Source organism: Sinosporangium siamense, assembly GCF_016863435.1.
In the GTDB taxonomy this organism is placed as follows: domain Bacteria; phylum Actinomycetota; class Actinomycetes; order Streptosporangiales; family Streptosporangiaceae; genus Sinosporangium; species Sinosporangium siamense.
In genome coordinates, this window is sequence record NZ_BOOW01000030.1 from 110,296 (window position 1) to 167,966 (window position 57,671).

Consider the following 57,671-nt stretch of genomic DNA (forward strand, 5'->3'; position numbering starts at 1 on the left):
TGACGGCCGGGCGGTCCATTTGCACGATGAGCTCCGTGGGACGCGTCTCGGCGATCGCGGTGACCCGGGGACGCTAGGCGTCGGTGCTCCTGAGCGCCCACGCGACCGTGACCGCCGCCGCCCCCATAATCGCCAGACTGCCGTTGGCGACGATCTCCCAGCCGGTGAAGGACCCCCACTCGTGCACCACCAGCCGGTTGTAGTGGTCGAACAGGCGGAAGACGAAAAACGGCGGGCCGCCCATCGCCTGGTTCACAACCCCGGTGACCCCTTCGAGGATCAGGAACACCCCAAAGAATCGAAGGACTCTGTGCATGATCCAACCCTAGGAAGGAGCGCGCCGCGCCACATCGTCCATCCGCACGAGGCGGGTAGCCGGAAGTCGTCGAAGCCGAAGCCGTGGGGCGAACGCCCCGAACCCACCGGAGTGCCGAGTGGCCGGAAGTCGTTGAGGCCGAAGCCGCCGGCGACGAAAATATCTCCCGTTCCCTCTTAAGTTCCGGTCTCCACCGGCCCCGCCGGCGGCGCCGTACACCGCGCGAATCCAAGGCCGCGGAACCGGGTGGCCGGCGGGTTACGGCGAAGCTAGCGTGGCCCTCATGACGACATCGGAGCGGCCGGTCATCGACGTGCTCATCGCCGGCGACGACCCTCTGGTCCGCGTCGGCCTGGCCACCGTGCTGGGCGGTGCCGCCGACATCCGCGTGGTGGCCGAGGCAGGCGACGGGTCGCAGGCGCTGGCGATGGTCGCCAGGCACACCCCTCACGTGGTGCTGATGGACATCAGGATGCCCCGTATGGACGGCCTGTCGGCCACCGAGGCGCTGCGTGCCAGGGAGGACGCGCCCGAGGTGATCGTGCTGACCACCTTCGACGCCGACGAGCACGTGCTCCGCGCGCTGCGTGCGGGCGCCGCCGGTTTCCTGCTCAAGGACACTCCCCCGCACGAGATCGTCGACGCGGTGCGCCTCGTGGCCGCGGGCCGCCCGGTGTTGTCGCCGTCGGTGACCCGGAGGCTGATCGACCGGGTCGCCGACCCGGCGGGGCACGCCCGGCGGGCCCGCGCGGCGAGCCGCCTGGCCCTGCTCAACGAGCGTGAGCGCGATGTGGCCCTCGCGGTGGGACGTGGCAGGTCGAACGCGGAGATCGGAGCCGCGCTCCACCTCAGCCTGCCCACGGTGAAGACGCACGTGTCCAGCATCCTCACCAAGCTCGGCCTCAACAACCGGGTGCAGATCGCACTGATGACCTACGAGTCGGGGCTGCTCGACGGGGCCACATGACAGCGGCGCTATCTCACCCTCTGCGCGGCCAACGCGACGACGCCCCCGGCGAGGGCCAGAGCCAGGTTCGCGAAAACCTCGTAGCCCGCGAGGAAATCCACCTGGTTCACAACGAGCCGGTTGAAGGCGTTGAGCACGATGCCCAAAAAGGGTTGCACGGCGATCTGATCGAGCACTCCGCTGATGCCGGAGAGAACCATTAACAGTGCTAGTGCCAGCAGAATTCTGCGCATGACCCCAGGCTAGAAATCGGCCCCGCCGCGAGAATCGCCCATCGGGCTTCCTGCGCGCGACCGAAGTCTCCGCCCCCCTTCCATCCGAAGTACGGCGAAGCCCCGACTTTGGTCGCCTGCCCGCCGACACGCTTCGCGCGCCCCGCCAGGATTGAGCGGAGGCGTCTGACTAGGCTCTTATCGAACGACTGTTGAGTTGGAAGGAATGGGTGTGACCTCGGTTTCCTACGCGGAGTGGAGCAAGTCGGCCGCCGATCCGCTGTTCAGTGAGTGGCTGCGTTCGTCGTCCGAGCCCGACTGGACGGCGGCGGTGACCCACCCGTTCGCGATGGCGATCACCCGGGGCGAGGTCGCCGGCGCCGACATGCGGCGCTACCTGGAGCAGGACTTCCAGTTCGTGGACAGCTTCACCGCCCTGCTGGGCGCGGGCGTGGCGTGCGCGGACTCCTTCGAGGCGCGGGTGCCGTTCGGGCGTTTCCTCGGGCAGATCGCGACGGACACCGAGCGCAGCTACTTCCACCGCGCCCTCGCCGCCCTCGGCGGCGACCTTGCTCCGCCGCTTGAGCCGGTGACCGCCGAGTTCCAGGCGCTGATGGCGCAGGCCAGGCTGAGCCTGGACTACACGCTCATCCTCGCGGTGCTGTGTGTGGCCGAGTGGTCCTACCTCGGCTGGGCGAGCCGGGCCGAGCCGCCGCTGCCGGACAACTTCCTCTACCGGGAGTGGATCGACCTGCACGAGGGCGAGCACTTCCGGGCCTGGGTCGGTTTCCTCCGTGCCGAACTCGACCGTCTCGGGCCGGAGCTGAGCGAGGAGCGCCAGGAGCTCGTCCGGGACTTCTTCCAGCGCGCCACCGGCTTGGAGCGGCGCTTCTTCGACATGGCCCAGGGCTGATATCGCCCTTAGCCCAGGAAGGCCCGGGAAGGCCCGGGAAGGCCCGGGAAGACGGGGAAGGTTGCCAACACCCGCGCGATGTTGGGGACCGCTTTTAACGGCATAAACGGATGTAAATCCCTTTGCCTGCCTCGGGATAGGGGAGCGGTTGGTTTAATCGATTCCGCTCGCCCTCGTCGGCGTCGAGCCTCTGAGAGCGCTCGTGTAAGACCGGCATCGCCCTGGGATGTGAAGATGCACAACCGCTCAGACACCGGCACCGCCACACCCGAGGCCCGCACCCGCGTGAAATGGCCCCTGGCGTCGGCGCAAATCGTGCTGTTCCCGCTGTTCACGTGGTATGTCAGCTACCTGGCGTACCCCACCCTCATGTTCATGCATGTGGGCGACCCCCTGTGGAGCATCGTTTCCACCGTGGTCATAGCGAGCACTCTCGCTCTGCCGGTCCTCTACATCATCGGGTCGATCAGGTCGGGCCTGTTTCCCATGACCCACCGCCGGCTCCACCGCCTGTACTGGTCCGCGGCGGTGCTGGTGCAGGGCCCGGCGTTCACCTTGGTCTACATCGCCCACGTCCACAACCACGTCGTGGACCACTCCTTCCTGTGGCCCCTGTCGTACGTGGGCGCGATGTTCGCCTTCCTCGGCCCCGCCCTCGTGTCCTCCACGCCCCGGCGGGCGGCGGTTATCACGGCGGTGGCCGTCGGGCTCGCCGTGGTGGACTACGTCCTCTGAGCCCGGTGCGGGGACGGCCGCCGAGCGGAGGGATCTCGGCGGGCGGCCCCGCTCACGGGTGGACCTCGACCTGCCAGCGTAGGGCGCGAGCGGGGGGCGCTACGAACGAACCTGCAGGTTGACCGCCTTGAGACGGGTGTAGGCGTCCACGCCGGTGCGGGAGTGGCCGCTGGACTTGCGGGGTTCGCCGCGGCCGCCGTTCATGTCGGGGGCGAAGTGGCAGTTGATGTTGACCTCACCGCAGTCGAGCTCGTCGGCGACGCGGAAGGCGCGCTCGATGTCGCGGGTGAAGACGGTGCCGTTGAGGCCGTAGGACGTGCCGTTGGCCAGGCGAAGCGCCTCCCGCTCCGACGCGAACGGCATGGCCGCGAGCACGGGGCCGAACACCTCGCGCTGCTCGATCTCACTGCCCTGCCGTACCCGGTCGAGGACGGTCGGCGGCACGAACGTCGGGCGGCTGCTGCACGGCACGGACGGGGAACCGATGACCTTGGCGTCGCCCGCCGAGACGGCACGGGAGACGAAACCACGCACGCGGGTGGCGTGGGCCTCGTCGATGAGGGGCCCGACGAAGGTCGCCGGGTCGAGCGCGTCGCCGACGGGCAGGGCGGCGGCGGCAGCGGCGACGCCCTTGACGACGTCGTCGTAGACGGACTCCTCGATGAGGAGCCTGCTGCCTGCGACGCACACCTCGCCCATGTTGACGAAGGCCGCCATCATCGCCCAGCCAACGGCCTGGTCGAGATCGGCGTCCGCGAAGACGACCACGGGGGACTTGCCGCCGAGCTCCAGGTGCACGGGGGTGAGGTTGCGGGCGGCGAGGGTCACGACGCGGCGGCCGGTGTCTGTGCCGCCGGTGAGGCTGACGAGATCGACGCGCGGGTCGGTGACGAGTTGTTCGCCGACGGTCTCGCCCGTGCCGAGCAGGATGTTGAGCACTCCGGCGGGCAGACCGGCGCGGGTGAGGATGCGGCCGAGCTCGACGAGGGTGACGACGGCCTGTTCCGGCGCCTTGGCGACAATGGAGCAGCCGGCGGCGAGGGCCATGGCGATGCGCTGGCTGCCCGTCATGAGGGGGCCGTTCCAGGGGAGGAGTTCGGCGACGACACCTGCGGGTTCGCGCAGGCGCATGGTGAGCAGGCCGGGCCCGCCGCCGGGGAGCAGTTCGGGCGGGAAGGCGCTGCGCCGCACGTCGCCGTGGAGGGTGCGCGCGACGGCGGCGGCGTAGGAGAAAGCGTTGGCGGCCTCGTAGACGTCGTTGGTGAGTGCGCCGCCGACGGCCTTGCCGGTGTCGAGGGCCTCCAGGGTCGCCAGGCGGCGGGCGTCGGCCCGGATGGCAGCGGCGGCGGCGTCGAGGAGTTCCGCTTTGCGCGCGCCGGGCATGCGCCGCCATTCGCCGCCGTCGCAGGTGCGGCGCGCGGCGGCCAGAGCGGCTTCGACCTCACGAGGGGTGGCCTCGACGTAGGTCGCGGGCGTCTCACCGGTGGAGGGGTCGAGCACCGGGCGGGTGCTGCCTTCGCGGGATTCGCGACCGTCGATGAGCTGCGGAAGCGGATCCGAGTCCAGCCAGCTTGGGTCATAGCGCATGGGCTCAGCCTGTCTCCGGGGTCGGGTAGGGACATTGTGTCCGCGGCATGGGATAAGCCCCACTTGTTGTGCTGAGGAATCGGTGACCGGCCTTAGGGATGGAACTTAGCGTTCGATCCCATGGCGTCGATTCCCGGTGACGTCACCCCGGCTTTCCTGCTGACCGGTGGTGACGTGGTCACGATGAACACCCGCCGCGAGGTCCTCGTGGGGGGCGCGGTGGCGGTCGCCGGTGACCGGGTCGTCGCCGTAGGCGCCACTGGCCGGCTGCGTGCACGCTGGCCCGCGGCGCCGCGGATCGACGCGACCGACTGCGTGGTGACGCCGGGGTTGATCAACGCCCACCAGCACCTGACGGGCGACCCGCTGGCCCGCGCCTGCATCCCCGACGACATCACGTCCGACGAGGCGATCTTCGGCTGGTCGGTGCCGCTGCACGAGGCCCACACCGGCGACGACGACGAACTGTCGGCCCTGCTGGCGTGCGTCGAGAGTCTCCGCAACGGGGTGACGACGGTGGTGGAGGCCGGTACGGTGGCCCACCCGAGACGTGTCGCGAAGGCGATGACCAAAGCCGGGATTCGAGGCACCATCGGAACATGGGGATGGGATGTCGCCGACGCCCCTTATGCCGCTCCGGCCGCGGAGGTGCTCGACCGCCAGCGCGAGCTGATCGCGTCTTACCCCGCGGGCGGGCGGGTCCAGGCGTGGGTGACGCTGGTGGGCCACGGCCTGGCCTCCGACGAGCTGCTCGCCGGAGCGGCGGACCTGGCGCGCACCGCAGGCGCGGGCATGACCATGCACATGTCGCCAGGCCCCGGCGACACCGAACACTACCGGGAACGTTCTGGCCGCCCTCCCCTGCTCCACCTGGCCGGCCTCGGCGTGCTCGGCCCGCATCTGCTGCTGGCGCACGGCGTGTGGCTCGACGACCGGGAGATCGACGCGCTGCTCGCCAGCCGTACGGCACTGGCCTACTGCCCTTGGGCGTACCTCCGGCTGGGCCAGGGGGTGACGCGGGCGGGACGGCACGGCGAGATCTACCGCAGAGGCGGCAGGGTCGCGCTCGGCTGCGACGCGGGCAACGCCGGTGACAGCGCCGACATCCTGCGCGCCGCCGCGCTCGCCGCCGGGCTCGCCAAGGACACCACGCTCGACCCTCGGGCCGTCGGCGCCCCCGAGGCGATCGAGATGGCCACCGTCGCCGGGGCCGAGGCCATCGGGATGGCGGCCTCGATCGGCTCGATCGAGCCGGGCAAACTCGCCGACCTCGTCGTGCACGACGCGACCGGGCCGCAGTGGACGCCGCGCGGCGACGTGGCGCAGCAGCTGGTGTGGTCGGTGGACGGCCGTTCGGTCCGCGACGTGTTCGTGGGCGGGCGGCGGGTCGTCGCGGACGGCCGCTGCGTGACCGTCGACGAGCGCGAACTCAGGCACCAGGCACAACAAGCATCAGCCGCCCTGCTCGGCAGGGCGGGCATCGTCCCACGCCGGCACTGGCCCCACGTTGAGGAGTCCTAGATGAGAGTTGCCGTGGTCACCGCCCCCGAGTCCGTGGAACTGCGCGACGAGCCGATCCCCGCGGCGGGGCCCGGCGACGTGGTTGTGCGGGTCGGGGCCTGCGGCCTGTGCACGATGGAACGCCGCCTCTTCCTCGGGGAGAAGCGCTTCTACCCGGTCGCCCCCGGCCACGAGGTGGCGGGCACGGTCGTGGAGGTCGGCGCGGCGGTGGACGGCCTGCCCGGTTCGCCGAAGGCCGGCGACGTCGTCACGGTCGACCTGCTCACCCGCTGCGGCACCTGCGGGCCGTGCCGGCGGGGTCGCAGCGCGTTGTGCAAGCGGCCTCAGGGCGGCACGTTGTCGGACGGCACGGTGTCGTTCGGCGCGGGCCTGTCGGACCTGGTCGTGGTGAAGGCCGCGCAGGCCTACGTGACCGGCGACGCGCCCATCGAGCACGCGGCCATGGGCGAGCCGGTGGCCTGCGTCGTGCACTCGCTGCGGCTCGGCGGGCTGCGTGCAGGGGACCGGGTCGCGGTGATCGGCGCGGGCTACATGGGACGGCTGCACATGTCTGTGGCCCGGCTCAAGGGCGCGTTCTCCGTCGGCATGGTCGACGTGAGCGAGGAGCGCCTGACCGAGGCGAGTACGGCGGGAGCCGGCTGGACCGCCACCCCGGACCGCGCGGCCGAGACGGGCGGCAAGCAGGACCTCGTCTTCGTGACGGCCGGTGCGCCAGGGGCGCTGGAGACGGCGATCTCGCTGTGCGACGACGGCGGCACGGTCGTGCTCTACGGCGCGTTCCCCAAGGACCTGTCGGTCGGGGTGAACCCCGACGCGATCCACCACCACGAGTTGTCGATCGTCGGCGTCTACAGCCAGGAGCCTGAGGACTGGCGGGAGGCCGCCGGCCTCATCGCCTCCGGCCGCCTCGCGGACGACCTGTCCGCCCTGGTCACAGCCCGTTTCGCGCTCGACGACGTGGGTGAGGCGCTCAAGCTGGCCGCCACGACGCCCGTGTACCGCGTCCTGGTCGGAGGGATCGATGGGTGATGTCGTCATAGGTGTCGACTTAGGAAGCAATTCGGCACGTGCGGTGGCGGTCGATCCGTCGGGCGCGGTGCTCGGGTCGGCCACGGGCGCCTACCCGGGCGCCGACGGCTGGCCGGAAGGCCGGGCCGACCCCGCCGGGTGGCTGACGGGTGTGACCACGGCGGTCGCCGACCTGCTGGCCGCCGGGCCGGGGCACCCCTTGGCCATCTGCGTCGGCGGGCAGAGCCCGACGACCGTGCCGCACGACGGCGGCCTGGCCGTCACCTGCCGCCACCCGGCGGGTGTGACCGGCAGCCCCGTCGAGCAGCACTACGCCCAGCGGGAGGTCATCGGGTTTCACGTGAAACCACGCCAGGTCTACGACTGGCTGACGGCTCGGCTCGGCGCCCCCGACCGCCAGTCGCGCTGGCCGGGCGACCCGGACCTCGTGGACTACGGCCCGCGCGCCGGCACAGGCGAGGTCGTCGGCCTGACCGACGGTGGCCTCGGTCTGCCGGCCGGCGTGCCCCTCGTCGCCGGTGCACAAGACGCCTATTTGGCGTTCTGGGCCGGTGGCGTCGACGTGCCGGGCCGCGGCCTCGACCCCGGCGGCAGGACCGGCGGGCTCGCCGTGGCCATCGCCGCCGACTCCGCCCACGGCGACCTCTACTCCCTGAACAGTCCCGCGACCGGTGTCGACATCGTCGGCGGCCCGGTCAGCGGCCATGGGCTGACCCTCGAATGGCTCACCGGGCTCACCGGGCGCTCGGTGCCCGAACTGCTCGCCCTCGCCGCCGCCGTGCCGCCCGGGGCCGGCGGGGTCACCGTACTCCCCTACCTCGAAGGCGAACGTGCCCCCCGGTGGAACCGGGAGCTGCGCGCCGAGATCGTCGGCCTCACCTCGGAACACGGCCCCGGGCACGTGGCGCGCGCCGCTCTTGAAGGCGCGGCCTACGGGCTGCGGCACATCGCCGACTCGCTGCCCGTGGCGCTGAACGTGCTGGTCTGCGCGGGTTCGCCGGCCCGCAGCCCCCTGTGGTGCCAGATCAAGGCCGACGTGCTCGGGGTGCCGGTGGAGGTGCCGGCCGAGACGAACCTCGCGGCGTACGGCGCGGCCCTGTCGGCCGGTGCGGGCGCCGGCTGGTGGCCCCGGCCCGGCGCCGCGGGCGGCGGCTCGTGGCCGCGCCCCGAGGCCCGCGTGGTCGGACCGTCCGCGCACGCGGCCTACGAGGAGGGCTACCGGCGCTTCGTGTCCCTGGGCGATGCCGCCGAATCCCGGCTCCGGCAGGCCGCTTTGACCAGTCTCCCCTAATGCCTGTCCCGCGAAAGCAGTGCTTGTCCCGCGAAAGACCTACTGAAGAGGAAAATGCTCGTGCCGAACCCCGTCATCTTCGTCGACTTCCCAACGCCTGACCCGGAAGCCATGTCGGACTTCTACGAGAAGCTGTTCGGCTGGCAGATCAACCGCCGTCCCGCGGGTGAGTTCCACGAGGTGCTGCCGGGCGTCAAGCCCAACCTCGGCATCCACCGCGAGGAGACCCCCGTCAGCGGTCCCGTGCCGCGGGTGTACGTGATGGTCGGCGAACCGCCCGCCCTCCTCGCCCAGGCCGTCGAGCTCGGCGCCACCGTGTTGTGGGAGGAGACGTACTGGGAGGAGTTCGACGGGCGCCACGCCGCGTTCCGCGACCCGTGGGGCAACGAGATCGTGCTCTGGCGGGACAAGGGCACCTATTACAAGTGACCGCGCAGTCCTCGGCTCCGGTCTCGCTGGATCGGCCGGGTTTCCTGGCTTCCGCCGTACAGAGCGGGGCTGGGGACGATCGGTCAGGAAAGGAACACAAGAGTGACCAACACCCTAGTCTTCGTCGATCTCCCGACGCCTGACATCGAGGCCACCTCGGCCTTCTATCAGGAGCTGTTCGGCTGGAAGATCAACGGCAAGCCGTGGGGCTCCTTCCACCAGGTCGTGCCCGGCGAGGGCCTCCACCTCGGCCTGTGGACCGAACAGGAGCAGATCCCCGACCCGGCCCCTCGCCCCCCGCAGCCCCGCTCCGGCCTGCAACCCCGCACCTACATCCTGGTCGACGCCCCACCCGGCGAATATCTAAACAAGGCCGTCATCCTCGGCGCCACAGCCCTCTGGGAACAGTCGTACTGGGAGGAGTTCGACGGCCACCACGCCTCCTTCCTCGACCCCTGGGGCAACCAGATCGTCATGTGGTGGAAACCCGCCTCCTGACTTCCCCCGGCCCCCGACCTCAGGTCGGGGGCCGGGCCTTAGGTGTTGTCCCGTGGCGGGAGCGGATCAGTCCGGTGGGGAGCGGAAGGCCAGGGCGATGGAGCGGAGGGCGAGGGTGAAGCCGACGAGAAGGAGGGTCCAGCCGAGGAAATGGTAGACGCCGATGTCCTCGGTCAGCTTGGGGCCGCTTGTGCTGGTCATGAGGAGGATGGCGGCCAGGGTCGCGGTGGCGGCCATGACGGTGACGACGACGCGGTGGACGAGGTCGGTGAGGAAGCGCCGGTCGCGGGGGTCGGCGAGGGGGCGGATGTTGATGGACAGGCGGCCCTGCTCGATGTCCTCGGTGATCTTGTTGATGCGCCGGGGCAGGCGTTGCAGCACGGGGAGGAAGGCCGCGAGGCGGTCTTCGAGGTCCGCGCGCACGGCTTCGGGGCTGGTGGATGCGCGCATCATCTCACGCCCCTGCTCGCGGGCGAGGGCGACGACGTCGATGTCGGGGCTGATCATCGTGAGAGTGCCGTCGAGGGCCGCGAGGGCGCGGAAGGCGGCGGCGATCTGCGGCGGGATGGCGAAGCGGAAGTCGTTGATGAGCGCGAACAGCCCGCCGAACATCCCGGCGCTCCCCATACGCCCAAAGCCCGCCCGGTAACGCAGCATGAGCTGTCCGATGGCACGCTCCAAGTCACGTTCGACAAGGCTTTCCGGCCGGTCGAGCATCTCGATCAGGGCGTCCGCGGCGGCGATGGAGTCGTCCCGGTCGATGGCGAGCAGCAGCATGCCGAGGGCCGTGCGGGTGGGTTCGTCGAGGCGGCCGACGGAGCCGAAGTCGAGCAGCCCGACCCGCCCGCCGGACGTGACGAAAATGTTCCCCGGGTGCAGGTCCGCGTGGAAGACGCCGGTGACGACGATCCGGTTGAGCACCTCGCGCAGCAGCCGCCGCGCGATGTCGGCGCGTACGGCGGGAGCCAGCCCGGAAAGGCTCGAAGGCCCGACGGGTGCCCCTTCGAGGCGGTCCATCACCATGAGCGTGGGTCCGCAGAGGTTCTCGTGCGCCGTGGGGATGGTGATGGTGCTGCCGGGGTCTGCGGCGAGGCTTCCGGCGACGGCTCGCATGTTATCGAGTTCGACGGTGTAGTCGAGCTCTTCGTGGAGGGAGTCGGCGAACCCCTCGGCGAGGCGGTCCACCCGCAGAGACCTGCCCCAGGGGGTGGAGCGCGTAAGCCAGCGGGAAAGCCGGAGGATGATCTCCAGGTCGGCGGTGACCTGGGCCCGCGCCCCGGGGCGCTGGACCTTCACCACGACCTCCCTGCCGTCGGCCAGCGTCGCGCGGTGCACTTGGGCGACGGAGGCGGAGGCGAGCGGTGTTTCGTCGATGTGGGCGAAGACCTCGCCGACGGGCCGGCCGAGGGCGCCGGCGATCGCGGGTTCGATGCGTGACCAGGGCTCGGGCACGGCCTTGGTCTGCAACGTCGACAGTTGTGTGATGAAGGCGGGCGGCAGCAGGTCGGGCCGGGTGGAGAGCATCTGGCCGAGCTTGACGAAGGTGACGCCGCCCTCGTTGAGCGCGTCGCGGAGGGAGCGTGCCGTCTTGGAGCCGCTCTCCAGACGGCGGCGCCCACGCATATAGCCGCCGAGGCCGTGCTTGACGGCGATCGCCATGATCTGGGCGTAGCGCTTGGAGCGACGGCGGCGTGCCTTCCAGCCGGTGAAGAGCGTTTTGACGCTGGGCAGCGTGCCGGTGGGGACGAGCACTTCGAGCAGGACCAGCACGGTGACGCCGAGCACGAACACCCACACGCCGACCAGGAGGAACAACAACGTGCCCGTGAAGAGCGACACGGTGAGCGCGTCGTCGCGGACGATGCCGATGGTCTCGGCCAGGAACACCCACACGTTGCCGAGGGTGAAGATCACCAGGAAGCCGACGGCGATCGAGCGCGGCCATCCCACGGGAACCCCGAGCAGGCGACGCCCCACGAGGGCGGCGAGCACGGCCCACGTGACCGTGCCGATCAGGGAGAAGAAGTCGAACATCTCTTACCTTCCGCGGTCAGCGTTCGCCCGCCGGGCCACCGGGCTCGTCTCGCGGTTCGTTCTTGTCATCGGGTTCGTCTTCCGGTGGTCCTGACGTTTGCTCGCGGAGGGCGGCGAGTACACGCTCCTCCTCCTGGTCGATCCAGCGCATCGTGGACTTGGTGAAGTGCTTTCCGTATCTGAACAGCAGCTCCGGTGCGCCGAGCGCCGCCGCCTGTTCGGCCTCGGGCAGGGTGTCGCCGGGGAGCACGGCGTCGATCACGCGCTCGAACTGGCTGAAGATGCGCTTGCGCTCCTCCAGAAGCCGTCCGACCATGTCGGGGCCGCTCTGCCCGGCGAAGAAGAGCTTCACGAGGTTTTCGTCGCGGATCTGCACGGGTGCGGAGAGGGACTCCATCCATGAGCGCAGCGCGGCGCTGCCCGCCTCGGTGATCTCCCAGCGCTGACGCGAGCGCGGGCCTTCGGCCTCGCCGACGGGTCTGATGAGCCCGTGCTCGGCGAGGAACTTCAACTGGGGATACAACTGGCCGTTGCTGATGCCCCAGAAGGCCTCCATCGAACGCTTCGCGGCACGCAGGATCTCGTAGCCGCTCTGCGCTTTGAGCGAGAGGAAGCCCAGGATCGCCCAGGCGGTGGGGGTCAACTCAACTTTCGGATGGTCTTCCGGGCTGTTCAGCATGCGCACACCCTAATACATCTGGGAGACATATATCGCGAGATGTCCCAACAGCAGCCACCTGCGAAAACGCCCGCCACCCCCGCCGAAACCGCGCCGCCGGGGTTCGCGGGAAGTGGGGGGAGAGCCCCGGCCACGTGGGCCGGGGCTCCGTGCCGTGCCCCTTGGGAAAGGGAGCACGTGTCCGCTCCGGGAAGAGTGGAGCGGGCCTCTCACGCGCGGGCCACAGGCCGCATCAGGGGAAGGTTGGGTGGGTCGATACGGCGAGGCCGGAGGGGGGAAGGACCTCTCGCGCGGTGAGATAAGCAGTTCCGTTCCACGCTTAGACATGCGCGCCCACTTGTGCTGAAACGGGCACCACAGCCCGAACGCACTGAACGGTTAAAGACTGCTCAATACAAACCCTAGCCGGACTGTCGGGATGTACTGGCCAGTAGCCGTAACCATGGCGTAACGCCCGGCTATCGGCGAGGTCTCATAAGTGTGCCGTGCACTGAGGGGCGGCCGGCCCAGCAAGGGTGTGAGCCCTCCGGGTGCCGGACCGGCCACCCTTTGCCCCTACATGTCACAACGAGACGGGGAGGCATCGACTGGATCGGAGGCCGATGCCGTCCCGCTTGGGCGCGGACAAGTTGTCTCATTTGTAGGGACAATTGACTCTAGAGCCTACCGTTTCGGATGACCAGAACCTCCAGCCTTCGGTGACATATTGTGATTTAACCTGTCCAGAAGATCGCGTCCTGGCCATGGGGCGGAGCGCGTCACGGAGGCCTATGCCGTACGGGTCCGCATGGATTCCATTCTTGGTGTGGTCGTCGTACCGTTGTCGGAACATCCCGCCCTGACGCCCTCGTTCACCGTTCAGGACTGCCTGCCAAACCTGCGGAACGAGGTGCGCCCCGACGCGACAAGCCCCAGCAGAAAGTCCACCGACGACCACGCCTGCCCACAGGCAGGCACCAGGCGCCCAGCAGACACACGCCGGCACGCCCGCGACGCCGGCCCAGGTGTGGAGGACACGCATGGACAAACCACCGCCAGACTGCGGACACTGCGCCGGGACCGGCAAGATCACCTACGAACGCCCAAAACGCCAGGCGGACGGGTCGGTGATTTGGGTGAAGTCCGTGGAGAACTGCCACGTCTGCGGTGGGAGCGGCAAGTGCAAATAGCCGACGGCGCCCACCACTGCGACCTCCCCTGCCGATGGTGCCTCGGCAACAAGGTGTGGACACCGGAAAAACCCCACGTACGCGAGTCCGGCGAGGTCGTCTTCGTCCGCGTCACCGAAAAGTGCCGCATGTGCCTCGGCACCGGCGAGTGCATGCACGCCCACCCCGCCGACCGCCTCGAAGCCCCCGCCTCCTGACCTACTTGACGGCGACTACCACTGCCGCCCGCTGGCGGAGCAGCCGCTCACATAACGCGTCCAGCTCCGCGCGCATCTCGTCCGGGTCAAAGGCCTCAATGACCTCCTCGACCTGATTAAGGGCCCCGAACTCGGGTTCGGGGCCGACCACCCCGGTAAGCTCCGGCCGCACCCGCTCCCGCAGGGCGGTGCCGCGTTCGCCGGTGGAAAAGACGGGGGGCAGACTGCCTGCCTTCTCGTGAAAGCCTCGTGCGTACATCATGAATTGGTAGGCATTGCCGTACTTCTCGGATATTTGACTCACGAGGCTGTCCCGAAGTGCGCACAGGTCGCTCCAGGCCACCGTGTGCTCCTTGACTCGCATACCTGCCCGGCGCCGACGGCGGGCCACGCGCAGCCGGGCGAACCGCCCCCGCCAGCGGACGGCGAACTCCTCGCTGGCATAGGGGTCGTAGGCCGCGCACTTGACGGCAAGCGCGCACAACGTGAGAGTGGCGACAAGGACGGCCACGAACATCTCGGGGAGCGCCAGCTGAGTGACGCCGCCCGCCGCCTCCGCCATGGTGTCGAGGTTGGCCTCGCGAGCGCGGAACAGCGCCCACATCGCCGCGACCAGCAGCAGAAGAATCGGCACGACCAGGCGCAACGCCCAGGGGCCGAGCCCGTAGAGGCGGTGCCTCCACCCCTTCCGGGTGGCCTGACGCTCGGCATGCAGACGAAGGGCTCGATGTACGGAACTGCCCAGCGCCATGCCCCCAACCAATATGCCTGCCGTCAGGACAAGTCCGGGAAACAGCGTGACCACACCCTCCAGGGCAGAGATGTGGGCGTTGCCGAGGAACGATTGGAAGATGCCCTGGAAGTACCACGTGTCGAAGGCTCCGACTGCGAGGATGACGGGCCACACGATGACACGCAGCCACAACGGTCTGCGTGGCGTCCGCGTCCTGACGCGTTCCGCGGCGAGCCGGGACATGCCGTTGAGAGCGACGCCGACGGTGTTCGCCTCCACGCCCTCGCGGAAGGAGGCGAGCGCGGCACGGGCAGCGGATTCCGTGCCGATCAGCCGGTGTCTGCCTTTCTCCATCTCGTCGGCGTGTCGGCGGATCAACCGGGACGCCCCACTCTTGGCCTGAAGCAGCGCGTGAGACTCCAGGTTGTCCAACTGCTCCGACGTACGGACCGGGGTGGTCTCTATGTATCTGTCGAAGTTGCGCTGCCAGCAGTCGCAGCCGTGATGGCACAGGCGCACGGGAACGCCGTCGTTGGTGGACACGATCCGGCCGTGAAGCGCGTCGTCGCCGGAGGCCTGCTCTACAGTCATCTCATCCACGCACCTTGTACCTGATCTCTACCCTGCGGTTGCACTTGCGGTCCTCGGCGGTCCGGCCGGCACACTCGAGCTGGATCTCGCCCATGCCCCTCACCCGCACGCCCGAAAGGCCCGCCTCCGTCAGCACCCGTCGTACCGCTTCGGCCCGTCTGGCGGACAGGTCCTCGTTGTACGACGCATCCCCTTGATCGTCGGTGTGACCGATGACCTCCAGCCATTCCGGTGCCTTGGGCATCACCTCGTCGGCGAAACGTTTCAAGAGGGTGACGCCCTCGGCCGATACACGATCCGAGTCCGTAGCGAACAGGACGTCGCTTGAGAGCTTCTCCACAAAAATGGCATTGGGTCTCCGCTCCACATTGGCGAACGTGATCTCCGGATCCTCCGCCCCCTCGGCGGCACGTGCCGCCTCCCCTTGGAAGCGCGGCGGCTCCTCAGAGTCGACGACACAGTGCTCCGCCGCCCCCGCCGCCTTCGAGCACAGCCGCCTCCACAGCTCACGCAGCCACACCAAATGGGGTTCCTGGGGCTCGGGACGCCCCCCGCCAACACTCCCCACCCACGGCAACAGCACGGTCCACCCGCGCAAGTCCGGCAGCGCCCGCTGCGCCGCACATGCCTTGACGATCCGTTCGACGTGTGCAAGGTCGCGCATGGCGGTGGCCCGCAGATCCGCGCACCCCGTGGTGGACAGGCCGTCGGTGGCCACGACAAGCGTGCGCCGCGCCGCCTTCGTCTCCGCTCGCCCCGTCTGGAAGGCGGCCATGACGTTGGTGCCCTCGGCCACGGCGGGAGAGGTGGCGGCCTTGTCGACGAGGTGTTTGAGGCAGGCCCCCACGTTGCCGGCGAAATCCTTCCTGTTGCGGGCGCCGCCGCTCATCCTCGGCAGATGGACGGGGGCGGCCTGCCACTCGACGCGCCTGCCACCGTCGAAGGCTCCGACCCGGACGACAGCCGGAGTCGGCAACGAGGAGATCAGCGCGCTCGCCTCGCTGCCGAACTTGACGGAGCCGTCCTCCTGCGCGGTCCCACGACCGCCGAAGATCGCGAGGTACCAGTCACGCACCTCACCCGACTCCTCGTTCCGCATCGACGCGCTTCGATCGATCAACACGTTCAATTCGAACCCGACCGGTGTCCCATCTCCTTCAAGCCCGGCCAGCGCCTTGCACGCAGCGCCCGGCTGTGCCGCGACGGGAGCCGGACTCTCCAACATGCCGCACCCGGGAAGCAGCAGCACGCAGGCCAGCCATGCCCGGAAGGGGCGCCTCACGGTCTGTCCCACGGTCTCGTCGAGGTCAGTTCGGGCACCGGGACACCGAGTCGTTCCAGAGCAGTGCGAAGTGCGCTCTCCGAGCTGATCACGTAGTCGTAAAGGTTGGTCGACCTATGGTTGTTTGCCACATTGTTGGCAAGCTGAATGAACTGCTCGACTCGCTCGTGACGCTCAGTCTCCGATATCTTTATCGCTTCGGCGACGTTCCTCGGGTTCTCCGCCAACTGCACCGCGTAGCGGCCACGCCAGTTCGTCGCACTCTGTTCGAGGAAATTCACCCATAGGTCGCGCTGACCGCTCATGAGCACCACCTGGGCGGATGTCTTCCGAAGTTCTCCATGGCTCTTCATCAGGTCGATGCTCACTTCGCGCTGGTGGGGCAGCACCTCCTCGCAGAGAGCGACCCTTACCCGAACGGAGCATTTGACGACGACGTTGTCGCAGTCGTGGACAGGAGCGAGAAACTCCACGCTTAGGGCCTCTTCCATGGCCGCTTCCGCTTCGGCGGGCAGATATGCCTCGAACCTCCGCCCCTGCGTTCGCACCAAGTCATCAACGATTCCCTGTGCCTTCTGGCGGCTCGTGTTGATCTCAGCCCGCAGGTCGTCCGCGGACAAATCTTCCTTCGGCTGCGCGCACCACGAACTCCACAGGGTGACCTTGAAGGTCAGGGCGTCTCCACTGGCGGGCGTGTCGATAGTCAGCGGCTCGTCTCTGACGTGTAGACCTTCGCCCGACGGGTGGTCGCACGGCATCGGCGGCGGCTGCAGAAAGCGATGAGTGAGCGCGATCGGGTTGTAGTCCTCCTCACAAACATGCCGCCGTGCCACAGGAGCGGGGGAGGTCAGCCTTTTCCAAAGTCGTTTGAAGAGGTTCACGAGAGGGTTCCGTTCTGCGATAGAAGATGGTGAAGGCGTCGTGCCAATTCGGCGTTGACGGTTTGCGAGTGGAACCAGTGGCGGAGGTAGAAACTGAGCGGCTCAGCGAGCCCACAGCGACCAGCCCCCGCGAAGACCTCTTCGATCACGGCCCTGTGGGGCGGGGAGATCGTGTTCCAATGGCGCACCCACGTAGTGAGCACCGACCACGACTCACTCACCGGCGCCGGCGCTCCCGGCGCGGGAGTCTGCTTCTTTAACCCTTCCTGCAAGGCGTTCCACCACAAGGTGGTGAGGCACTCCTCCACCTGATGCCACATCTCCTGAGGGAGTTCGTCCAGGTGCAGACGGTTCCGCTGCCCCCGGCCCTCCGACGCGAGGCGGATGAAAGTCAGTGCCGCAGTTCGGCGGAGGCCCGCATGTTCGCCTTTACTCCAGGCGGTGAGTGCGGCGACGATCGTCAGGACGGTCTGTGGCGTGCACGTCTCCGTCAGTGATCTCGCCACCGCGTCCTGGATTTGCCGGGGTGACGTCGCGAGGAGAACGCGTTGGAAGGCGCGGAGGGCGTCCTCGATGTTGTCGACGCCGATGCTTGAGCCATATGCCCTGACGACCGCTGTGCGCTGCTTCGCGTTCCCACCGGTCGACCAATGGGTAAGTAGGTTGAGAACCCGCCCCGAGGCGCTCTCGGAGAGCACTGCGGCCTCAAGCGCCCAGGCCGCCAGCCACTGTTTGCCCTGCCCTGCGGCTCTGCCGGTGGTCCATTCCTTAAAGAACTCCTCGTAGATGACGTCGAAGTCGTAGGTCGCCAACCGCCCGATCGCGTGAGCGGCTCTGATCTGCACATCCCGACTGCCTGCAGCGGTCAACTCCTTGAGCCAAGCGAGCAGCGGTTCGGAGATCTGGGTGTTCTTCCACACGACCTCCAGAACCGCCGGCGCGAACTCCGGCGTGCGAAGCCGAACGAGGCGACTCCCGTCGGCCGCGGGCGAACTATCGCAGAAGGCCCGAACTTGGCCAAGCATGCGGTCCAACCATTCCCATGGCGGCATGTCTTGGTGACGTGGGATCAGGTCGACGCTCATCAGTGCCGCGAGCCGTGTCGCGGCCCGTGACACCGTGACGACGGGAAGCTCGTTGAGCACGGCCACGCTGATGAGAAGGCAGCGCACCGCCAGCGGATCGCGGATCTCCCCGGCCTCGGACCTTTCCAGTAGCTTGCGAGCCTGTTGCCTCAGCTGTGAAGGCCGGGCCGCGAGAACGTCCTCCACCCGCTCGCCGCTGCCCAGTGCTTGGCTGATCTTGATTGCCAGGTGTGCGCTTTCGCTGGGACTCTGAGTCTCGTCAACGTGTTCGGTGAGGCTCGCCAAGTCGGCGGCGGTGAGGCTGACACCATTTCTCGGCAGTTCACGCTTCAACCAACGGTGGAAGATCTCGATGGCGAGAGGCGGCTCGTGGCGGATCGACGGCGACCCGGCCAACCCGTCGGGCCCGGTCAGCACGATGAAACGGCAAGAAGCATCAGCCGCGAGAGAGTTAAGGTGGTCGAGCACCTCCTGCGGATTGTGTCGCGTCCACTCATCCCAGGTGGCGTTCAGCACATAGCCGGTGTTCCGTTGGAGTTCCGCTGCCTTGACCAGGATCGGGTCGCCGCGGAGCACCAGCCTGGCCGTCTCGCGATTCTTTTTGCTGCTGGTGTCGTACGCCCACCAGAGCAGAGCCGCGTGCGCGGTGTACTTTCGCCCGCTTTCCGGCTCTCCGGCCAACACCACAACCCGTTGGAGCTCGAGCTGTTTGACTAGACGTTGGCGCACTTCACTGTCCACAAACGTGTCCCGGATCAGCGTGGCCTCCTCGTGGCTGATCCGATAGGGGTGTACGTGGGAACCGGAGCCGGCGAGCTTGACGTTGATGTCACCGTGGTGAGCCTCGAATACTGTGCTCCCGCTGAATACGTGCCTGGAGCCATAGGTGAGAGATGGCGACGGCTGACGCAGGCGGTCGAGATTGTGCCGCCGCGACTGTCCCTCCACGTCTTCTCGCGCTAGGCGCACGTCGATCGGCTTGTCGATGTCGGGATCTTCTTCGACGGTGACGTCGACATAGGGCTGTCCGTCTTCGGCCTGACTCGACGGCGGCGGGTGGACTTCCTGACCCGGCGCCGCACCCGCCTCGACTCCGTCCGATCCCTCCGGGGCGGGGCCGTCAGTCACGTGAACCTCGCCGCCTGCTCAGATCTATATCTCCGACGTTGATGTTGCCGTTGTGCACCTCTTGGTAGTTGGAGTTCTTGAACCTGTGCTGAGACCCGTAGACGATGTGCTGCGTCGGGCCGTTCTGCCGCTCCTGGGCGTGGGGCGCGGGTGAGCTGGGCGGGACGGGCACGACCGCGCCGACCTGCCCCGCATCTGACGGCGTCTCGTCGTCAACCACCGCGGGATCAAACACGTCCAGTTCCGGGATCTCGTGAAGCTCGCAGCCGGGCACGTAGAGGTAGGCGACGTAATCGTTGCGCTTCACTTTGACGCGTACCGGGCGGAACTCCGTCGGGCTGAGTTGTCCGTAGCCGTCCGTCAGATAGTCGTTGAAGACACGCTCGGAGACGATCACCACTAGCCCGGATCCTCGGCAGACCTTGAGCGCTGTGCGCGCGGCATCGGCGTTCAGCAGGCGGTTGACCTCCACGGTGTGCCTGCCGGGCATTCCCGTAGGCCCTTCCCGTACCGGCCCCTCATGCAGCGAGAGCCTGAATCGAAGGCGGGTCCATGGAGTGGGACGCGGTCTGGCGTTGTGGGTGGCGATGGCGAGGTCAAACTCTTGGATGAAGGTCTCGGTTAGCAGGCTGACCGACGTGCCCGCCGGGAGCACGCTGAACTTGCCGTCGCCGGCCCATTGGATGTCCCACTCATCGGGGTTGAGCTTCGTGCGCCGGGCGGCGGAGCGCAGAATGCGGACAAAACTGTGTTGCGCCGCATCCTGCTCAGCGTCGTTGCGGTCGCTGTAACTCTCGATGTCGGCCGACATCATCACACGTATCTCACGCTTGACAGGGCTGGGCACCCGTACCTCCAAGGGAAAGCTGATGGCGTTGTCGAGTGACCCTGTCAGCAAGCGGCCACACAGAACCCATCAAAAGTTAGGTTTAGCGAAATTGAGGAAAAAGATGTACTTACGGCTCAGTGGCAAGCTCTGCGAAGCGGGTCAGGGCCTCGTGATTCGTGATGAGCACGCCGCGGTGCTTGGTTCGCACCCACGACCTGGCCGCGAGCTGCCGGAGCGCCCGCTGCACCGACCCTTCGGTGGCGCCGATCAGGGCGCCGAGTTCCGCCTGTGACAACGGCACGCCGATGTCGAGCCCCTCCGGCTGCCTACGTCCGTGCAACCTGGCGAGTTCGAGAAGTGCGCGCGCCAACCGAATGTCCACGTCGTAACCCGTGAACTCGAGGCGCCGTCGGTGAGCGTGACGAAGCCGGTCGCTGAGTATCCGGCCCAGAACCAAGGGCACCGATGGATGGCGCTGCAAATATCCCATAAAGGCCGGCCCTGGGATGCGGCCGACCAATGATTTGCGACAGAGGGTCACCGAGGCGAATCTGGGGCAGTCGTCGATCACTGCCATCTCCCCCACAATGTCACCGCTGACGCCTATGCCAATAAGCGTCTCAATGCCGTTCTCCACACTGGCCGTCACCGTGACCAGGGCATCAAGCAGCAGATAAACAGGACCGGAAGGCTCGCCCTGGCGAATGAGTTCGTGCCCTCCGGAATATACGCGTGGGGTGCTGAGTTCAAGCAACCCGCGCCGGTCGTCCTCTGCCATCCGGGCCAGGAGCGTGCCTGCGGACCAGCCGCGATTGCCCTCAGGGGAATGATGGAACGTCATGCTGCCCTCGCCATCAGACACTGACACAGCTCAGCAATCGAGCGCGAGACCGACCCCTGTCCGGTAGGTAGGGATAAGTTCTACCACATCAGCATGACGAGTTTTTTGAGAAACACTCCCACACATGTCGTTATAAAGCTGAAATCTCACCCAAGAGTGATGAGCTACTTACTCAGCAACGCTGAGCGCCTCACCCTGATGACACAATCGCCGATCTCCTCTTCAACGGAAAATCCATCAAACAGCGATCCACGTGATCCAGCCATTAACCGACCACGCGTGTTCGGCTACATGGTTTGAGACCCAGAGTTTCGGGAGCGGAGTTTGGCTACCAGGTTGGCCTTGTGGGTGTAGGCCTCGTGGAGGGGGGTGCCTTCGCGGAGGGCGTTGACGACTTCCTCCTCGGCGTCGGTATATTCCGTGGCGTCGGTGAGGATTTCGGGGCCCGGCACCGTGACGACGCCGCCTCGGTCGACCACCAGGGTGTCGCCGTCGGCGATGAGGACGCCGTTGATGTGGACGGGGGTGCCGACGGCGGCGACGTGGACTCGGGGGCCGGGGCCGGCGGTGGCCTCGTGGCGGGCCCAGAGGGGGAAGTCGAGGTCGCGGGCGGCGTCGGTGTCGCGGACGCCGCCGTCGATCAGGGCGGCCAGGGCGCCGGCGTTCTGGGCGGCGCGGGTGAGGATCTCGCCCCAGACGGCGCCTTCGGCGGCGGTGGCGCCGGCGATGACGACGATGCGGCCTTCGAGGTCCTCGTCCAGGAGGCGGTGGAGGGGTTTGAGGCCCTCTGGGCCGGATCCCGCCGCCAGGGTCACCGTACGAGCCGCGCCGATGACGGCGGGGGTCCGGTGGATGGGCACCAGGGGTGGGCTGAGCCATCCCATCAACCCGCGAAGTTGAAGCACATCCGCGATGGCGCTGGTCGGCGGGACCACGTATTCATCTCCCTTGCTGAGTGCGGCGGGGCTCGGGGGCCGGTCGTCAACGAGGTTGTCAGTGGATGGAGTTGTCAGTGGACGAGGTTGTCAGTGGACGGGAAATTCAGGTGTTCCCCCCTACGGCGGGAGCACGCCTGAAAGTCACTTCTTAAGGAGAAATTTCCGGACCTTCCCTACAGAGGTCCGCGGCAGCGCCTCAACCACCTCGAACCGCACAGGCCGTTTGCTCTTGGCCAGCCGCTCCGCGCACCACTCCCCAAGGTCGAGCTTGTCGAGGACAACCCCGGCCCGGGCCACGACGTACGCCACAGGCACCTCGTCCTTGACCGCATCGGCCTCGCCGACCACCGCGGCCTCGAAGACACCCGGATGCGCGGCGAGCACCGTCTCGATCTCGACGATCGAGACGTTCTCCCCACCCACCTTGAGCACGTCCCCACCGCGGCCTGCGAAGTAGACGTGGCCGTCGGCGTCGACGGTGGCCCGGTCACCGGTGACGAACCACCGGCCCCGGAAGCTCGCCGCCGTGGTCTCCGGGTCGTCGAGATATCCGGCGAACAGCGTCTCGCCCGGCACCCCGCCGACGAGGATCTCGCCCACCTGGCCCGGCCGTACCGGATCGCCGGTGTCCTCGTCGACCACGGCGACCGAGCAGCCGAGGGTCGGCTGTCCCATGGCGTTGGGCACGGGGGCGACGGCGCGGTTGGTAAGCACGGCGGGGACGGTCTCGGTCATGCCGTAGAGCTGGCGGGGGCGGCAGCCGAGCAGGGCCGCCATCTCGTCGTATTGCGCCTGCTGGATGTTCTGGGCATACCAGCAGTGCACCAGCTTGAGGCCCGGCACCGGTGTGTTGCCCCGCGCGAGGATCATGCGCATGGGGGCGGCGAACAGGCTGGCGTGCGTGGCCCCGTGCCGGGCCGCCTGGGTGAGGAACCGGCTCGCGGAGAAGGTGTGCATGAGGGCCACGCTCGCGCCGACGGCGATGGCGGGGGCGAACGAGTAATACTGCGCGTTGGCGTGGAACATCGGCAGCACGACCAGTTGCCTGTCGTCCGGCCGCAGCGCGGACGCGGCGGCCATGACGTCGCCGGCGAAGGCGTAGTTCGCCTGGGTGACGACGACGCACTTGGGCGCGGAGGTGGTGCCTGAGGTGAACATCAGGCCGAGCGGCGCCTCCGGCGGCGGCAGCTCGGACCAGACGGCGAGCCGGCCGTGCAGCGGCGTGAGGTCCACGTCGGCCTCCGACACCTCCACCACCGGCACCCCGGCCTCCCGCGCCGCGGCGTGGAACACCGGGGCGCGCTCGGCCGCGCAGACGCCGAGCGCGACCCCGGTGCGCCGCATGTGGGAGGCGAGTTCGGGGGCCGATGACGACGGGTCGCACGCCACCATGGCGGCGCCGAGTTTGGCGCAGGCGAGCCACAGGGCGGCGAAGGCCGGGGAGTTGCGCAGCGCGAGGCAGACCCGGGAGCCCGCGGTCACGCCCCGCGCGATGAGGCCGCCCGCCACCCGGTCGACGAGCAGGTCGAAGTCGGCGTAGGTCCACCGCGTGACCGTGCCGCCCGGGTCCTCCCAGATGAGGAAGGGCGCGCCCGGACGGGCCGAGACCGCGTCCACCCACCGGGCGGCGAACGTCGCCGTCATGCCCCGACGACCTCCTCAGAAGCGGCGGGCGCGCCGTAGCCGCCCCCACCCGGGAGTTCCAGGCGGACCACGTCGCCGGGCTGAAGAGTGATGCGGGCCTGGGTGCGCACGGATTCGCCGTTGACCAGGAAGCGGCCGACGGCGCCGGCGCCGCCCCCGAAGACGCCGAGCGGGCCGCGGGCGAGGCGGCTCGTGACGGCGTTCAGGGTCCAGGGGGCCTTGGTGTCCACGGTGAACTCGATGGTCTGGCCGAGTCCGCCGGTGTTGCGGCCGGGGCCGCCGGAGTCGCGGCGGAGTTCCTTGCGCAGGAACCGGATGGGGGCGGAGCCTTCGACGACCTCGATGGGCACGGCGGCGACCCCGGTGGGATAGGACGTGGCGGACAGGCCGGGTTTGGTCGCCCTGGCGCCGACGCCTCCGGCGTAGGTGAACATGGCGGTGATGAACGGGCTGCCGTCGTCGTGCTGCCCGCTGACCTGCATGGTCCACACCGCGGCCGAGCCCTCCGCCATGACGGCGTCCGGCAGGACCTGCGACATGGCCTGGAGGAGCGGCATCGGCAGGAACATGCCGACGACGTGGCGGGCGGTGGTGGGTGAGGGCGGGACGGCGTTGACGATGCTGCCGAGTGGGGCTTCGACCTTGATGGGGGCGAGCGACCCGGCGTTGTTGGGGACGTCGGGGTTGAGCAGGCTGCGGAGGGTGAACGTGGTGTAGGCGTGGGTGTAGTTCTTGACCACGTTGATGCCATATGGACTGGGCCCTGACGACCCCTCGTAGTCGACGAGGATCTCGCCCTCGACGTTGTCGATGGTGATCGCGACCTGGATCGTGATCTCCGACCCGTCGGCCAGGTCGAGCACCGAGGTGGCCTCGTAGCGCCCGCCGGGCAGGCCCCTGATGGCCCTGCGGGTGGCGTCCTCGGAGCGTTCGACGACGACGTCGGCGAGGTCCTCGATGTCGTCGAGGTCATAGGCGTCGAGCAGCGATTGAAGCCTCTGGGCGCCGATCTCGCCGGAGGCCATCTGCGCGTGCAGGTCGCCCGCCATGTGGGTGGGCTGACGCACGTTGGCCAGGATGAAGTCCCACACGGGGGCGTTGCGCTCGCCCTTCTCCATCAGTTTGACGATGGGGATCCACAGGCCCTCTTCGAAGCAGTCCCTGGCTCCCGCGCCGATGCCGTACCCTCCGACGTCGGTGTGGTGGATGGTGGAGCCGAAGAAGGCGATGACCCGCCCGTTCCTGAATACCGGCACGAGCACGGTGACGTCGAGGAGCTGCCCGGCGGTCTTGTAGGGGTCGTTGGTGATGAGCACGTCGCCCGGTTCGAGCCGGTCGGCGGGGTGCCGGTCGAGGATGTGGGCGACCGCGACGGCCAGCGAGTTGATGTGGCCGGGGGTGCCGGTGACGGCCTGGGCGACCATGCGCCCGCGCCGGTCGAACAGCGCGTTGGCGAGGTCGCCCGCCTCACGCACGATGGGGCTGAAGGCCGCCCGCTGCAGCGCCCTGGCCTGCTCGTTCACGGTCGAGACGAGCGAGCCCCAGAGCACCTCCAGCTCGACGGCGTCGAATGTCCTTGCCACGGCTCAGACCTCCCGGGTGGCGATGACGGAGCCGTCGGGCGCGACCTCGCAGGTCCAGCCGTCGGGCACGACGGAGGTGGTCTCCCGCTCCTCGATGAGGGCGGGCCCGGCGAAACGCGCCCCGGCGGAGAGTTCGGTGCGGCGGTAGACCGGCACGTCGCGCGCCTCCTCACCGCGGCGGAACCGCGCCTTCCTGGTCGAGTACGGCGAAGCCGTGCCGTCGCCGGGTGCCAGCGCGGGCACCTCGAAGGGCGGCGCGTCGGACCAGGCGGCGACGCGCCAGGTGACCACCTCGACGTCGAGGGCGGGGATGCGCAAGCCGTACACCCGCTCATATGCCTGGTGGAACAGCTCGACGGTCTCCTCCAGGGTGCCTGGCCAGGAGCCGCCCTCGCCGGCCCAGACGGTGATCTCGTTGCCCTGTCCGGCGTAGCGGGCGTCGAGGCCGTAGCGGAACTGCACCTTGGCGACGTCGGCGCCTGCCGCGGCGAGCACGCGGCGGCCCTCGTCGCGCATCTCGTCGAGCAGCGCGTCGCGGTCGCCCTCGACGCCGGCGCCGAGCACCCGCACCATGCTGCGCGCGAGGTCGATGCGTACGGGGCTGACGAGGGTGCCGAAGGCCGAGAGCACGCCGGCGTTGACCGGGAAGACGACGCGGGGGGCTTCGAGGAGGGCGGCGACGCCGCAGGCGTGCACAGGTCCCGCGCCGCCGAAGGCGATGAGGGAGACGCCGCGCAGGTCGATGCCGCGTTCGACGGCGTGCATGCGGGCGGCGGCAGCCATGTTCTGGTTGATGACCTCGTAGACGCCGAGGGCGGCCTGGTCGGCGGTGGTTCCCATGCCGCCTGCGAGCGGCAGGAAGGCGGCGCGGGCCCGGTCGAGGTCGAGCGGCATCTCGCCGCCGAGGAAGTACGCCGGGTCGAGCAGGCCCATGACGAGGTCGGCGTCGGTGGTGGCGGGGACGGTGCCGCCGCGGGCGTAGGACACCGGGCCGGGGTCGGCACCGGCGGAGTCGGGGCCGACCTTGAGCAGGCCGAGGTCGTCGATGCGGGCGAGGCTGCCACCGCCGGCGCCGATCTCGACGAGGTCGACCGACGGCACCGAGCAGGGGTAGCCGGAGCCCTTCTTGAAGCGGTAGACGCGGGCGACCTCGAACTCGTTGGTGAGTTCGGGGCGGTAGTCCTCGATGAGGCAGGACTTGGCGGTGGTGCCGCCGAGGTCGAAGCAGAACAGGCGGTCCTCGCCGAGCCTGCGGGCATACCAGACGCCGGCCAGCGCGCCGGCCGCCGGGCCGGACTCGACCAGCCGGATCGGCACCTTGCGGGCGTCGGCTGCGGAGACGACGCCGCCGTTGGAGAGCATCATGAGCACCGACGCGCCGAAGCCCTCGTCGGCGAGCCAGCGCTCCAGCTCCTCCAGGTATGGGCCGATGACGGGCATGGTGGCCGCGTTGCACGCCGTGGTGATCATGCGTGGATATTCGCGGATCTGCGGAGTGACCTCGTAGGACGCGCAGACCGGCACGCCGAGGCGCTTGGCGAGGCCCTCGGCCACGGTCTTCTCGTTGGCGGCGTTGGCATAGGAGTTGAGCAGGCAGACCGCGACGGCTTCCACGCCCGCCATGCGGGCGGCCAGTTCGTCGAGGGCGGCCTCGGCGGGCTCCCGCCGTACCTCGCCGGTGGCCATGACCCGCTCGTCGAGTTCGAAGACCAGCTCGCGCGGGATGGGCGAGGGGGGATACTCGATCTGCATGTCGTACATGTCGTAGCGGTGCTCGGTGCGGATCTCCAGCGTGTCGCCGAAGCCCTGGGTGGTGACCAGCGCCGCGCGGCCTGTTTTGCCCTCGATGAGGGCGTTGGTGATGAGTGTCGTGGCGTGCACGATCGGGCGGGTGATGTCGCCGGGTGCGATGCCCGCCTTGGCGAGCGCGGACATGACACCCTTGCGCACTCCGCCAAGCGGGGCCGAGGGCGTGGTGAGCGTCTTCTCCACCACCACGCGGCCGGAGCCGGCGTCCAGCAAAACGATGTCGGTGAAGGTGCCGCCGATGTCGACGGCGAGCCGCCAGTCAGTCTTGTTCATCGTCCTCAGGCTCCGTGCACGGCCTCGCGCAGGCGCTCGACCAGAGCGCGCGGCTTCTCAGAGCCCCACACGTTGCGGCCGAACGCCACACCGGCACCGCCCGCCCGCACCACGCCGCGGGCGACCGCCACGACATCGTCCTCGGTCTTCATCTTCGGCCCGCCGAGCGCCACCACCGGCACCGGGCACGCCTCGGCGACCTTCGCGAACTCCTCCGGCGGGCCGGGGCACACCGTCTTGACGACGTCGGCGCCGAGCTCGGCGCCGATGCGGGCGGCGCGGGCGACGTTCTCCGCCGTCCACGGCACGGCCTGGCCCCAGCCCCCGGGGATCATCTCCGCCATCACCGGCAGGCCGAGCGTCTCGCACTCGGTGACGAGCCGCGCGAGGCGCAGCAGCGATTGGTCCTCGTCGGGGGCGCCGGGGAACGCCAGCACCACGACGCAGTCCGCGCCGATCTTCAGCGCCTCCTCAGCGCGGTGCATGATCTGGTTGAGGTCGTTCTTCGGCATGTCGCCGAGCTCCGACGATCCGCCGTCGACCCGGAGCACCAGGCCCGACCTGGCGAAGACGTCGGCATATGCACGGGCCAGGTGCCAGGTCGCCAAGATGGCGTCCGGCTTGCCGGCCGCGATCTCGCGCATCGGCTCACCGAGCGGCGGGCCCTCGCCCATGTAGGCCGCGTGGTCGATCGCCACGAAGACGCTTCGCCCGTCGGCGCCGAACATGCGGCGCATACGGCGGAGCTTGCCCGCGCCGATCGCGGAATGATGTTGCAAGGCCGAATCCTTTCGAGTCATTCGTGGGAAGAGGAGACCTGGCGGGCGAACTCCGCACCGTCCCAGTAGTCGACCCGGTGCGAGATCAGACCGCCGTCGACCGTGAAGCGGAACATCCCCCGGATCACGATGGGTTTGCCGTGATAGATACAGCTCATGCGATATGGCACCGCCGCCCGTGCGCGGTCCACCAGCATGTCCTCGATCTCATAGGTCAGCTCGGCGAACTCCGCCAGAAAGCCGGTGAGCCGCTCGCGATATGCCTCTCTGCCACGCAGGGAGACCCCCGCGGCGGAGGTGTGCTCGTTGTGGAAGCCGGGGGTCACACAGGCGGCGATCAGGTCGGGGTCGTGGCGGTTGAGCGCGTCGATGTAGCGCTCAACCACCACGTGTACCGGACTGTTCATCCCGGTCAGCCGGCCCAGAGAGTGCGGACCTCTTCGAAGACCTTCTGATTGTGGGAGATCTCCACGACGTTGCCGTCGGGATCCTTAAGCGCGCAGATATAGCCCACCGGCGGCGGCAGCTCCATCGGCTCCCAGTGCAGGCAGCCCATCTCGCGCGCCTCTGCGGCGATGCGGTCCACGTCCTCGCGGTTCGGCACCTCCATGCCGAGGTGGGCGAAAGGCGTGAGCTGGGGCTGCTTCTTGCCCTTGTCCTTGGCGAACTCCACCAGGACAAGGACGAACGGCGTCTCCACCTGCTTGTCATTGGACAACCAGACGTTCCGCCCGTCCTTGTCCTCGTGGGTCGACACCACGACCAGGGGGGTCATCGTGGTGTAGAACTCGATCGCCGCGTCGATGTCGCAGCAGGGCAGCGCGACGTGCGTCCACCGGGCCTCGGTCAGCTTCTTCTCAAGCATTGATCCGTCCTCTTTCTGGCTGTCGACCGGCTTCAGTTGGCTTCAGTCCTTATCGACGGGACCGTCGAACTCGTCCGGGTCGAGGGGCGTCGCCACGTCCCGGCGGATGAGCCGCATCATGTGATGTGCCCTTCCCTCCCAAGTGCTCGGCGGACCCACCCGATAGAAAGGTGACCGAAGGTTCTCCATCAGCTGGGTCACCATGTCGGTGTCTTCCTTGTTGGTCAGCTCCAGGCCGTCGAGTTCGCGATTCTGCAGCTCAAGGTCATCGCTGAGGCCGTAGATCCGGGAGAAGAGCCGTGATCTGTCCGGCGCGATCGGGTCCACCCGCACCAGGATCAACTGCGAGGCGTACGGCAGAGGCGTCAAGTTGGGGTAGACGAACTCGGCGTAGCTGCCGCGCAGATCCTCTTCGCTCAGGTCCGTGCGCCCGGCCGACATGTCGAAGTTCGCAGAATGCGGCTTGTAGCCGCTCGTCGTGCGGCCCTCGAAGCGCACGATGGTGTCCATCTGCTTGCGCACCTTGTTGAGCCTGCGGTGCACGAAACGCACGTGGTAGTCGTCGTTGGAGTTCTCGACGAACGCCTTCCAGTTGATCGGGAAGGTCTCGTCCAGCTCACGGTGATAGCGCTTGAAGGTGTGGATCTTGTACTTCTCGTAGCGGGGCAGGAGTGGAGCGATCCAATCCTCGAACTGCGGAGCCTTCCGCGACAGGCAGCCGAACACCAGCTTGCCGAACGCCACCTTCACCCGGATCGGGACCAGGCCGTAGTCCTCCTTCGGGAAGTCCGGCCCGTACATCCGGTCCATGTCCGGAATGCTCAGCAGCCGCCCGTCCAGCCCGTAGGTCCACGCGTGATAGGGGCAGGCCAGCGCCTTGCAGTGCCCGGCGGGTTTGAACGCCAGCCCGGCGGCGCGGTGGCGGCAGTTGTTGAGGAAGCCTTTGAGGGAGCCGTCCTCCTGCCGGATCACGACCACCGGCTGCGCGCCGATGTTCCCCGTGATGTAGTCACCGGTCTTCTGGAGGTCCTCGGTGTCGCCAAGCCAGACCCAGGACCGGCCGAAGACCCGGACCATTTCAAGATCGAAGAGGTCCTTGTCCCAGACCTCCCACGGTTGCAACATGTCACTGGGCAAAGGCGGATCGACCAGGCCCCGGGACTCGCGTTCCCATTCGCCCTGTCGCCGGACGACCCTTTCGTGCAGGGCCTGCTCCGCGGTGTGGTCGGCGAGCAAGAGGTGCCTCCTGTCCTGCTCATGGGGGTGACGCCGTTGCCAGGACGCTATGTCCGGGTTGTCGGCGCCCTCCATGTGCCCGCCGCACAAAAAGCGACGTGTGCCACTGCCCCCGGGCCACATCGGTGCCGGGCCCGCCCTGTGGCAGGGTCGAGCCCGGGAGCAGGTGCCGCGGCCGGGCCCGGGATCAGGTGCCGGGCCAGGCGAACCTGTGGGTGTGGATCCCGAAGTAGGTGAACGCCTCGGCCCGGGTGACCCCCGGCACCCGCTTGATGTGGTCGTTAAGGATCTTCAGCAGCTCGGCCGGCTCCTTGCAGACCACCTCGACGAAGAGATCGAACGACCCCGACGTGAGCACCACGTAGATCACGCCCGGCAACTCGCTGACCCGGTCGGCGATCGCGTGCACGTCGTCGTCGACCCGCAACCCGATCAGCGCCATGAAGGGCAGCCCGAGCGCCATCGGATCGGTCACTCCGACGATCTGGACGACACCCTCGTCACGCAGCCTTTGCACGCGTTGCCGTACGGCGGGAGCCGACAGGCCGGTGGCCTCGGCCAGCGCGGTGTAGGAGACCCGGCCGTCCTGCTGCAACTCCCGCAGCAGAATGCGGTCGACGTCGTCGACGTTCACGTTGTTCTGATCCGGCGTCCTCATTCGGTCCGGCTTTCTCATCCGGCCAGTTCGGCGACCGCGGCAGCGAACACCTCGTGGTGGAGGTCCACGTCGTTCGTGGTCGTGTCCGGGCACATCAGCGCCATGTTGTGGAACGGCGTGAGCAGCACCCCACGGTTGGCCAGATAGACGTGCAGGTAGTCGTCGAGATCGGCGTCATTGGCCGCGTTGGACTCCCCGCCGGTGCGCGGCGCCGGGCTGGCGAAACGGTATTCGGCCCTGGCCCCGAGCTGGGTGACCGACCACGGCAGGGAGTAGCGGTCGATAACGTCCTGCACGCCCTTGGTGAAGTGGGTGGCCAGCTCCGTCATCCGTGCGAACGCGTCGTCGGTGAGCACATGCTCCAGCGTGGCCCGCATCGCCGCGACCGACAACGCGTTGCCCGCGAGGGTGCCGCCGACGCCGCCCATGTCGACCAGGTCGAGCCCGCTCATCCCCTCGACCTGGGCCGCCACCTCGGCCGACAGTCCGTAACCGCCGCTCGGGATGCCGCCGCCGATCGCCTTCCCGATCGTCACGATGTCCGGCGAGAGCCCCCACGCCCCCGTACACCCGCCCGGGCCGGCGGAGAAGGTGTGGGTCTCGTCGTTGATGAGCAGCGTGCCGTATTTCTCGGTGAGCCGCCGGACCCCTTCGAGGTAGCCCGCCTCCGGCAGCACGATGCCGATGTTGGTCAGCGCCGGCTCCATGAGCACGGCGGCCACGTCGCCGTATGCCAGCTCGCGCTCCAGCGCGGCCAGATCGTTGAACTCCACGACCCTCGAGGTGACCGTCGGGTCGACGGGAGCTCCGACGTTCCCCTCCCGCGAGACCTGCTCCCCGTCCGCGCCCACCACGATGAGCACCTCGTCGACACTGCCGTGGTAGCAGTAGCTGTTGACGAGGATCTTGGGCCGCCCCGTGATCGCCCGCGCCAGCCTGATGGCCCACCGGTTGGCGTCGGTGGCGGTCAGCGAGAAACTCCAGTACGGCAGGCCGAAGCGCCGCCCGAGCTCCTCCCCCACCCAGCCCGCGTCCTCAGTCGGCATCATGACCGTGGCGCCTCCGAGCTCCCCGAACCGCCTGCCGACGGCCGCCACCGTCGCCGCGGGCGAGTGGCCCGCCATGGCTCCCGTGTCCCCCAGGCAGAGATCCACGTATTCGTGCCCGTCGACGTCGGTGACCCTGGCCCCCTTCGCAGTGGCCAGGTAGAGGGGGAACCCGGCTGCGGTCTTGTTCATCCAGGTCATTGGCACCCCGCCGAACAGGTGGCCCCGGGCGGCCTCGTAGGCGGCGGCCGACCGCGGGTTCCGGGCCCGGAAGGAGCCACGCTCCCGGTCGAGAAGCACAGCGAGACGTGAACGGTCGATCATGATCTCTACCTCAGAAAAACTTGTCCAACTACCGATTTTTCCCGAAATCTAATGCCACAGTACACACTGACTTTAGATTTCGCACTAGCCGATAGCAACGAACGGCCGACAGGCCGAGGACAAGGCCTCTTCGTTGAGACCACGTGGCGGAGTGGAGGGCTTATGCCGTACCGGCGTCTAGGCACCCGCGGCGGCAATGGCCCGTCGGGCGACAGGCGGCACCAGGGCGCCGGCAATTAGGAAGATCACCCCGATGAGCACCCAGCCCGCCTGCCCCCAGCCGATGACGGCGGCGACGAGCAGGGCGGGCGCCAGGAGGTCGGCCAGTTGGTAGCCCATGCCGTACACGCCCTGATAGGTCCCGATCGAGCGGGCGGGCGCGAGCTCGTAGGAGAGGCCCCACGAGCCGGCCGCCTGGAACAACTCCCCCGCGACGTGCGCGGATGCGCCCGCCACGAGGACAACCACCGCGACCCATGAGGAAAGGCCCGTGGACAGGGCGAACAACAGGCACGACATCAGGAGGAACCATCCCGAACGCCGCTGGGCACGTGCGGCCCCCACGACGCTCTCGCTGCCCCGGCTCAGCGGGACTTGAAGCATGGTGACGGCCACGGTGTTGAACATGATCAGCAGCGCGACCACGGCGGCGGGCGCGCTGGTGCGCTGCACCACCCACAGCGGGAGCGCGACGGTCAGCAGCCCGCCGTGGAGCGACAGGGCGGCGTTCAGCAAGGTGATGGTGATGTACGGCCGGTCGCGCAGGACGAGCCGGATCGGCCCGTCGTCCGGCTTCCCCGCGGCCTCCACCGGCGGAACCCTCAGGATGAGCAGCGCGCCTGCCAGGTAGCAGACCGAGCAGCCGAGCATCATCCCCAGGTAGACCGCGCGGCCCTGATGGTGGAGCGCGAAGGCCGCCCCCAGCCCGCCGAGCGAGAGGCCCACGTTGGTGACCGCGCGGAGATAGGCCCTGACCTGCACCCGCCTCTCGTGCGGGAGCGCCACGCCGATCAGGGCACTGCGGGCCGTCTGCTCCGCGGCGGCCGTGAAGGTCGTCAGCGTGGTCACCAGCACGAACGCGGCCAGGCCGTCGACGACGACATAGCCGCAGGTCAGCAGGGAGGTGGCGACGGAGAAAAGCAGGGTGACGCCGCGCGGCCCGCGCAGGTCGGACAGCCGCCCCGCCGCGAGCCCGCCGAGGAAACCGAAGACCGCGGCGAACGACAGGCCGAAGCCCACCTCCATCGCGGAGAGCCCGACCGGTCCGGTGAAGTAGATCACGCTGACCGGCAGGAACATGCCGCGGCCGATCGTTCTGAAGGCGGTGGACCATGTGAGCGCTGCCACTGTGCCCGGCGCCGGTAGGAACGCGGTGAGGACCCCCATGGTGGAGGGTCCTCCCCTTGTCAGCGGCAGAGAACCTTCCGGCACCAATTCAGTCCGGCGGTGCCCCGTTCGACGAGTTCCCGGTCGGCGAACTCGTCGGTGCCGAGCAAGCCGAGGAGCGCGTAGGTGTCCGCGGCATAGGCGGCGACGACGTCGTCCGGGGGAAGTGGGGTGTCAATGCCGCGATATCCGGCGAGAAGGGGTGGCTTCAGCAGTCCGTAAGCCTGCATTCTGCCCAGCTCGGCGGCGGGGTCGCCCATGGTGCAGTTGGAGAGGTCGATGACCGCGGCGAGTTCGTCGCCCCGGTAGCAGAGATTTTCCTGCCGCAGGTCCATGTGCAGGAGCCGGAGCGGCGCCGACACGGCACGCTCCGCGATGACCGCGGTCGCGGCCTCGACGAGCGTCCGGTGGTCCTTGACGTCGGCACGGCTCGCCAGGGCGGACACGCGCGTCTCGACGCGCCGGATCATCTGGTCGGGCCGGCATTCGGCCCCGACCGCCGCCTGCGCGGAGCCGGGCGGGTCGATCTCGTGGATGCGCCTGAGCACACCTCCGAGCCGCTCAAGCTGGGCGTCGTTCAGGTCTGCCGCCCCGTCGTTGTCGACGAAGCCCAGCAGCATCCACGAGCGCCGCCCCGCGCCGTCGGCCCGCCGCCACCCGCGCAGCGGCGCCATGGGAACGCCCGCCTCGGCCAGGACGCGGTGCGCCGCGGCCTCCCGCTCGAGCACCGCGCCGAAGTCGACCGTGCCGTCGTAGGCGGAGGGCGCGATCTCGCGCAGCGGGACGCGGAGCACGAGCCTTTCGCCCGCGCCCGTCTCGACGCGGAGGGCGGCGTAGTCGGCGCCCCGCCGCCAGGCGGACACGCGACTGCCCGCCGGAAGCACGTCCGCGAGTTGCGCCGCCATCTGCCGCGCGAGCTCGTCCTCGTCGGGTATCTCGATGCTTTGCAGCAGCGGCGCCCTCTCGGTGAGCTCGGCCTGCTCATGGGGGTCGGCACCGGTCACGTCGTCGACAGCAGTGCTCCTTGGAGTGGGCGGATGCGGCATCCGCGCCGGACTTTGGCCTCGATCGCGGCACCACCATAGTCGATGCGCTCGCACGCGGTGGAGCGGAGCGCCAGGTCGATCATCGTGTAGTAGGTGGCCTCGAAGTATCCAAAACCCTCCCTGCCCGTGAAGCCCGCCAGCTTGGGAATCAGCCACTCCCCTTCCTCCACGGCGAGCACGTGCCCGATCGCCTCGGCGCCGTCCCGCAGGACCGTGACGTGATGCAGCCGTCCCGCGTAATCCTTCTGCAGGGCGAGGAACTGGCCGGCCACCCGCTCCCGATCGGCCTCAAGGCCGTGCCTGCGGTAGTGGGCGACCTGCCGCTCAAGGAGCGCCGGGGTGATCGGCACCTCGCCCGCCACCTCGACGCTGAGCCCCGCTGCCGTGAAGGCGCGGCGTTCGCGCGCCGTCTCCCGTTTGCGTTTCGCGGGGAGTGTGGCGAGATAGTCGTCGAAGGTGGATATCCGGCGGAGGTCGAGGTAAGCGGAGTCACTCATGGGGAACAGCGCGCCCTCCTCCGCGACCTCCTCCCGCAGCCACCCGGGCGCCGGATCCGCGATGTGCGGAAACAGCAGGGTGGTGGCGCCGGCATCCGCGGCCCGGCGGCGCAGCTCCGCGACCAGCGCGCGTACGGCGAAGCCGGCCTCGCGTGCGGCCACGCCGCAGGCGACGTGCAGGCCGGACACGTAGGAGCTCGGGGCGACCACGACGAGGGACGGCTCCGCGGAGCGGCAGCCGGGCTGCAGGTTGGAGAGCCGGTATTTCGTGTGGTGGTCGGTGTCGAACCGCACGTGGAACACCGCCGCTGCCGCCGGCCGCCCGCCCACGTAGGCGATCGCGTATTCGCTCGGGCGATCGAACGACGCCGCGTGGCAGGTGAGCCACCTCGCGGAGAGCTGCGGCGGCCCGCCTGCCACGGCGCTCGCCCAGTCCGCCGAGTCGGGCACGGCGCCCGCGACGTGAATCTCGGTCTGCCGCACTGAACCCCTAATCGGTGGTCACGTCGGTGACGTTCGGCGTGGTGGTGCGGCTCAGCGGATATTCCCCGGGGAGCCGCGTCCCCGCCAGGAGGGCCTGGATCTCCGGCTCCGCGAGGCCGACGCTCACGCTGCCGGTCTCGCTCGCGCCCCTTCTCCTGAGAAACGAGTCGGCGACGGCGTGCACGGCCGCGCGTGCCTCCGGCGTGGCCAGGTCGGCGACGAGCAGGCGGAACACGTCGACGATCTCCCATTCGATCGAGTCCTGGCTCGGGTCGTGGCGCTGCAGGGCGAGCCACTCCTGGGCGTGCTGGAAGTCGATCGTGCCCGTTATGGAGAGGACGTCCGAAAGGGAGATCTCCCCCGCCGCCGCGGCGGCGAACCCTCCGGCGGCCAGCTCGGCGGCGCCGCCGGCGAGGGCGGCGGCCACCTGCCCGGCGATGCTCCGGGTCTTCTCCGCGGCCGACCGCCAGTCCCCGCCGGACGTCGTCCTCGTGTAGGTGAAGCCCCGGTCCGACCACACGCTCTCTCTGACCGTCACCGCCGACTGGGCCCATCCGACCAGCAGATGGCCCGCCTCGTGAATCGCCAGCGCCTCCCGCTTGCGGAGTTCCCGCTTCACCTGGCGCCTCCCACCCGGGCGAAACCCTGGTCCCACTCCTGGGCCAGCCAGGCCTCGTATTCGGCGCCGGCCGGTTTGTCGACGACGATGCACACGGGGCATATCCGGCGGTCCCTGGCCGAGAAGGCGGCGTGCATCTGGGAGAGGTTGTTGCCGATGAGGACATCGCCAAGGCCGCCGGTCACCGTACTCTCGAAGTGCCTGCGCATTTCCGGCCATGAGAGGCCGAGCGTCTCGTAGGACTGGTGGCAGATGAGCCGGGCGCCCGGCCCCTCACAGGAGGCGCAGGGGCAGGACTCCACCATTTCCCAGATCCCCGGGATGGACGCGTATTGGTCCGGCCAGAGCTCGCTTTCCGCCCTTGGGCCGCTGGGCAGGACGTGGTGGGCGGGGTCGGGTGAGCCGAGGAGTGAGCCGAGGTTCAGGTAGCGCGAGTGGTGCACGTCGCTCAGCTCCATCGAGCGGGCGATGTTGTCGCCGAGGAACTCCTCGACCTCGCGGCTGGAACTCGGCGCTCTCCCGTTCTTGTGTTTGTAGGCCGCGACGAGCAGGGCGATCAGGCTGTAGTAGTAGGTCTCCCCTGGGAAAGCGCCCGGGTTGGTGATGAGGAAGCCCTGGTACATCTTGTGGGACGGCCGCTTGAAATAGACCGTGTTGGAGAACACCCGGTCGTCTGTGACGCCGTGCCGGTCGTTGATCCGCCGGGGGGTCAGAAAGCTCGCGTGGGCGCCGTCCTGGTGCGGCAGGAGGAAGCGTGACCGGGCCCGCGGCGCGGTCGGTGTGCCGTAGCTCTCCTCGTCCACCTCGACATAGGCGTCGCGGGGCAGCAGGTGCTCCCGCTGCATGGCCCCGCAGACGCCGAGCAGCACCGCGTGGGCCCGGCGGATCAGCTCCGCGGTGGGCGGAGCCGGCCCGTCCCCCGCCAGTTGGAGCGTCACCGACCCGCCGCCCGCCAGATGCCCGGCGGCCTCCCCAACCCACGGGGCCGCCGGCGTGCCGGAGTACCAGTCCTCGGGCACCGCCACCGTGATCACGGCGATCCTGTGGTCGTCGGACATGCGTCACCCTCCCTGGAGACGGAAGATCGCGTCGAACAGAAGCCTGGCCGCGATCTGCGGAGTGCGCCCCGTCGGATCGAGTCTGGGCGCGACCTCGGCCATGTCGAACGCTCCGATCGGCAGGCGGTGCAGGAGCTCCCACACGTCGAGCAGAGCGCCGCCGGTCAGCCCGCCGAGCGTGACGTTCCCTGTGCCCGGGGCCACCGAGCAGTCCAGGACGTCGATGTCGACGGACAGGTAGACGACGTCGCAGCGCTCTCCCAGTTGGTCGACGAGCGCCTCCACCTTCTCGGCGCCGCCTCGCAGGTCGGCCGACGACACGACCGAGAATCCCCGATCGACGAGGTGGCCGAGCTGTTTTCGCCGCGTCACGTCGCCCACTCCGACGAACGCGATGTTCTCCGGCCGCATGCCAGGCAGCTCGGAGACCCGGCGTGAATTGGAGCCGTGGTAGATCGGCCCGTGCAGACTGCTGGTGTCGCCGAAGTCGAAGTGGTGATCGAGGTTGACGAACCCGATCCGCTCCGGCGGAACGGTTTCCCGCCTGCTCAGATAGAAGCCGGTGAAAGTGCCGATGGTGCAAGAGTGGTCCCCCACCAGGAAGATCCCGCGCCGCCCGCCGCCCAGAAGCTCCCGCACGCCCGCCGCCACCGACGCCGTGGTCGCCATCGGATCACTGGGGAAGACCGTGAGGTCCCCGGCGTCGACGACCGAAGGGTTCCCGTACTCGAAATCCCTGCCGGTGCGCATGTCCGTCATCGGCTCGACCGCACGGGTGGACAGCCCGCTCGCGTAGATGAGACTCGCGGCCCGGACCGCCCGCGGCCCCTCGGCCGCCCCCGGGCGCGAACTCGTGGTCCCGTCGAAAGGAACCCCCGCCGCCACCCAGAGAGCCGGGTCCAAGGGGAGCAGACTCCAGTCGGTCCTGAGCTCGGCGCCGAACAGCGTGGGCACCCCGGCCCACCCGGGGGCACCCACGTCACGGGGCCGGGCCGCCTCGGCCGCCTTGAGGAGGAGCGACGGATCAAACGACGAGCCGCCCGCGTCAGGCATGCCGGCTCGCGACGAGTCCGGTCATCAATTCCACCTTTTCCAAGAATAGTCTCCAGCTTCGTTCGGGCGTGAGATGGAAAGGAGTGAAGACCACGGGCGCGTCCTCTCGCCACTGCGAGAAGTCCCAATTGAAGATGCGGGGCTTCAGGGCCGGGAAATCCGGAACCAAGGGATAGGGCACGAAGTTATATAGATTGGCGAGCCAGATGAGGTCCGCGCACTTCTCCAGCCAACCCATCGTCTCGCTGTGGGCCCGCTCCGTCTCATAAGCGAGCCCGCCCATGAGATTGAGCACCACACGCATGCCCTGCCCGTCGATCGCCGCCAATCTGTCCCGATAGTGGTCGAGCCCCCGGGAGAGTTTCCCCATGCTTCTGAGCATCTCGGTGTCCGCCGACTCAAACCCGAGCTCCACCGCCATGACCCCGAGCTCCGCCATGGCATTCAGTACGCTTTGATTGACCGCCAGCACGTGGGTCTGCACGATGAACCGATATCCAGGCCGATCCCGGAAGACGTCCAGCAGATTCCGCACGGCCTCCTTGGACTGCCCGAACGTCTTGTCCCCGATGTAGACCAGCTTCGTCTCGGGAAAGAGCGCCGCGAACTGATCCACCTCCCGCTTGAGCGCCTCCACGTCCACCAGCGTGAGCTGCCTGCTCCAGGCGTCCCCGCAGAAACCGCACTTGTAGAGGCACCCGTGGCTCGCGTTGAGCCGCAGCAGCGGCACGTGCCCCGAATATCCGGTGAGATGCCGATACGAAGGCGCCCACGTGATCCGTCGCGCACTCACCCCGGCCCGGCTCGCGATCGAGAACACCCTGTCCGTCCCAGGCCGCAGCGCGTCCCGCAACTGCTCGACCCCCACCTGCCCCCGGACCACCCTGCTCGTGTCGCCGGGGGTGGCCAGCCCCGCCATGTTCCCCCCGAGGACGGTGACCCGCCCCGCCGCCTTGAGTGCCCGGCTGACCGTGAGCGCGAGGTCGAAGTTCTGCGCCAGCGGACTGATGAGCACCGCGTCCCCGGGCGAGCTGACCTCGGTCAACCTCGACAGACACTCATCCGCGGACCGCGCGGAACTGAGATCGGCGAAGGAGGACTCGACACCGAGCTCGTCCAGGATCGCCGTGATGTGGGCGACCCAGAGAGGCATCTCCCACAGTCGCTCCGCCGGAATGAAGAACTCCGGAAAATCGCGGGCGAACTCCTTTTCGTAGAGCTTGTAGTATTCGACCAGATCGGGCTGCGGCTCACTGGTCGAGGGAAACGGTAGCTGCACAATATGGGTTACGGACAACGGCGTTCTCCGTAGGAGCGATGCTCCCGGTCGACGGACGAACTGCTGTGTTTACCCGGCAGCCCTCTTCTGAGGACCGCTACCTCTTTCGGTGGTGCCGATCTGCTCACAACGCCACATAGGCATGGTTATCCCAGTGTCACAACAAGTCAAGGAGCGGCACAGTTGCGGTCAGCCATCTATTACCTCCGCAAAGGCGTCTCCCCATGACCGCTGACCGCCAAGCCGTCTGAGCGCCCACGCCGACCCCTTTCAGGCCAGGCCGAAAGGTCACCGGACTCCATGAAAAAGGCCAGGCGATATGCCCTACCATCGGAGACACCTTTGAGCGGACCTCTCGCGTGGCCGGTCACCCCGTTTGGGAGGCGAGTGTCACCCGCAGCCCGGCGACCAGGGAGTGGAGTCCGATCTCGAAGGCGAGGTCCGCAGGTGAGACGCCTCGTTCGCGGGCCGCGGCGTCCCGGGCATGGACGGCCACCGCGAAGGTGGGCACCTCGCAGGCCAGCGGCCCGCTGTCGAACATGTCAGGTGGCGCCACCACGTCCAGAGCCGACCCCAGGATGAACGACTCGACGGCCACCACGACCGGTATGACCATGGGGGTGGGCCAGCCACCGCGTTCGAGCCCGGACGCCACCTGGTCGTACATCCGGAGTGTCCTCAACGCCCCCGTGACGGGAAGGGTGGCGAGGAGGGTGATCGTCGTGGGGTGGGCGGCGAAGGCGGTGCGGTAGCCGTGCGCCCATCGCACGACGGCCTCGTCCCAGGGCAGGCGGGAGAACATCGTGGCGTCGATGGAATGGGTGACGAGCTCGCGGACCCCGGCGAGGATGTCGTCCCTGCCGGTCACGTGGTTGTAGAAGGAGGAGGGGCGCACGCCGAGCTTCTGTCCGAGGGCGGCGAGGGAGAAGCCTTCGGCGCCGCTTTCGCGGATGAGGGTCAGGGCGGCGCGCGTGATGACCTCCCTGGTCAGCACGGGTTTGACGGGCCGGCCGACGCGCCTCGTCACTTTTGCTTCCCCCCTTTTGCCCAAGCTCTCGGCAATCTATCCTCTCAACATAAACTAACGTCATTCGTTTTGGGACGCCAATGACACGCATCCTCTTCCGCAACGGGACCGTCTGGACCGGCACGGGAACCACCACCGACTCCCTCACCGTCAAGAACGGCCGTGTCGAGGCCCTAGGCCCGCAGGCCCTCACCCTCCCGGCCACCGAGACCGTCGACCTTGAGGGCGGCCTGCTCCTTCCCGCCTTCGGCGACGGCCACTGCCACCCCGACCTCGCGGGGTTCGAGCTGACCGGTCCCCAGGTCAGAGGCTGCGCAAGTATCGACGAGATCGCACAGGAAGTACGCCGCTACGCGGACGCCCACCCCGAGGCCGAGTGGATCGTCGGTGGCGGCTACGACTCGACCCTCGCGCCGGGCGGGCTGTTCGACGCCACGTGGCTCGACGCGGTCGTGCCCGACCGGCCGGTCGCGCTGCGCGCCTGGGACTACCACACCCTGTGGTGCAACACCGAGGCCATGCGGCGGGCGGGCCTGTCGTCCGACACCCACGACACCGACCGCGGCACCTTCGCCCGGCGCGCGGACGGCGAACTGCTCGGCACGATGCTCGAATGGGACGCGGTCGACGCGGTCCTCCGTACGGCTCCCGCCCGCACGGTCGAGGACACCGTCGAGGCGCTGCGCGTGGCGACCGAGACCTACGCCGCCGCCGGTGTCACCTGGGTCCAGGACGCCTGGGTCGAGAGCACGTCGGCGGAGGCCTACCTGCTGGCGGCCGAGCGCGGCCTGCTCGCCACCCGGGTCAATCTCGGGATGCGGGCCGACCCCGAGCGCTGGTGGGAGCAGGTCGCGGAGTTCGCCGACATCAGGAAGCGGGTGGCCGTCCACGGGGACCGGCTGACCGCGGGCACCGTGAAGTTCTTCGTGGACGGCATCGTGGAGAACCGTACGGCGTCGCTGCTCGCCCCCTACAGCGACGATCCCTGCACACGCGGCATGCCGGTGTGGTCCTACGCGGAGCTGATCAGGGCGCTCACCGCCCTCGACCGGCTCGGCCTCCAGGCCCACCTGCACGCGATCGGCGACGCCGGCGTGCGCACCGCCTTGGACGCCATCGAATACGTCACCCGGGTCAACGGCCCGAGGGACCGGCGTCCGGTGATCGCCCACGTCCAGATGCTGGACGAGATGGACCTGCCGCGCTTCGCCGCGCTCGGCGTGATCGCGAACTTCCAGCCGCTGTGGGCGCAAACCGACCCGGCGATGACCAAGCTGACCTTCCCCCGACTCGGTGTGGAACGCTCCAGACGGCTCTACCTCATCGGCTCCCTGCTCCGCTCAGGAGCGCGGGTGTCCTTCGGCAGCGACTGGCCGGTGAGCGACCACCGCCCGCTGACCGGGCTGCCCGTGGCCGTGACCCGCGAGAACGCCGAACGCCGACCGGCCGGCGGCTGGCTCCCCGACCAGCGCGTCACCCTCGGCGAAGCGCTCACCGCCTACACGGCGGGCGTCGCCTACCAGGCGTTCGCCGACGACGAGCGGGGACGCCTGACCCCCGGCGCGGTGGCCGACCTCGTCTGGCTGAACGCCGACATCCGCCACCTGGACCCGCACGACATCGCGAGCGGCACAACCGTCCGCGGCACGTGGCTGGCGGCGGAGCGGGTGTTCACACCGGCGAAGGCCTGACCGGACAGGACCGGCCGGCACCTCCCCCCGAAAGAAGCAGGGCCCCCCGGAAGAAGCAGGGCCCCCGGAAGGCGCCGGCCGGCCATGTCACTCGCAAAGGCACGTCACCGGCAGAAGGAGGCCGCCAGGACCGCCAGGGTGGACGCCGCCGTCTCGACCTCCGCCAGCGCCACACACTCGTCCGGCCCGTGGGCCCGCTCGATGTCACCCGGACCGTATTGCACGGCCGGGATGCCGCCGAGCCCGGTGAGCAGCCGCAGGTCGCTGCCGTAGGGTGCGCCCCACACGTCCGGCGGCCCGCCGGTCACCGCCGTGTGGGCCTCGGTCAGCCCGGCGAGCAGCCCCGCGTCCTCTCCTGGCAGGCGGCCCGCGGCGAACTGCCCGCCCCACCACTCCACCGCGACCGGGTTGCCGGCCAGCCAGGCGTCCGCCGTACACGCAGCCGCGACCGCCTCCTCCAGCGCCGCCTTTGCCTTCTCCGGCGGCTCGCCGAGCATGACGCCGAGCCGCCCCTCGGCGACCAGCTCGCCCGGCACCGACGACGACCAGTCGCCGGCCCGCACGGTGCCGATCTCGATCGCGTACGGCAGAGCCCAGCGGGCCATGAGCGGATCCGGGGCGGCGTTGCGCTCGGCCTCAAGGGCGCGCAGCGCGGCGAACACCGGCCAGAACTTCTCGACCGCGCTCACCCCGGCGTCCCGGGTGGAGGCGTGGGCGGCGCGGCCGGGAACACGCAGCCGGAAGGTGAGCGCGCCGGCGTTGGCCGGCACCACGCCGAGGCCGGTCGGTTCGGGGATCACGCAGGCGTCGGCCCGCAGGCCGCGGCGCAGCAGCGCGTAGGTGCCGAGCCCGCCGTCCTCCTCGCCCGCCACGCACGCCACGAGCACGTCGCCGCGCAGCCGCAGGCGGCGCAGCGCGCGCACCGCGAACAGGGCGGCGACCAGCCCGCCCTTCATGTCGCAGGCGCCCCTGCCGTAGAGGAGGCCGTCCCGGACGGCCCCGCCGTACGGATCGACCGTCCACGCGGCCGGGTCGCCGGGTGGGACGACGTCGACGTGGGCGTTGAACATCAGGGTGCGCCCGCCGCCGGTGCCCGGCAGCCGGGCGACGAGGCCGTGGGCCTCGGTGCGCGGCACCTCCATGCCGGGGAAGCCGGGCTCGGCGGCCAGGTCGGCGACGGGGATGGGCCAGTGGTCGACCTCCAGGCCCTCGGCCCTGAGCCACTCGGCGAGGCGCGCCTGGACAGCCGACTCGGCGGGCGAGCCGCCGACGCTCGGGACGCGGACCAGCTCGGCGAGCAGCTCGGCCATCTCCGCCGCCTCGTCCTTGACGGCGGCGGCGACGTCCACGGTCACGGGCGTCTCCCGAGGTAGCCGCCCATGGTGCGGAAGACGTCGGTCGCCGGCAGGTCGTCGCCGGCCTCGGTGCGGACCCGCTCGACGACCAGGCCGCGGCTGCGCCCCTTGCGGGCGTCGGCCCCGGCGACGATGACGACGCCGTCGCCCTCGCGGATGAAGACCCGGCCGGGGGTGCCGCCGTAGACGCCGGTCGACACCGACGCCTTCAGCACGCGGATGCGCTCACCCTTGTAGTGGGTGAACGCGTTGGGATAGGGGTCGGACTGGGCGCGGACGAGCCTTTCGATGTCCTCGGCGGGCCAGGTCCAGTCGATGTTGCCGTCCTCGATCGACCGCTTGTGGAAGAAGCTGGCCTTCGAGCGGTCCTGCGGGGTCCAGGCGGTGCGGCCAGACGCGATGAGCTCCAGCGACTCATGGACTATGGGGGCGATGAGGTCGACGGTGCGGTGGAACAGGTCGGTGGTGGTGTCCTTCGGCCCGACGGGGATCGCCCGCTGCACCACGATGTCGCCGGCGTCGAGTTCGGCGTCCATCATGTGCGCGGTGACCCCGACCTCCTGCTCGCCGTTGATGAGCGCCCAGATCAGCGGCGAGAAGCCGGCGTAGGCGGGCAGCAGCGAGTCGTGCACGTTGAGGGTGCCGTGCCGCGGGAGGGAGAAGATCTCCGGTGGGATCCACGTGCGCCAGTTGTTGGCGACGATGAGGTCTGGGCGGGCCTCGGTGAGGCGCGTCATGAGCTCCTCGTCGTCCGGCCGGTTGCGGAGCAGCACGGGCACGCCGTGCCGCTCGGCGAGTTCGGCCACCGAGTCGTCCCAGATTTTCTCGTACGCGTGGTCGCTCTGGGGATGGGTGACCACGAGGACGACCTCGTGTGCGGACTCCAGGAGCGCCTGTAAGGTGCGGTGCCCCCAGGTCTGGTAGCCGAACATCACGATCCGCATGAACTCTCCTTGTGAGGGGGATCAGGACGGGCTAGGCTCAAACAGTAGATTAGGCGAGCCTAACCTAAATCATCCGTTGGATCTTTGGAAGCCGCCCGGTGGACGCCGTCGACTATCCGGCGCATCTCGCGGCATCTTTTCCCTCCGTCCCCCCGAAAGGCGCCCATGTCTGCTGCACAGCAGTCTGTCCACGACCTGATCGGCATCGGCTTCGGACCGTCCAACCTCGCACTCGCGATCGCCCTGCACGAGGACCGGCTACGCGGACGCCGGCCGGTCGACGCCGTGTTCCTGGAGAGGCAGGCGGCCTTCGGCTGGCATCGCGGCATGCTGCTCGAAGGCACCACCATGCAGGTCTCGTTCCTGAAGGACCTGGTCACCATGCGCGACCCGACCAGCGGCTTCGGGTTCCTGAGCTACCTGCAGTCCAAAGGCCGCCTGGTGGACTTCATCAACCACAAGACGATGTTCCCCTCCCGGCTGGAGTTCCACGACTACCTCGAATGGGCCGCGGCGAACTTCACCGACCAGGTCGAATACGGCTCCGAGGTCATCGCGGTCACCCCGGTGGAGGCCGGCGCGGCCGTCGAGCACCTCGATGTCGTGGCCCGCCGTAGCACCGGCGAACTCGTGACCACGCGGACGCGCAACCTGGTCGTCGCCGCCGGGCTGCAACCGGTGCTGCCCGAGGGCATCGTGCCGGGCCCGCGCGTCTGGCACAGCTCCGAGCTGCTGTTCCGGCTGGCGGAGCTGACCTCGGCCCCCCGGCGCGTGATCGTGCTCGGCGCGGGGCAGAGCGGCGCCGAGGTGGCCGACCACCTGCACCAGACCTTCCCCGAGGCGGAGGTGTGCGCGGTGTTCTCGAAATACGGCTACACGCCCGCCGACGACAGCTCCTTCGCCAACCGCATCTTCGACCCGGGGGCCGTCGACGACTTCTACGCCGCGCCCGAGGCGACCAAGCAAATGCTGCTCGGCTACCACACCTCCACCAACTACTCGGTGGTCGACATCGACCTGATCGACGAGCTCTACCGGCGGCACTACGCGGAGAAGGTCGGCGGCACCGAACGGCTGCGCATCATGAACGCCTCCCGGCTCGTCGACGTGGCCGTCTCGGACGCGGAGGTGCGGGCGAAGATCACTTTCCTGCCCACGGGCGAGTGCACCGACCTCGCGGCCGACCTGCTCATCTGCGCCACCGGCTACCGGCCGGCCGACCCGTTGTCCCTGCTGGGTGAGGTGGGAGCGCGATTCCTGCGCACACCGGACGGAAGGCTGCGGATGGAGCGCGACTACCGGATCGCCGCCGACGACACGATGCGCTGCGGCGTCTACGTGCAGGGGGCGACCGAGCACTCCCACGGGCTCACCTCGACACTGCTGTCGGCGACAGCCGTACGCGCCGGTGAGATCGCCGCGTCGGTCGCCGGAAGGTTGCGCGCCGACCGGCGCCCTTACGCGCTCACCCACTGACGCGAGCGGGCGGGCGGCTCATCACCGGCCGGACGGGCCGCCCGCCCTCGCGAGTTGCCACAGCAGGAACGGTGCCCCGAGCACACCGGTCACCACGCCGACAGGGACGACGGTGTCCTCCATCAGCCGCTGGCCGATCAGGTCACCGATCAGCACGATCGTGGCGCCGGTGAACGCCGAGGCGGTGACCGGCGGCACGGTGAGCCGGGCGAGCCGCTGCGCGATCTGCGGGGCCGCCAGCGCGACGAACAGGACGGGGCCGGCCGCCGCCGTGGCGAACGCCGCGATCGCCGCCCCGCACACCATCAGCGCCAGCCGGGCCCGCTGCACCGGGGTGCCGAGGGCGCCCGCCACCTCGTCGCCCAATTGCAGCGCACGCTGCGGGCGTCCCAGCATGAGTACGGCGGGCAGGAGCACGAGCAGGGCCAGAGCGAGCGGGCGGGCGTTCTCCCAGCCGCGCTCGTTGAGGTTGCCGACGAGCCAGCCGAGCACCCGCTGCGCCTCGTAGGTCTCACCCCGGCTGAGCAGGTAATAGGTGACGCTGGAGCACATCCAGCTGATGCCGACGCCCACGAGGACGATGCGGTAGCCGGTGGTGCCCTTCCTCCACGCCAGCACGTAGATGAGCAGACCGGCGCTCACCGCGCCGGCGAGCCCGAGGATCTGGGTGCCGAGGCCCGCGCCGGTGCCGAGCACGATGCCCGCCGCCACGGCGGCGCCCGCGCCCTGGGTGATGCCGAGCATGTCGGGGCTGGCCAGCGGGTTGCGGGTGACCGCCTGGTAGACGGCGCCCGCCACGCCGAACGCGGCGCCGCTCAGCAGGGCCACGGCGGCCCTCGGCAGCCGCAGCTCCCGCACCACGAAGACCCCCGCCGGGTCGCCCGCGCCCCACAGGGCGGGCACGACCTCGGTGAGCGACATGGTGTAGTCGCCGCTGCCGACGGCGACGGTCAGGCAGAAGGTGAGGAACGCCACGGCGGCCAGCACCGGCCACACCAGCAGGTGCCGCACGTGCAGCACGCCGGAGACGGCGGGTCTGCGCAGGCGGAAGGGCAGGCGACCGGCGAAACGCGGGGTCTTCGCAGTGGTCACGATCACAGCTCCGCGAGGCGTCGGCGGCGGACGAGGGCGATGAAGAACGGCGCGCCGAGGAACGCCACGACGAGGCTCACGTCGATCTCCTGCGGGCGGGCCACGAGGCGGCCGGCGATGTCGGCCGCGAGCAGCAGGCAGGGCGCCACCAGCATCGATCCGGCCAGCAGGCGGCGGTGGTCGGGGCCCGTGACCATCCGCACCAGGTGCGGCACGACGAGGCCGACGAAGACGATGGGCCCGGTGACCGCCACCGTCGCGCCGGTCAGCAGCGTGACCGCGAGCGCGGCGCGGGCGCGGACCCGGCCGAGGCGGTGGCCGAGGGCGGTGGCGACGTCGTCGCCGAGCGACATGCCGTTGAGCGCCGAGCCGATGCTGAGCGCGAGCAGCACGCCGGCGATCAGGAAGGGTGTGATCTGCCACACCGTGGCGGCGGTGTGGCCGGTTAGGGAGCCGGCCGACCAGTAGCGGTAGCGGTCGAGCGCCTCGGGGTCGGTTAGCGCGATGCCGCTGGTCAGGGAGTCGAGCATAAACGTCACCGCGACCCCGGCGAGCGCGAGCTTGACCGGGGAGGAAGTGCCCCGCGTGCCGAGGAAGTAGACCGCGGCGCTCGCCAGGGCCGCCCCGGCGAACGCGAACCACACGGAGGTCAGCAGGCCGGCCACGCCGAGCACACCGGCGGCCACGACGGTCCCGAAGGCCGCGCCCGCGCTGATGCCGAGCAGGCCGGGGTCGGCGAGCGGGTTGCGGGTGAGACTCTGCATGACGGCTCCGGCGAGCCCGAGGGCCATGCCTGTGAGAACCGCCACAAGAGTACGGACGAGCCGTGTATCACGGACGATCGCCGCCACCTGGCCGCTCGCCTCGGGGTGCCCGGGGTCGGTGAGGGCCAGCAGGACCTGGTCGAGGGGGATCGCCCGGCTGCCCAGCATGAGGGACAGCAGACAGAGTCCGACCAGCAGGAACGGGGTGACGGTGAGGAGGGGGAGGCGCCGGACGAGGCGCGGATTCGCTGCCGCCGGGTCGGATGGTGAGGCCCGTTTGGGCGCGGCTGTTCGCTGGGAGTTCACGAAGATCCGATCTGGCGTTTTAGGGAAGGCTTACCTCACCGAATCCCGACATGCAAGCCCTCGGGAGGATTGAAGATAGGTAAGGCTTACCTTAGTATCCCCTGTTGGTGCTTTATTTATCGGCAAATCATGTGAACAAACCGGCATCGGGGAGCCAGTGTCCTCACGAGCTTCACCACCGGCGGCGAGCGTCGATCCACGTGTGAAAAGGAAACAATGTCCTATCCCCCGTTAGTAAGTGCACGCCCCGTAAAACGCCTGGTGATGGCGCTCATGGCTCTGTCGCTGACAACGACGGCCGCCGCGTGCGGCGGATCCGGCACGACCGCTGAACCCGCCGCCCCCTCCGTCTCCGCCCCCGCCGCGGCCCCGGGCACCCCCGCGGCCTTCCCGGTCACCGTCGACCACCTCCACGGCACAACCGAGATCAAGGCCAGGCCCCAGCGCATCGTCACCATCGGTCTCAGCGACCACGAACCCGTCCTCGCCCTCGGCTACAAGCCCGTCGGCGTCGTGGACTGGTTCCAGGTGACCCCGTTCAGCAACTGGCCGTGGGCCAAGGACAAGTGGGCCGGCACCGAGCCCACGGTGCTGGGCCTGCGCGAGGACGGCGTGAAGTTCGAGAAACTCGTCGGCCTCAAGCCGGACCTGATCTTCGCGATGTATTCCGGCATCCAGAAGGAGCAATACGACAAGCTCTCGAAGATCGCTCCCGTGGTCGCCCAGCCCAAGGGCTACGACCCCTACGCCGCGCCCTGGCAGGACCTCACCCTCCTGGCCGGCCGCGCCCTCGGCGAGGAGGCCAAGGCCAAGGAGCTGATCCAGGGCATCTCCGACCGGTTCGCGGAGGTGCGTAAGGAGAACCCGCAGTGGGGGAAGCTGACCGCCGTCGCGGCCGACAGCTTCAAGGCCGGGCAGTATTCCGCGTTCCAAAAGGGCGACCCCAAGTCCGCGTTCCTCGCCGAGATGGGCTTCACGATCCCCGAGGAGATCACCAAGCGGGCCGGCACGTCCAACGTGGCGGAGTTCGGCTCCGAGGGGCTGAACATGCTCGACGTCGACCGCCTGGTGTGGCTCACCACCGGCAAGGAGCCGTGGGAGCGCATCAAGAACGACAAGGTCTACAAAGAGTTGAAAGTCGCGAAGGAAGCTCGCGACCTCTTCCTGACCTATCAGGACCCGCCTATCGGTGCGGCGCTGTCATTCAACACCGTGCTCAGCATTCCTTACGCCATCGACCAGGTGACACCGCTCATTAAAAAGTGAGCACCGGTCGGTATTCGCCTTCCCCGGCGTTATCGATAAAGCTCCACCCCGACCAGGCCGGCGCTTGTCCGCCGACCGGCCTGGTCGGCCGATAGCCGCTCCCCCAATGGGGCGAACCCCCTCCCCACGCCCCACCACGAGCCCCCGCCAGGACCGCCGCCACTCGCGGACGAGGTCCCGACCCGGCTCGCCTCCACGCGTGGCACCAACTCGATCCCCCACACCTCGGCACCCCCGGCACACCCCCGCAGGGCGCAGAAGGGCATGGAGACGATGACCGACCACGGGTTCACGACACTGCCGCTCACCGGAGCACAGACCGGGGTCTGGCTGGCCCAGCGCATCGCCCCCGACAGCCCCGCCTACAACGTCGGCTGCTACACCGACTTCGACACCACCCCCGGCGACCCCCTCGACCTGCCCCGGCTGATCGAAGCCGTGCGGCACGCGGTGCTCTCCGTGGAAAACCTCCACGTCGTCTTCGCCGAACAGGACGGAAAGCCCGTCCAGATCCCCCGCGTCTTCGCCGGCTGGACCCCTGTCGTCCTCGACCTCACAGAAGACCCCCGACCCGAGGCCGCCGCCCTCGCGTGGATGCACGCCGACCTGAACCGGCCCCCCGACCTCGCCCGCGGCCCGCTGTTCACCCACGCCCTGCTGCGGCTCGGCCCCCACCGCACCTGGTGGTACCAGCGCTACCACCACCTCGTCACCGACGGCACCGGCGTCATCCGCATCACCGCCGAGGCCGCGGGCCACTACAACGGCGGCACACCCACCGGCACATCCCCTTACGGCACAGCCGCCTTGGCGCCTCCGTCCGCTCCCGGCGCGCCGGACGCGGAGGGCTCGGCGACCTCGTCGCACAGCTCGCTCAGCCGCCTCTTGGCCGCCGACGCGGCCTACCGGAACTCGCCGCAGCACACCGCCGACCGCGCCTACTGGCACGCCAAACTGGCCGGGCTCCCCGGCGAACCCGCCCGGCTCCTCGACTGTCCCCCCGAGCAGGCCACCCGGATCGAACGCCGCAGCACCGTCCTGCCCGCCGACCTCACGGAGGGCCTCCGCCGGCTGGCCGCCTCCGCGGGCACCCGGCTGTCGCGCGCCGCCATCGCCGGTGTCGCCGCCTACCTGCACCGGGCCTCCGGCGCCCAGGACGTCGTGATCGGCCTGCCCGTCACCGCCCGCGTAGACCCCGGCACGGCCGACGCGCAGGGCATGGTGTCCAACGTCGTGCCGCTGCGCCTCACCGTGACCCCCGGCACCACCCCGGCCGAGCTCGTCGCCGCCGTGAACGCCGAGGTCGGGGAACTCGCCGCGCACAGCCGCCACCGAGGCGAGGACATCGCCAAGGAACTCGGCCGCACGGGCGGCCTGCGTTCCCTCATCGGCCCGACGGCCAACGTCATGCCCTACCACCCGGAGATCCGGTTCGGGGCGCTGCCCCCGGCCATCCACTTCCTGTCCCGCGGGCCCGTCAGCGACCTGTCCGTCGCGGTGTACGACCGGCCCGGCGACCACGGCGTGAAGGTCGACCTCGACGCCGACGCCACCGTCTGCTCGCCCGGGGAACTCGCCGCCCACGAACAGCGCCTGCTCGCCGTCCTGGCCGCCATGGCCGCCCACCCCGGCCGCCCTCTGGCCGGCGTCGACCTCACCACGCCCGGCGAACGTGCCCTCGTCCTCCACCGCTTCGGCCGAGTCCCCCTCCCCGCCACCCCGCCGACCGGGGTTAGTGATCTTGTAACCCATGGGATACAAGATCATCTTTTTGCCGTCCCGCAGGGCGGGGCCGCTCCGCTGGAGGACCGGGACGGGCCGACCTGGACGTCCGCCTTCGAGGAGTGCGCAGCGCGCGCGCCGGAGGCGGTCGCGCTGGTCTGCGAGGACGAGGAGATGACCTACGGCGAGCTGGACCGCAGGGCCTGCCGCCTCGCCCGCCTGCTGCGCGACAGAGGTGTGCGGGACGAGGACGTCGTGGCGGTGGCCGTGCCACGCTCGATCGAGCTTGTCGTCGCCCTGCTCGGCGTGATGAAGGCGGGCGCCGCCTACCTGCCGCTCGACCTGGACCACCCCGGGGACCGGCTGGCCTACATGATCGAGGACGCCGGGGCGCGAGCCGTCGTCACCGTGTCCGGCCTGGTCGGCGAGCTCCTCGACCTCCAGGATCAGCCGGCTTTCCAGGTCGCCTTGGTGCTCCTGGACGCACCGGACGTGGCAGCCGAACTCAGCGGCTCCGACGAGGCCAATGCGCCGGCTGTGCCGTACCCGACACCGAACCGGACAGCCCAGGACCAGACAGCTCAGCATCAAACAGCGCCAAGCCAGACCCCCCGCCTCGACCGTGCCGCCTACGTCATCTACACCTCCGGTTCGACCGGGCGCCCCAAGGGTGTCGTGCTCACCCACGACGGAGTAGGCAGTCTCATCGCCACCGCCGTCGAGCGGCTGGGCATCAGTCCGGCGAGCCGGGTCGTGCAGTTCGCCTCGGTCGGGTTCGACGTGGCGGTCTGGGACCTCGTGATGTCGCTCTGCGTGGGCGGCACCGCGATCGTCGTGCCCGCCGAGCGGCGGGTCGCGGGCCGGGAGCTGACGGACTACCTCATCGGGCAGCGCGCGACCCACATGATCCTTCCGCCGTCGCTCGTGGCCGCGCTGCCCGCGGACTGCGAGTTGCCCGAGGGCGGGGTGCTCGTGGTGGGCACGGAGGTCGTGCCGAACGAGTTGATCGCCCGGTGGGGGCGGCGCATGCGGGTGGTGGTCGCCTACGGGCTCACCGAGGCGACGGTCAACTCGACCCTATGGCTCGCCGACCCGGACTGGGCGGGGCCGGTGCCGATCGGGGAGCCCGACCCGGGCACCCGTTGCTATGTGCTGGACTCCGCGTTGCGGCCGGTGGCGCCCGGCGTGGTCGGCGAACTCTACGTCTCCGGCCGGGGGCTGGCCAGGGGTTATCGGGGCAGGCCGGGGCTGACGGCGGAGAGGTTTGTCGCCGACCCCTTCGGCGCGCCCGGCGACCGCATGTATCGCACGGGCGACCGGGCGCGCTGGCGGGCCGACGGGAACATCGACTTCCTCGGCCGTGAGGACGGCCAGCTCAAGATCCGCGGCTATCGGATCGAGCCGGGCGAGGTCGAGAGTGTCCTGATGTCCGACCCGGCGGTCGCGCAGGCCGCCGTCGTCGCCCGTGAGGACCACCGGGGCGTGAAACGCCTGGTCGGCTACGTCACGGGTGGCGAGGACATCGACCCGGCGGCGCTGCGTGAGCGTGCCGCGGGAGGGCTGCCCGACTACATGGTGCCGGGGACGATCGTCGTGCTCCCCGGCACGCTGCCGCTGACCCCCAACGGCAAGCTGGACCGCGGCGCCCTCCCCGACCCCGAGTGGACGGCCCCGGCCGGCGGCACCGCCCCGGCCACCCCTGCCGAACGTGTCCTGGCGGATCTGTTCGCCGAGCTGCTGCGCCTGCCCTCGGTCGGTGTACACGACAGCTTCTTCGAACTCGGCGGCGACAGCATCGTCGCCATCCAGCTCGTGAGCCACGCCCGCCGCGCCGGTCTGGCGATCACCCCCCGAGACGTCTTCCGGCATCGCACGGTGGCCGCCCTCGCCCGCGAGTGCACGCAGGAGGTCGCGGAGACTCCCCACGACCCGGGCACCGGCACGGTGGTCCCCACGCCGATCATCGGCTGGCTGCGCGACCTCGACACACGCGCCGACGCCTTCCACCAGGCTGTGACGGTGCGAGTGCCGGCCGGGCTCACCGCCGAGGTGCTGACCGGGGCCCTCCAGGCGGTGCTCGACCACCACGGCATGCTCCGCTCCCGGCTGCTCCCCGACTGGACCCTGCATGTGCCCGAGCCCGGCGCGGTCCGCGCGGCGGACGTGCTCGACCGTGCCGGCCTCGGCACCACCACGTGGGCCGAACAGCACGCGCGGGCCGTGGCCGCGCTCGCCCCGGCCGAGGGGCGGATGCTCCGGGCCGTCTGGCTCGACGCCGGACCCGAGAGGCCGGGCCGGCTCATCCTCGTGGCCCACCACCTGGTGGTCGACGGTGTGTCGTGGCGGATCCTGCTGTCCGACCTCGCCCAGGCCGCCCGTGCCCTCACCAAAGGCACACCGGTGAACCTGCCGCCGGTCGGCACCTCCTTCCTGCGGTGGGCCGCCATGCTCGGCGACGAGGACCGGCTATCCGAGTCCGCCTTCTGGGCACACGTGCTGAGCGGCCCCCCTGCCCTGGGCTCCCGGCCCCTGCGGGCACTGTGCCCGGAGACCGACACGGCGGCGAACGAACGTTCCCTCACCGTCGCACTCCCGGCCGGCCAGACCGCTCCCCTCCTCACCGAACTCCCCGCCGCCTATCGCGCGGGCGTCAACTACGTGCTCCTCACCGCTCTCGCCGTCGCCCTGGCCGAGTGGCGCGTACGGCGAAGCCCAGACGACCTGGGGAGCTCCGGCGCGGAACCCGCCGGGCGTGGGCTCGTGGTGGAGCTGGAAGGGCACGGCCGGGAGCAGGACGCCGTCGGCGGCCAGGCCGACCTGGCCAGGACGGTCGGCTGGTTCACCACGGTCTTCCCTGCACGGCTCGACGCGGGCGAGGTCGGCTGGCGGGAGTTCCTCGCCGGGGGCCCGGGCGCCGGCGTCGCGCTCAAGCGGATCAAGGAGCAGCTCAACGCAGTCCCCGGCGCGGGCCTGGGGTATGGGTTGTCGCGCCGCCGCGGCTGCGTCCAAGAGCCACACGACCTGCCGGACGCCCCTTCGAAGACAGGGCCCCGGCCCGCCCAGCAGGAGACAGCGCCCCGGCCCACCCAGCAGGAGACGACGCCCCGGCCCGCCCCGCAGGTGTTGTTCAACTACCTCGGCCGTTTCCACGCCGGCACCGGCGAGGACTGGCACCCGGCAAGCGACGCGGAGCCGCTGACCGCCGGGCGTGACCCGCGCATGCCGCTGACCCGCCAGCTGGAGATCAACGCGATCATCCGCGACGGCGCCGGCGGCCCCGAACTGAGCGCCACCTGGTCGTGGCCCGCCGGGGTGCTCGGCGAGGACGCCGTCGCCGACCTCGCCAACATGTGGATCGACGCCCTGCGCGGTCTCGTGGCCCACCTGGCCGAGCCGTACGCGGGCGGGCGCACCCCCTCGGACTTCCCGCTGGTGACCGTCGGGCAGGCCGAACTCGACGAACTTGAGGCGGCGATCGGCGGCCCCCTCGCCGACGTGCTGCCCGTCACCCCACTCCAGGAGGGGTTGTTCTTCCACACCCTCTACGACGAGGACGCCGCAGACGTCTACACAGTGCAGCAGGTCATCGAGCTGACCGGCCCCGTGGACGGCGACCTGCTGCGGTGCCGGGTGAACGCCATGGTCGAGCGGCACCCGCTGCTGCGCGCCGGGTTCCGGCACCTGGCGGACGGCTCGCTGGTGCAGTTCGTGCCCGAGCGGTGGACGGTGCCGTGGCGGGAGGTCGGCGCGCGGGCGCTCGACGTCGCGGGTACGGCGGAAGCCGTCGCCGAGGCCGAGCGGGCGGAGCGTTTCGACCTGTCCGCACCGCCCCTGATCCGCTGCGTGTTCGTGCGGGGCGACGACCGGCACCGGCTGGTGCTCACCCTGCACCACCTGGTCTCCGACGGCTGGTCGGTGCCGCTCATGCTGGGCGACCTGCTGTCGCCCGAGCGGCGTCCGGCCGACACCACCCATGCCGCCTACTTCACCTGGTTGAAGGGCCGCGACCGCGAGGAGGCGCGGAACGCCTGGCGGCGGGCCCTGGGCGACCTGCCTGGACCGACGCTTCTGGCGAACACGCTGGGCGCCGGCGCATCCGAGGACCTGGGTGGCTTCGGGCAGGTGCGTCACGTCCTGAGCGAGGAGGAGACCGCCGCGCTGACCGGGTGGGCGCGAGGACACGGGCTGACGCTGGGCACGGTGGCGCAGGGTGCCTGGGGTGTGCTGGTCGGGCGGCTCACCGGCGGTGGCGACGTGGTGTTCGGCACGACGGTGTCGGGCCGGCCGCCCGAGGTGGAGGGCATCGAGACGGCGGTCGGGCTGTTCGCCAACACGCTGCCGGTGCGGGTGAGGTGGCGGCCCGGGGACCGGGCGGCCGACCTGCTGACGCGGGTGCAGGACGCCCAGGCCGACCTGCTCGACCACCAGCACCTCGGGCTGGCGGAGGTGCAGCGTGTGGCCGGGGTCACCGCTCCGGGGGCACGCGATCTGTTCGACACGCTCGTCGTGATCGAGAACTATCCGGTCGTGGCGGACATGGCCGACCGGGCGGGCGGATTCGGCATCACCGCGCTCGATGTCAGGGACGCCTCCCACTATCCGGTCTCCCTCACCGTCCTGCCGGGCAGCCGGCTGGAGCTGCGGCTCGACTACGACGTGCACCGGATCGGCGAGCCCGCCGCCCAGGCTGTGCTGGCGGGCTTGATCCGGCTGCTCGACACGATGGCTGCCGAGCCGGATCTTCCCATCGGCAGGATCGACCTGCTGCCCGGGGACGAGCTCGCGCAGGCCTCTCTGGCGGGTGAGGTCAGGGAGCTTCCCCCGCACACCCTGGTCACGGCCTTCGAGGCCGCGGCGGCCACCTCGCCCGAGGCCACAGCGCTGATCTGCGGCGCGTACGAGGTCACCTACGCCGAGCTCGCCCGGCGGGTGCGGGAGCTGGCCGGGCGGCTGGTCTCCCTGGGGGCCGGTCGAGGGGAGTTTGTGGGGGTGGCGGTGCCCCGCTCGGTGGACATGGTGGTGGCCATGCTCGGCGTCATGGCGGCGGGCGCGGCCTATGTGCCGCTCGATCTCGGCCACCCCGCCGACCGGCTGGCGTTCATGCTGGCCGACTGCGGTGCCCGGCTGGTGGTCACCACCTCCGGGGCGGGGCTGCCGCCGGCCGAAGGCGTGAAGCACGTCTTGGTCGACCACAACACCACCCCGGAGCACGCCGGCGTGGCGGCTCCTGCCGTACCCGGCGATCCGGCCTACCTCATCTACACCTCCGGGTCGACCGGCACGCCCAAGGGTGTCGTCGTCACCCACAGGGCCGTCGCCGCTCATCTGGCCTGGGGGCGGAGCGAGATCCCGCTGAACGGGGACGACCGCCTCCTGCAACAGGCGTCGGCGGGTTTCGACGCGTCGGTGTGGCAGATCTTCTGGCCCCTCGTGTCGGGCGCGGCAGTGGTGCTGCCGGAGCCCGGCGAGCATCTCGATCCTCTGCACTTGGCTGAGCTCATCCGCACGCACCGGGTCACGGTGCTGGACGCGGTCCCGTCGATGCTTCAGGCGTTCCTCTCCGCCGGTGAGCTGACCGAGGACCCGTCGTGGGCGGCGGGCCTGCGGCACGTCCTCGTCGGAGGTGAGGCGCTGACCGCGGATCTCGCCCGGCGCTGGCGGGCGGCGACGGGCGTGGCCGCGGACAACTGCTACGGCCCGACCGAGGCCACCGTCCAGGTCACCCGGTGGCGGGGCGACGACCCCGCGCCGATCAGCGTGCCCATCGGCACCCCCGTGTGGAACACGCGGCTCCACGTCCTGGACACCTGCCTGCGGCACGTCCCCCAGGGTGTGCCGGGAGAGCTCTACATCGCCGGGGAGCAGCTCGCGCTCGCCTACCACGGCAGGCCGGGGCTCACCGCGGAGCGGTTCACCGCCGATCCGTACGGCCCGCCGGGCTCACGCATGTATCGCACGGGTGACCTGGTGCGGCGGCGCGCCGACGGGGTCCTTGAGTATCTCGGCCGGACCGACCACCAGGTCAAGATCCGCGGCAACCGGGTGGAGCCGGGCGAGGTCGAGGCGCGGCTGGCCGCCGAGCCGGGGGTCGCGGCGGCGGTCGTGGTCGTGCACGGCACCGGGACCTCGGCCAGGTTGTACGGCTATGCCGTACCCGAACGTGGGGCCGCGCTTGACGGGGCGGAGTTGCGCGCCGCGCTGGCGGCGGTGTTGCCCGAGCCCATGGTGCCGAGCGGGGTGATCGTGCTCGGCGAGTTGCCGCTGACCGTCAACGGCAAGGTGGACCGGGCGGCGCTGCCGGCGCCGGACGCGGCTCCGCGGGAGGTGCGGGCGCCGCGCACCGAGGGTGAGGCGTTGTTCTGCCGCCTCTTCACCGAGGCGCTGGGCGTCGAGGCGGGCGTCGACGACGACTTCTTCATGCTGGGCGGGGACAGCCTCACCTCGATCACGGTGTCGAGCCGGGCCCGCAAGGCGGGGCTGCCGGTGAGCCCCAGGGACGTGTTCA

47 protein-coding genes (2 of these 47 only partly in view) are annotated in these 57,671 nt (G+C 69.7%); 13 read left to right on the forward strand and 34 right to left on the reverse strand.

Features of this window, described 5'->3' with window-relative positions; translation table 11 throughout:
- Positions 1–25, reverse strand: the 5' portion of a protein-coding gene (locus tag Ssi02_RS23370; RefSeq protein ID WP_204029157.1) for a glycoside hydrolase family 3 protein. It extends 260 nt beyond the left edge of the window; 25 of the gene's 285 nt are visible here — the first part of the coding sequence; its start codon is at positions 23–25; its stop codon lies beyond the left edge, outside the window.
- A gap of 48 nt (positions 26–73) precedes the next feature.
- Positions 74–316, reverse strand: coding sequence for a hypothetical protein (locus tag Ssi02_RS23375; RefSeq protein WP_204029159.1), 243 nt, complete (start codon positions 314–316; stop codon positions 74–76).
- Between the two features lie 283 nt (positions 317–599).
- Here Ssi02_RS23375 and Ssi02_RS23380 point away from each other — a divergent pair, with 283 nt between their 5' ends.
- The gene (locus Ssi02_RS23380) at positions 600–1,283 is read left to right on the forward strand and encodes a response regulator transcription factor (protein WP_204029161.1); all 684 of its coding nucleotides are present in this window, start codon (positions 600–602) and stop codon (positions 1,281–1,283) included.
- An 8-nt stretch (positions 1,284–1,291) separates the two neighbouring features.
- Here the strand turns inward: Ssi02_RS23380 and Ssi02_RS23385 are convergent, their stop codons facing one another.
- Entirely contained in the window at positions 1,292–1,516 is a 225-nt protein-coding gene (locus Ssi02_RS23385) for a hypothetical protein (RefSeq protein ID WP_204029163.1), read from the reverse strand.
- Between the two features lie 205 nt (positions 1,517–1,721).
- Between Ssi02_RS23385 and Ssi02_RS23390 the strand changes: the two genes are divergently transcribed.
- A complete protein-coding gene (locus Ssi02_RS23390; protein ID WP_239129504.1) occupies positions 1,722–2,408 on the forward strand; it encodes a TenA family protein in 687 nt (228 codons plus the stop codon).
- Between the two features lie 234 nt (positions 2,409–2,642).
- Entirely contained in the window at positions 2,643–3,143 is a 501-nt protein-coding gene (locus Ssi02_RS23395; protein WP_204029178.1) for a hypothetical protein, read from the forward strand.
- A gap of 99 nt (positions 3,144–3,242) precedes the next feature.
- On the opposite strand, the gene Ssi02_RS23400 is transcribed toward Ssi02_RS23395, so the two are convergent.
- Entirely contained in the window at positions 3,243–4,730 is a 1,488-nt protein-coding gene (locus tag Ssi02_RS23400) for an aldehyde dehydrogenase family protein (RefSeq protein WP_204029179.1), read from the reverse strand.
- Positions 4,731–4,850: 120 nt separating this feature from the next.
- On the opposite strand from Ssi02_RS23400, the gene Ssi02_RS23405 reads away from it, so the two are divergent.
- The 5 genes from Ssi02_RS23405 to Ssi02_RS23425 all read left to right on the forward strand — a co-directional run bounded on the left by Ssi02_RS23405 (position 4,851) and on the right by Ssi02_RS23425 (position 9,498).
- A complete protein-coding gene (locus tag Ssi02_RS23405) occupies positions 4,851–6,251 on the forward strand; it encodes an amidohydrolase family protein (RefSeq protein WP_204029183.1) in 1,401 nt (466 codons plus the stop codon).
- A complete protein-coding gene (locus Ssi02_RS23410) occupies positions 6,252–7,280 on the forward strand; it encodes a zinc-binding dehydrogenase (RefSeq protein ID WP_204029184.1) in 1,029 nt (342 codons plus the stop codon).
- Positions 7,273–8,571 carry an FGGY-family carbohydrate kinase gene (locus tag Ssi02_RS23415; RefSeq protein ID WP_204029185.1) on the forward strand — a complete coding sequence of 433 codons (1,299 nt, stop codon included), beginning with the start codon at positions 7,273–7,275 and terminating at the stop codon, positions 8,569–8,571. The genes Ssi02_RS23410 and Ssi02_RS23415 overlap by 8 nt, the downstream gene beginning before the upstream one ends.
- Before the next feature lie 60 nt (positions 8,572–8,631).
- A complete protein-coding gene (locus Ssi02_RS23420) occupies positions 8,632–9,000 on the forward strand; it encodes a VOC family protein (protein ID WP_204029186.1) in 369 nt (122 codons plus the stop codon).
- 102 nt (positions 9,001–9,102) lie between these two features.
- Positions 9,103–9,498, forward strand: a complete 396-nt coding sequence (locus Ssi02_RS23425; protein WP_204029187.1) for a VOC family protein — start codon at positions 9,103–9,105, stop codon at positions 9,496–9,498.
- A gap of 66 nt (positions 9,499–9,564) precedes the next feature.
- On the opposite strand, the gene Ssi02_RS23430 is transcribed toward Ssi02_RS23425, so the two are convergent.
- Positions 9,565–11,532 carry an ABC1 kinase family protein gene (locus Ssi02_RS23430; protein WP_204029188.1) on the reverse strand — a complete coding sequence of 656 codons (1,968 nt, stop codon included), beginning with the start codon at positions 11,530–11,532 and terminating at the stop codon, positions 9,565–9,567.
- Between the two features lie 16 nt (positions 11,533–11,548).
- A complete protein-coding gene (locus Ssi02_RS23435) occupies positions 11,549–12,211 on the reverse strand; it encodes a PadR family transcriptional regulator (protein WP_204029190.1) in 663 nt (220 codons plus the stop codon).
- Positions 12,212–13,370: 1,159 nt separating this feature from the next.
- Here Ssi02_RS23435 and Ssi02_RS23440 point away from each other — a divergent pair.
- Entirely contained in the window at positions 13,371–13,577 is a 207-nt protein-coding gene (locus Ssi02_RS23440) for a hypothetical protein (protein WP_204029197.1), read from the forward strand.
- 1 nt (position 13,578) lies between these two features.
- Here Ssi02_RS23440 and Ssi02_RS23445 read toward each other — a convergent pair whose 3' ends face one another.
- The 24 genes from Ssi02_RS23445 to Ssi02_RS23560 form a co-directional block, all read right to left on the reverse strand.
- A complete protein-coding gene (locus tag Ssi02_RS23445) occupies positions 13,579–14,901 on the reverse strand; it encodes a hypothetical protein (RefSeq protein WP_204029199.1) in 1,323 nt (440 codons plus the stop codon).
- Position 14,902: 1 nt separating this feature from the next.
- Entirely contained in the window at positions 14,903–16,183 is a 1,281-nt protein-coding gene (locus Ssi02_RS23450; RefSeq protein ID WP_204029201.1) for an OmpA family protein, read from the reverse strand.
- Positions 16,180–17,064: a hypothetical protein gene (locus Ssi02_RS23455; RefSeq protein WP_204029203.1), complete on the reverse strand. Its 885-nt coding sequence runs from the start codon at positions 17,062–17,064 to the stop codon at positions 16,180–16,182. The genes Ssi02_RS23450 and Ssi02_RS23455 overlap by 4 nt, the downstream gene beginning before the upstream one ends.
- Positions 17,061–19,277, reverse strand: a complete 2,217-nt coding sequence (locus Ssi02_RS23460; RefSeq protein ID WP_204029205.1) for a hypothetical protein — start codon at positions 19,275–19,277, stop codon at positions 17,061–17,063. The genes Ssi02_RS23455 and Ssi02_RS23460 overlap by 4 nt, the downstream gene beginning before the upstream one ends.
- Positions 19,270–20,124 carry a hypothetical protein gene (locus Ssi02_RS23465; RefSeq protein ID WP_204029207.1) on the reverse strand — a complete coding sequence of 285 codons (855 nt, stop codon included), beginning with the start codon at positions 20,122–20,124 and terminating at the stop codon, positions 19,270–19,272. Before Ssi02_RS23465 ends, Ssi02_RS23460 begins: the two co-directional genes overlap by 8 nt.
- 109 nt (positions 20,125–20,233) lie before the next feature.
- Positions 20,234–20,968, reverse strand: coding sequence for a Crp/Fnr family transcriptional regulator (locus Ssi02_RS23470; protein ID WP_204029209.1), 735 nt, complete (start codon positions 20,966–20,968; stop codon positions 20,234–20,236).
- 266 nt (positions 20,969–21,234) lie between these two features.
- Positions 21,235–21,882 carry an RraA family protein gene (locus tag Ssi02_RS23475; protein WP_204029210.1) on the reverse strand — a complete coding sequence of 216 codons (648 nt, stop codon included), beginning with the start codon at positions 21,880–21,882 and terminating at the stop codon, positions 21,235–21,237.
- 144 nt (positions 21,883–22,026) lie between these two features.
- Positions 22,027–23,529, reverse strand: a complete 1,503-nt coding sequence (locus tag Ssi02_RS23480; RefSeq protein WP_204029212.1) for a class I adenylate-forming enzyme family protein — start codon at positions 23,527–23,529, stop codon at positions 22,027–22,029.
- On the reverse strand, positions 23,526–25,112 hold the full coding sequence (locus Ssi02_RS23485; RefSeq protein WP_204029214.1) for a hydantoinase B/oxoprolinase family protein: 1,587 nt from the start codon (positions 25,110–25,112) through the stop codon (positions 23,526–23,528). The genes Ssi02_RS23480 and Ssi02_RS23485 overlap by 4 nt, the downstream gene beginning before the upstream one ends.
- 3 nt (positions 25,113–25,115) lie before the next feature.
- Positions 25,116–27,194 (reverse strand): hydantoinase/oxoprolinase family protein, encoded by a 2,079-nt coding sequence (locus Ssi02_RS23490; RefSeq protein WP_204029216.1) that lies wholly within the window; start codon positions 27,192–27,194, stop codon positions 25,116–25,118.
- A gap of 5 nt (positions 27,195–27,199) precedes the next feature.
- Positions 27,200–27,973 carry a class I fructose-bisphosphate aldolase gene (locus tag Ssi02_RS23495; protein WP_204029223.1) on the reverse strand — a complete coding sequence of 258 codons (774 nt, stop codon included), beginning with the start codon at positions 27,971–27,973 and terminating at the stop codon, positions 27,200–27,202.
- Between the two features lie 17 nt (positions 27,974–27,990).
- The gene (locus Ssi02_RS23500; RefSeq protein WP_204029225.1) at positions 27,991–28,380 is read right to left on the reverse strand and encodes an ester cyclase; all 390 of its coding nucleotides are present in this window, start codon (positions 28,378–28,380) and stop codon (positions 27,991–27,993) included.
- A gap of 5 nt (positions 28,381–28,385) precedes the next feature.
- The gene (locus tag Ssi02_RS23505; RefSeq protein ID WP_204029227.1) at positions 28,386–28,838 is read right to left on the reverse strand and encodes a VOC family protein; all 453 of its coding nucleotides are present in this window, start codon (positions 28,836–28,838) and stop codon (positions 28,386–28,388) included.
- A gap of 42 nt (positions 28,839–28,880) precedes the next feature.
- On the reverse strand, positions 28,881–30,074 hold the full coding sequence (locus Ssi02_RS23510) for an aromatic ring-hydroxylating oxygenase subunit alpha (protein ID WP_204029228.1): 1,194 nt from the start codon (positions 30,072–30,074) through the stop codon (positions 28,881–28,883).
- A 187-nt stretch (positions 30,075–30,261) separates the two neighbouring features.
- Positions 30,262–30,732, reverse strand: coding sequence for an Lrp/AsnC family transcriptional regulator (locus Ssi02_RS23515; protein WP_239129438.1), 471 nt, complete (start codon positions 30,730–30,732; stop codon positions 30,262–30,264).
- Between the two features lie 14 nt (positions 30,733–30,746).
- Entirely contained in the window at positions 30,747–32,102 is a 1,356-nt protein-coding gene (locus tag Ssi02_RS23520; RefSeq protein WP_204029230.1) for a transaminase, read from the reverse strand.
- A 177-nt stretch (positions 32,103–32,279) separates the two neighbouring features.
- Positions 32,280–33,488, reverse strand: coding sequence for an MFS transporter (locus Ssi02_RS23525; protein ID WP_204029231.1), 1,209 nt, complete (start codon positions 33,486–33,488; stop codon positions 32,280–32,282).
- A gap of 20 nt (positions 33,489–33,508) precedes the next feature.
- Entirely contained in the window at positions 33,509–34,492 is a 984-nt protein-coding gene (locus Ssi02_RS23530) for a phosphotransferase family protein (RefSeq protein ID WP_204029232.1), read from the reverse strand.
- The gene (locus Ssi02_RS23535; RefSeq protein ID WP_204029233.1) at positions 34,489–35,514 is read right to left on the reverse strand and encodes a peptidogalycan biosysnthesis protein; all 1,026 of its coding nucleotides are present in this window, start codon (positions 35,512–35,514) and stop codon (positions 34,489–34,491) included. The genes Ssi02_RS23530 and Ssi02_RS23535 overlap by 4 nt, the downstream gene beginning before the upstream one ends.
- Before the next feature lie 7 nt (positions 35,515–35,521).
- Entirely contained in the window at positions 35,522–36,133 is a 612-nt protein-coding gene (locus tag Ssi02_RS23540; protein ID WP_204029235.1) for a hypothetical protein, read from the reverse strand.
- Positions 36,130–37,191 (reverse strand): hypothetical protein, encoded by a 1,062-nt coding sequence (locus Ssi02_RS23545; RefSeq protein ID WP_204029237.1) that lies wholly within the window; start codon positions 37,189–37,191, stop codon positions 36,130–36,132. The genes Ssi02_RS23540 and Ssi02_RS23545 overlap by 4 nt, the downstream gene beginning before the upstream one ends.
- A 3-nt stretch (positions 37,192–37,194) precedes the next feature.
- Entirely contained in the window at positions 37,195–38,244 is a 1,050-nt protein-coding gene (locus Ssi02_RS23550; RefSeq protein WP_204029239.1) for an arginase family protein, read from the reverse strand.
- On the reverse strand, positions 38,237–39,541 hold the full coding sequence (locus Ssi02_RS23555) for a B12-binding domain-containing radical SAM protein (RefSeq protein WP_204029241.1): 1,305 nt from the start codon (positions 39,539–39,541) through the stop codon (positions 38,237–38,239). The genes Ssi02_RS23550 and Ssi02_RS23555 overlap by 8 nt, the downstream gene beginning before the upstream one ends.
- Before the next feature lie 349 nt (positions 39,542–39,890).
- Positions 39,891–40,550 (reverse strand): TetR/AcrR family transcriptional regulator, encoded by a 660-nt coding sequence (locus Ssi02_RS23560; protein WP_204029243.1) that lies wholly within the window; start codon positions 40,548–40,550, stop codon positions 39,891–39,893.
- Between the two features lie 80 nt (positions 40,551–40,630).
- Between Ssi02_RS23560 and Ssi02_RS23565 the strand changes: the two genes are divergently transcribed.
- The gene (locus Ssi02_RS23565; protein ID WP_204029245.1) at positions 40,631–42,241 is read left to right on the forward strand and encodes an amidohydrolase; all 1,611 of its coding nucleotides are present in this window, start codon (positions 40,631–40,633) and stop codon (positions 42,239–42,241) included.
- Positions 42,242–42,345: 104 nt separating this feature from the next.
- Here the strand turns inward: Ssi02_RS23565 and Ssi02_RS23570 are convergent, their stop codons facing one another.
- A complete protein-coding gene (locus Ssi02_RS23570; RefSeq protein ID WP_239129439.1) occupies positions 42,346–43,596 on the reverse strand; it encodes an ArgE/DapE family deacylase in 1,251 nt (416 codons plus the stop codon).
- Positions 43,593–44,540 (reverse strand): methionyl-tRNA formyltransferase, encoded by a 948-nt coding sequence (locus Ssi02_RS23575; RefSeq protein ID WP_204029247.1) that lies wholly within the window; start codon positions 44,538–44,540, stop codon positions 43,593–43,595. The genes Ssi02_RS23570 and Ssi02_RS23575 overlap by 4 nt, the downstream gene beginning before the upstream one ends.
- Positions 44,541–44,705: 165 nt before the next feature.
- Between Ssi02_RS23575 and Ssi02_RS23580 the strand changes: the two genes are divergently transcribed.
- Positions 44,706–46,016 carry a lysine N(6)-hydroxylase/L-ornithine N(5)-oxygenase family protein gene (locus Ssi02_RS23580; protein ID WP_204029249.1) on the forward strand — a complete coding sequence of 437 codons (1,311 nt, stop codon included), beginning with the start codon at positions 44,706–44,708 and terminating at the stop codon, positions 46,014–46,016.
- Between the two features lie 21 nt (positions 46,017–46,037).
- Here Ssi02_RS23580 and Ssi02_RS23585 read toward each other — a convergent pair whose 3' ends face one another.
- Positions 46,038–47,108 (reverse strand): FecCD family ABC transporter permease, encoded by a 1,071-nt coding sequence (locus tag Ssi02_RS23585; RefSeq protein ID WP_239129443.1) that lies wholly within the window; start codon positions 47,106–47,108, stop codon positions 46,038–46,040.
- Positions 47,109–47,110: 2 nt separating this feature from the next.
- Entirely contained in the window at positions 47,111–48,178 is a 1,068-nt protein-coding gene (locus tag Ssi02_RS23590) for a FecCD family ABC transporter permease (protein ID WP_239129445.1), read from the reverse strand.
- A gap of 273 nt (positions 48,179–48,451) precedes the next feature.
- Here Ssi02_RS23590 and Ssi02_RS23595 point away from each other — a divergent pair, with 273 nt between their 5' ends.
- Together Ssi02_RS23595 and Ssi02_RS23600 are read left to right on the forward strand one after the other, a co-directional pair.
- Positions 48,452–49,444 carry an iron-siderophore ABC transporter substrate-binding protein gene (locus Ssi02_RS23595; protein WP_239129448.1) on the forward strand — a complete coding sequence of 331 codons (993 nt, stop codon included), beginning with the start codon at positions 48,452–48,454 and terminating at the stop codon, positions 49,442–49,444.
- Positions 49,445–49,708: 264 nt separating this feature from the next.
- Positions 49,709–57,671, forward strand: partial view of a non-ribosomal peptide synthetase gene (locus tag Ssi02_RS23600; RefSeq protein ID WP_204029253.1) — the 5' portion only. The gene runs 7,712 nt beyond the window's last position; the window shows 7,963 of its 15,675 coding nt (coding positions 1–7,963); it begins with the start codon at positions 49,709–49,711; its stop codon lies beyond the right edge, outside the window.

Coding starts and splice junctions, on each gene's coding strand:
- Ssi02_RS23375 (WP_204029159.1), bottom strand. CDS start 316: ATGCACAGAGTCCTTCGATTCTTTGGGGTGTTCCTGATCCTCGAAGGG.
- Ssi02_RS23380 (WP_204029161.1), top strand. CDS start 600: ATGACGACATCGGAGCGGCCGGTCATCGACGTGCTCATCGCCGGCGAC.
- Ssi02_RS23385 (WP_204029163.1), bottom strand. CDS start 1,516: ATGCGCAGAATTCTGCTGGCACTAGCACTGTTAATGGTTCTCTCCGGC.
- Ssi02_RS23390 (WP_239129504.1), top strand. CDS start 1,722: ATGGGTGTGACCTCGGTTTCCTACGCGGAGTGGAGCAAGTCGGCCGCC.
- Ssi02_RS23395 (WP_204029178.1), top strand. CDS start 2,643: ATGCACAACCGCTCAGACACCGGCACCGCCACACCCGAGGCCCGCACC.
- Ssi02_RS23400 (WP_204029179.1), bottom strand. CDS start 4,730: ATGCGCTATGACCCAAGCTGGCTGGACTCGGATCCGCTTCCGCAGCTC.
- Ssi02_RS23405 (WP_204029183.1), top strand. CDS start 4,851: ATGGCGTCGATTCCCGGTGACGTCACCCCGGCTTTCCTGCTGACCGGT.
- Ssi02_RS23410 (WP_204029184.1), top strand. CDS start 6,252: ATGAGAGTTGCCGTGGTCACCGCCCCCGAGTCCGTGGAACTGCGCGAC.
- Ssi02_RS23415 (WP_204029185.1), top strand. CDS start 7,273: ATGGGTGATGTCGTCATAGGTGTCGACTTAGGAAGCAATTCGGCACGT.
- Ssi02_RS23430 (WP_204029188.1), bottom strand. CDS start 11,532: ATGTTCGACTTCTTCTCCCTGATCGGCACGGTCACGTGGGCCGTGCTC.
- Ssi02_RS23435 (WP_204029190.1), bottom strand. CDS start 12,211: ATGCTGAACAGCCCGGAAGACCATCCGAAAGTTGAGTTGACCCCCACC.
- Ssi02_RS23445 (WP_204029199.1), bottom strand. CDS start 14,901: ATGACTGTAGAGCAGGCCTCCGGCGACGACGCGCTTCACGGCCGGATC.
- Ssi02_RS23480 (WP_204029212.1), bottom strand. CDS start 23,529: ATGACGGCGACGTTCGCCGCCCGGTGGGTGGACGCGGTCTCGGCCCGT.
- Ssi02_RS23490 (WP_204029216.1), bottom strand. CDS start 27,194: ATGAACAAGACTGACTGGCGGCTCGCCGTCGACATCGGCGGCACCTTC.
- Ssi02_RS23500 (WP_204029225.1), bottom strand. CDS start 28,380: ATGAACAGTCCGGTACACGTGGTGGTTGAGCGCTACATCGACGCGCTC.
- Ssi02_RS23505 (WP_204029227.1), bottom strand. CDS start 28,838: ATGCTTGAGAAGAAGCTGACCGAGGCCCGGTGGACGCACGTCGCGCTG.
- Ssi02_RS23515 (WP_239129438.1), bottom strand. CDS start 30,732: ATGAGGACGCCGGATCAGAACAACGTGAACGTCGACGACGTCGACCGC.
- Ssi02_RS23520 (WP_204029230.1), bottom strand. CDS start 32,102: ATGATCGACCGTTCACGTCTCGCTGTGCTTCTCGACCGGGAGCGTGGC.
- Ssi02_RS23525 (WP_204029231.1), bottom strand. CDS start 33,488: ATGGGGGTCCTCACCGCGTTCCTACCGGCGCCGGGCACAGTGGCAGCG.
- Ssi02_RS23545 (WP_204029237.1), bottom strand. CDS start 37,191: ATGTCCGACGACCACAGGATCGCCGTGATCACGGTGGCGGTGCCCGAG.
- Ssi02_RS23550 (WP_204029239.1), bottom strand. CDS start 38,244: ATGCCTGACGCGGGCGGCTCGTCGTTTGATCCGTCGCTCCTCCTCAAG.
- Ssi02_RS23565 (WP_204029245.1), top strand. CDS start 40,631: ATGACACGCATCCTCTTCCGCAACGGGACCGTCTGGACCGGCACGGGA.
- Ssi02_RS23575 (WP_204029247.1), bottom strand. CDS start 44,540: ATGCGGATCGTGATGTTCGGCTACCAGACCTGGGGGCACCGCACCTTA.
- Ssi02_RS23580 (WP_204029249.1), top strand. CDS start 44,706: ATGTCTGCTGCACAGCAGTCTGTCCACGACCTGATCGGCATCGGCTTC.
- Ssi02_RS23595 (WP_239129448.1), top strand. CDS start 48,452: ATGGCTCTGTCGCTGACAACGACGGCCGCCGCGTGCGGCGGATCCGGC.